This window comes from Hyphomicrobiales bacterium (genome assembly GCA_039973685.1).
Lineage (GTDB): Bacteria > Pseudomonadota > Alphaproteobacteria > Rhizobiales > JACESI01 > JACESI01.
Genome location: JBDWKL010000028.1, coordinates 57672 through 102987, shown reverse-complemented (window position 1 = coordinate 102987; position 45316 = coordinate 57672). Strand labels below are relative to the sequence as shown.

Sequence of the window (45316 nt, the reverse complement as noted above, 5' to 3'; positions counted from 1 at the left end):
TGTCCCCAATCAATTCATCGTCGACATAAACACGCACGGTTTCATCGGGGTCTGCTTTGCCAGCAACAAACAACGTGTCGTTTTCAACTTCAACGGCTTCTATTGTGATTGTTTTAAGAGGTTCAACGACCTTTGCAGGTTCAGGCTTCTTCTCTTCGATAATAGTTGCAACTCGCTCAACAGGAGGTTCCTTGACCACAGGCTCTGCAGCTGGCGCTGCGACTGTTGGTGTTTCTGGGCTTGAAGCTTCTGGAGCCTTGAGCGCTTCTGGTTGAACTGCTTCTGGTTGGGGCGCTTCAACAACCACTTCTTCTACAACAGGTGCAACTTCTTCTTGCTGCTCCAACAACAGGCGCGCGACCCGCTTTTTGCTTTCCTTGCGTGCTTCCTTCAATGGTTCTTGCACAACTTCTGGCGTTAGCTCGGGTTTGATTTCCTCAGCCGTAACGCTCTCAACAACCTCTTCAACCTTAGCAACAACGGTCTCTTCAACTGCAGGCTTGGCTTTTTCAAGTACGGTAACCGCGTCGGCAACTGGTTTAGAAACCGGTTTTGGTACATCTATTATTTCTGGCGCAGCAGCGACAACTTCCTTCGCAGGGGCTGCATCTACAACTTCTGGCGTTGGCTCTGGGTCTGGCGTGTTCACGACCACAACAGGTTCTGGCTCCGCTTTCGGTTTTGGCTTTTGCAAAATTTCAACAGGCTTACCTGACTCAACAAGGGCAACCAGCACGTCCCCTTGCTCTGGAATAGCAACCGCTACTTGTTGCTCAGACGTCACCGTCGTTCCATCTGAGAGCTTTGAGCGGATAGATATCTGGTTGTCTGCCCCTTTGAGCGGGGTATCAGGCAGAACAACGAAGGCTCCGGCATCATCTACCGTCGCCGTGCCGATAGGCTGTTCACCGTTCATGAGCGTAACCTCAGAGGTCGGCTCCGCCTGCCCAGCAACCAACATGCTGCCATCTTTTTCAACACGTACAATATCAAATGTGGGCGTTAGGGGTGCAGCGGGAGTTTCCTCAACTATCTTTGCGGCCGTCTCTTCTGGGGCTTTTTCAAGCGGCGCAGCTTTGGACGCACCTTCTTCAACGGTTTTTGGTTTTTTCAGCTCAGGTTCTGCAAGCTTCGCAATCTCTGTCTTTTGGTTTTCTTGATAGCGATCATAGGCAACATAACCACCAACGGCGGTCGCGCCTGCTCCAGCGATTGCAAAAAAAATCAATAATGGATTCACGAAACTATCCCAATCAACTCAATACTCTATATAATAGAGACACCATCCAACTTTTAGTAAAATACGTCGAGAGCGCGAAAAACACAAATTTGTGTGAAATAATCCCTCTTCCCCAAAAGGAGCTTAAAGAAAATGATTTCAAGTGTCTGTGTCTTTTGCGGATCAAGTCTCGGTAAAAATCCAATCCATGCCGAACAAGCGCTCGCCTTTGGCCATATTCTAGCGGAGAACAAAATTCGTCTGGTTTATGGCGGCGGCGACACGGGATTGATGGGCAAAGTAGCGCGCGGTGCACTGGACAATGGTGGCAAAGTCACTGGCATCATTCCTGAATTTCTAACCAGCAAAGAGCGGATCGGCGACAGCCTTGATGAGCTGGATGAAGTCATCATTACGCAGGATATGCACCAACGTAAAATGCATATGTTTGAAAAGTCAGATGCATTTGTCGCCCTACCCGGTGGCATTGGCACGCTGGAAGAGCTTGTCGAGCAGCTCACATGGTCGCAGCTCGGCCAACACGCAAAGCCTATCGTTGTTGCTGACTTTGGTGGGTTTTGGGCGCCTTTTTTTGAACTGGTCGATCACATGAAGGATCAATCATTCATAGGTGGTGACTTTGATGTGAGTTTTGGGCACGTCAAAACGGCAGAAGAAATTTTACCTGAGTTACAAAAATTGGCGTAGGGCAATCCTGCCTAGTCGCCAATTTCTTTATATAACTTGTAACGCATGGAATCGATCAGCGCATCAAATGACGCATCAATGATGTTTTCTGATACGCCAACGGTAAACCACTGATTGCCCTTACCGTCTCGGCTTTCTATCAAAACGCGGGTGATCGCGGATGTGCCGCCGTTTAATATGCGCACCTTAAAATCGACCAATTCCAAATCTTCAATTTGAGATTGGTATTTGCCAAGGTCTTTGCGTAGCGCTTTATCAAGAGCGTTGACTGGACCGTTGCCCTCCGCGACAGAATGAGACTCCTCACCGTCCATCAAAATTTTCACAACCGCTTCCGAAATAGTGACCTTGTCGCCAATCGCATTAAAGCGGCGCTCAACCATCACGCGGAAACTTTCCACGTTGAAGTAATCTGGCACGGTACCAAGACGACGACGGGCTAGCATCTCTAGGGACGCGTTGGCATCCTCATAGGAATAACCGCGACCTTCGCGTTCTTTGATTTCTTGCAACAACCCATCAAGGCGCCGGTCTTTGTGATCAACCTCAATACCCATGGTGGAAAGTTGAGAAAGCAAGTTTGACTTTCCCGCTTGATCAGACACCATGACATTGCGTTTATTGCCAACTGATTCAGGTGGCACGTGCTCATAAGTCTCCGGCTCTTTCACAATCGCTGAGGCGTGAATGCCTGCTTTTGTTGCGAATGCAGACGAGCCAACATAGGGCGCCTGACGATTCGGAGATTGGTTTAAAATTTTATCAAAAGCCTTTGATATTGAAGATATTTTTCTTATCTCTTGAATCGATACATTAAGTTCAAATTTCCTGGAAAATTCCTCTTTCAACAGCAATGTCGGCAATAGCGTTATTAAGTTCGCATTACCACACCGCTCCCCAATGCCGTTCAATGTTCCTTGCACATGACGCACGCCCGCACGGATGGCAGCAAGCGAATTTGCGACCGCATTGCCCGTGTCATTATGGGTGTGAATGCCAAGGTTAGATCCGGGCACAACCGTCTTCACATCAGCGATAATCGCCTCAATTTCATGGGGCAATGTGCCGCCATTTGTGTCGCATAATACGACCCATTGAGCGCCCGACTTATAAGCTGTTTCAGCAACACTTAAGGCATAATCTCGGTTCGCTTTGTAGCCGTCAAAAAAGTGCTCACAATCAAGCAAAACTTGCTTGCCGCGTTCTTGAGCAATGGTCAGCGTTTCTGAAATTGAGTCTAGATTTTCCTCATTGGTGCAGCCGAGAGCAACCTTCACATGATAGTCCCAAGCCTTCGCCACGAAACAAATCGCATCCGCTTCAGCGTCCAAAATCGCATTCAAACCCGGATCATTAGATACAGAAACACCCGCCCGCTTGGTCATGCCGAAGGCTGTAAATGTCGCCTCCTTCGTCCGCTTCTTTGAAAACAGCTCCGTGTCGGATGGGTTCGCACCGGGGTAACCACCCTCAATATAATCAACACCAAGGTCTTCCAGCATGTCGATGATTTGCAATTTTTCCTCGAGAGAAAAATCAACGCCGGGGGTTTGTTGCCCGTCGCGCAATGTGGTGTCAAAGATGACGATTTTTTCGCGTTCATTGCTCATCGTTTTAACTCCCACGTCGTCACGCGCTCACCAGTGTCAGCGTCTTTGCCGTCTTTAAGCTGAATGCCGTCTGCCAACAATTCATCACGGATACGGTCCGCCTCGCCCCAGTTTTTATCTTTAAAGTGCTGAAGCCGCTCTGCAATCAAGCTGGCAATAGCAGCTTCATCAACGCCGCTTGTATCTGCACTTGCAGGAAGCCCCATAAACTCCAGCGCCTCGCGAAGAGGTGCGCCAGATAAATCATTCAATGCATGAATGGCGGCACTGCTGTTTAGATCATCATGAAGAGTAGCGATGACAGTATCGAGACTGCCTTTGTCCTCTCCCTCATCCACACGGCGCTGCATTTTGACCAAGAGGTTCTCAGCTTCTTCCAACCGCTTCACGCTAAAATCAATCGGTTCACGATAATGGGTCATTAGCATTGCAAGGCGCACAATTTCACCGGCCCATTGGCGACCGCCGACTTTGTCTGTGTGCAGCACTTCATAAACAGTGATGAAATTGCCGAGCGATTTCGACATCTTCTCACCTTCAACCTGCAAGAAACCGTTGTGCATCCAAACATTTGCCATGCTTGGCACATCAAAAGCGCAGCAACTTTGGGCAATCTCGTTTTCATGGTGCGGAAAGACCAGATCAATTCCGCCACCGTGAATATCAAAGGTTTTGCCGAGATAACGCTCACTCATGGCCGAACATTCAATATGCCAACCTGGACGGCCATAAATGGCGATAGTTTCGCCTTTATAGGCAAATGATGCATCCCAACCGGGCGCCTTGTCATCTGATTGCTTCCAAAGCACGAAATCCGCTGGATTTTCTTTGTGACTTTCAACAGCAACGCGGGCACCCGCCTGCTGCTCATCCAATTTGCGGTTAGAAAGCGCACCGTATGCTGTCATGCTATCAACACTGAACAGCACTTCATTACCCTCCCCACCCTTGGCAACATAAGCATGACCTTTGTCGATGAGGGTTTGAGCAATCTGGATCATTTGCTCAATATTCTCAGTGGCGCGGGGCTGAACGTCTGGATCAAGACAACCGAGCGCGCCCATATCGTCCATGAATTGATTGGCTGTCTTTTCCGTCACTTCACGGATTGCCTCATTCAACGACATCTTGCCAGAGGAAATTGCTGCTCCGTGATTTTCCAAAGCACGCGCATTAATTTTGTCGTCCACGTCAGTGATATTGCGGACATAGGTTACAGCTTTATCACCATAAACATGGCGCAAAAGACGAGCGAGAAGATCAAACACGATGACAGGGCGCGCGTTGCCAATATGGGCAAAGTCATAAACTGTTGGTCCACAGACGTAGAGGCGCACATTTTCCGGATCAATCGGAATGAAAGACGCCTTCTCGCGACTCAACGTATTGTAAAGCGTGAGTTCTACCGTCATTTCTTCAATCCTCATTATCTCAAAAACACCACTAAATTAGCACAGCATTATATATCGCTTGCATCCTAGCCGGGCGTTCTTTGTCTGCATTTAAATAGAGAAAGGGAACGGCCAGCTTTTAGGAGCTAGCAGATAATAATGCCGCCAATAATGATGCATGCATAAGCATTTAAACCGTTCATGCAGGCACTTTTGCGCCATTCACCCCATTCCGTCAACCACTTGATTCTCCAAAACATGATTTGCAGCGATTAGCCAACCTGAATTTTATCTGAACAATGCTCTCACAATGAGTTCAGCGAGGGATTGCTACTATCCAGACACTAACACGAAACCGAAACTCAACTGAGGAGTTAAAGATGCTGTATTCTTTCCGTTCATTCTTATTATTGAGCCTTATCGTGGGAACAATTGGCCTCTACCTCGTAACCCTTGTGCAAGTGGTAAGTGAACCGAAGCCTGCATTCACAAAAATCCCAACTCCTACCGCCATCATCACACAAGCAACCACGTAGATTGGTCAGTTATTCTCGTGTTTTAGGAGTATGAGCTCTACACTTATTTTGAGTTGTTGCTGTGGAAGTCTCAGGGAAATGCTGATATTTGTGTTGCTCGATCAAAAAATGTGGCCGCAAATCAAACACCGATAGGACTTCTAATGTCTAAAGATGACGCAACGTTAAACGAGCTGGATCAGAACGCGCTTTTCTATCACGAGTATCCAATACCCGGAAAATTAGAAATCAGTGCAACGAAACCACTTGGAAACCAGCGCGACTTAGCCCTTGCTTATTCACCCGGTGTTGCGGCTCCTTGTCTTGAAATCGAGAAAAATCCCGATGATGCAGCGAAATACACGGCCCGCGCCAACCTTGTCGGTGTCGTCTCAAACGGAACAGCTGTTTTAGGATTGGGCAATATCGGCGCGCTAGCGTCCAAGCCCGTCATGGAAGGTAAGGCCGTTCTCTTTAAAAAGTTCGCAGGCATTGATGTTTTCGATATTGAGGTTGATGAAACTGATATCGATAAGTTCAGTGATGTTGTTGCCGCCATGGAGCCAACATTCGGCGGGATAAATCTTGAAGACATCAAGGCACCAGAGTGCTTTATGATCGAAGATCAGTTGCGCGAACGCATGAATATTCCTGTTTTCCATGATGACCAGCACGGCACCGCCATCATTGCGGCTGCAGCTGTTACCAACGCGCTTAGCCTTTCTGGCAAGAAAATGGGTGACATTAAACTTGTAACCTCAGGCGCAGGTGCAGCGGCCCTCGCCTGTCTCAACTTGCTCGTTAATCTAGGCGTTAAACGTGAGAACATTTGGGTGTCTGACATTGACGGCGTCGTCACGACTGACCGTAAAGAGAACTTAGACCAATGGAAAGCTGTCTATGCACAAGATACTGACGCTAAAACACTTGATGATATTATCGAGGGTGCGGACGTTTTCTTAGGCCTTTCTGCTGCCAATGTTTTGAAGCCTGAAATGGTGAAGAAAATGGGTGACACGCCGCTCATCATGGCGCTCGCCAATCCAAACCCTGAAATTATGCCAAATGACGCGGTAGCCGCTCGTCCCGATGCGTTGATTTGTACGGGCCGCTCTGATTTTCCAAATCAAGTAAATAACGTGCTTTGCTTCCCGTTCATCTTCCGTGGCGCGCTGGATGTTGGTGCGACAACGATCAATGAAGACATGAAAATGGCAGCAACCAACGCAATTGCGGCTCTTGCTCGTGAAGCTGTTGATGATGCCAGTGCTAAAGCAATGGGTGGCGAAATTCCACGCTTTGGTCCGGGCTATTTGATCCCCTCACCATTCGATCAGCGCTTGATGTTGCGCATTGCGCCAGCTGTTGCCAAAGCGGCAATGGATTCAGGCGTTGCTACCCGCCCGATCGCGGATTTTGATGCCTATCAAGCGAAATTAAACCGCTTCGTTTTCCGTTCTGGCATGGTGATGAAACCAATTATCGAACGCGCGAAAGCAGAGCCTGCGCGTATCATCTATTCAGACGGCGAACATGAACGCGTGTTGCGTGCTATCCAAGTGGTCATCGAAGATGGCTTGGCAAAACCGATTTTGATTGGTCGTCCGGAAGTCATTTCGCAGCGGATCGAGCGTTATGGTCTTCGTTTGAAGCCAGACGTGGATTTCGAAATTATCAACCCACAAGAAGACAAACGTTATCGCGAGTATGTGGAATTGATGCACGAATTGACAGGCCGCAAAGGTATCACCCCAATTGCTGCCAAAAACCTTGTGCGTACCAATACCTCTGTCATTGGTGCCTTGGCTGTAAAACGCGGCGATGCAGATGCGCTTATCTGCGGCCTTGAAGGACGTTTTGCCCGCCACCTCAAAGTATTCAACTGGATATTTGAACTAAGCGAACACGCCCATGACATCTCAGCAATGAGCTTGCTGATTAATCAACATGGCACATTCTTCTTTACTGATACCCATGTAACCATTGATCCAACGGCAGAAGAAATTGCAGAAACTGCTGTTATGGCTGCCGCAGATGTTCGACGTTTTGGTATCGAACCAAGGGTTGCTCTTTTGTCGTATTCGAACTTCGGATCGCGCGAAACAGCCGAAAGTCGGAAAATGCATAAAGCTCTGGAACTATTGCATGATATGGCGCCAGATATGATTGTGGATGGCCCAATGCATGCCGACGCGGCCCTCAAACCTGCTCAGCGTGATCGTGTTATTTCAAATTCACCGTTGGGCGATAAACCTGCAAACTTGTTCGTTTTCCCTGATTTGAATGCAGCAAATATCACGATGACAATGGTAAAAGGGATGACAGACGCGCTTCACGTTGGCCCTATTATGATGGGAACGAAGGAAGTTGCTCACGTCATAACACCATCCGTAACATCACGCGGTATCGTCAATATGACAGCGATTGCGGCGTCAAATGTGGCTGATAGAAAAAGCGAAGGATAAGTCTTCGCCTCGACTTGTAATGTAAGCAGCCATAATTTCACAACAATTAGTGTGTTGTATCGCTAATGTTGCCGTACGAAAAAAACGAAAATCGCTTGATCCGTTTAATCAAATATCAAGCGATTTTTGATATTGTGCCGTCAACAATTGATAGATTCGTTGAATGGTACTGAGTTTGATTTCATCAAACAGCAAATTTTGGCTGACTAAAAGACTTCCAAACATAAAGCCTTGGCTTGGTGTGACGGGGCTTGCTGGTGCTATCACGGTATCCATTAGCTTGTTTGGCAACGTTGATGATGCACATGCTGATATAAATGCCTGTCGGGCTTTGAAAACAGAACTAGCCTCCTTGCGCTCTCGTTCAGTAACAGCTGCAAGTGGTGGAAGCTCATCACAATCCAATCGCTTTGCCAATCTAGCCAAACGTCAGCAACGAGCTTTACGTTCTGCAGAGCGGGACGCTGTATCTCTTCGATGTGTAACGCGCTCAGGGAAACGGACAGGCAATGGGGCCGCCTCTTGCCCTGCCTTGATTTCAAAAATCAAAAAGATGCGGCGAAATCTGAATAAATTAGTCAAAAAACGCGATAGCGCTTCTGGCGGCTCATCACGTGGACTAAGTCGCGGCGATATTCGGGCAAAGAAACGCTTCTTAAAAAAGAAAATTTCACGTTTACGCTGCAACCAAATTGAACGCCAAGCAAGACGCGACATCAGCGAACAAAAACGTTCCGAACGCCGCAAAAAAAAGGGCAATAGTTTGCTTGCCCGTCTTTTTGGTCGTCAAAGCCGTTATGCAGAACCTGAAATTCAAGAACAAGAACAAGAACAGTCACAAGCGCGCGTGGTTGGCACTGTTTTCAGAACCCTTTGTGTTCGCATATCTGATGGTTATTACTTCCCACTGAGCTTCGCGACGGTCCGATCAAATTTCGATACTGATGAGGCTAAATGTAAGGCGAGCAATCCGAATGAAGAGTTACGTCTTTTCGTTCATAGAAATCCGAGTCAGGAACCAGAAGAGATGGTTGATTTGGCTGGATTAGCTTACACAAAATTGCCAAACGCGTTTTTGTACCGCACGAAATTCGTTGCCCCTCGCCGCTTTGCCAATGGAAATGGTTTGACGGTAGTGGCAGGTGTCACCCCCGGTCAATTGACCCAAGCTAATGACCCGCGTTTTGGCACGTTTCCAAACCTTTTTGGCAATACAGGTAAAATCATTGAAAAACCTGCGGCAAAGCCAACCTTCTTTTCTGATCCAGATACGGCCTTTTCCATTGCCGGCAATTTCACCCTTAAGCCTGTCAATAAAATTGAGAAGCCTAAGAATGATAAAATTGCTTCAGCGTCGAAAAAACTTCAAACGACAGACGGTGAGACTATTCGGGTAATCGGGCCAAAATTTCTTGACGCCCAACAATCGGTAAAACTGCTGCTAGCTCCGGACCAAATTCAAGTCCAGTAATCGCACGGCGAAGCGGCATGAACAATTGCTTGCCCTTGCGGCCAGTCGCCTCTTTCAGCGCCGATGTCCAAACACCCCAAGTACTGCCGTCAAACGGATCATCAGGCAAAAGCTCTTTGGCTTTTACCAAGAATTCCATGTCTTCGTCGGAAAACTCAACTTTTTGAGGCGTGTTTATGGCATCCCACCATTTAGAGACTTCGTTAAACACATCAAGGTTGCCTGAGATAGCATCCCAAAACGCTTCACCACCGCCGACACTTAGCGCGTCGAGACGTGGCTTAGCTTCTGCATAAGTGATCTTGTGAACCAATTGCGCGTTTAGCTTTTTAACGTCGTCTGGATCAAACTTCGCCGCACTCTTTGTAACGACCTTAGGCTCGAATAGTTCGACAAGCTCATCAAGCGTTGCCTTTGGCTCAACTGGCAATGACGTACCAATAAGAGTTGCCAAAGACGCCACAGAACCAGCCTCATAGCCTTCCTCGCGCAAGCTTTCTAGCGAGAGAGAGCCAAGACGCTTAGACAAGCCACCGCCTGATTTATCTTGCAGCAAATTGTGGTGGCCAAAGGCTGGCAGCTCGTCGGCACCAAGGGCTGCGAACACCATGAGCTGAACCGCTGTATTGGTCACATGGTCATCACCGCGCATAATGGTGGTGACACCCATATCAAGGTCATCCACACAAGATGGCAGCGTATAAAGATAAGTGCCATCGCCACGGATCAACACGGGATCAGACAGGGAAGACAAATCGGCTGTTTGTGGGCCACGAATCACATCATCCCAGCGGCTATCCACGCGCTTCGTATCAAACGGATCGCTGTCATAGTTCTTCAGCAAAAAGCGCCAATGCGGCTGCTTGCCTTCTTCAGCAAAACGCGCGTGATCTTCGTCAGTCAATTTCAAGGCTGAGCGATCATAAACAGGCGGCAATCCTCGTGAGAGGCGACGCTTGCGTTGGCGGTCTAACTCATCCGGTGTCTCATAGCAGCGATAGAGAAGCCCCTGCTCGCGCAATTTGTCTGCGGCTTCATCATAAAGCGCAAAGCGTGCGGACTGCTTCTCAATGCGATCGGGCACAATACCGAGCCAATCAAGATCAGCAGAAATTGCGTCTGCATACTCCTGTTTAGAGCGTTCGGCATCTGTGTCATCAAAGCGCAAGATGAACGAGCCATCGCGTTTTTTGGCATAGAGATAATTCAGAAGCGCCGTGCGGGCGTTTCCGATGTGAATTTTTCCCGTTGGGGATGGTGCAAAGCGTACTGTTGTCATGTTTGTCGAGTTACCGCGATATTGAGCAAATGTCCACGACGAATTAGTGCCTTTGCCACGAAGAACATAATGAGAGAGGCTACAAGGCAGTAAATCGCCATTACCTTAAGCTGAAATTCGAGATGAATGCCATAATCAATCAAGATACCTGTCGCCCCTGGACCGAGTGCTGAGGCGAATACGCCAAGAGCCACTACAATGGAGCGCACACTGCCTAAATACTTTGTGCCATAGATTTCTGGCCATAGGGTTCCAAGCATGGTGGATGACGCGCCATAACTAATGCCAAACATCGCCATAAAAACGAAAATGATGGCTTGGTTGTCGATGGAAGCGAGCAAGAAACTGGCGACAGCCATGGGCAACAAAACAACCGGCAATATGCACACCGCACTAAATCTATCAATGATAACGCCAAACAAAAGGGAACACACAACTGTAGAAATCGACATAACGAAAAATGATGAGGCGAAAATATTCGGCAACCAGCCTTTCACCTCAAGCAAATGGATTTGATGGAAATAAATTGTGGTACCAATAAAAGGAGCCGCAAGCACGACAATCATGACGAGCCAGAAATAAACATCTTGCATCACTTCGCCCCTCGTCCAGCTGTGGGCTGGGAGGTTTGTGTCTTCTTCTGTATTCAGCGCGCCTTGCGGTGCCCGCTCCTGCTTCATCACCCCATAGACGAGCGGTAACAGCAGCAATAAAGCGACAGCAGCAAACAGCCAGCTTTGCCGCCAACCAAAAAGCACCATTAAAGTAACAATCGCAATCGGTAAAACCGCTTCTCCCAGCTGTAGCCCAGAGGTAGCAATTGAAACGGCGCGGCCACGGTTTGAGGCATACCATCTGCCCATTGCCGTCATCGCGATATGGGTCATCATGCCTTGTCCGAAAAGGCGAAGGCCGTAGATCGCGATAAACAGCAAAACCAGTGTTTGCGCGTACCACATTAAAGCTGCGCAAAAAGCGAGACCTAGAAAGACAAGCAATACGGTACTGGAGACTGAGCGGAAATCAACAATACGACCTAGGAATGGCAAGGTCGCAGCACTTAAGAGTGTCGCACCCATATAAAGACCGCCAAACTCGCCATGCGACAACCCATAATCAGCCCGAATTTCTCCGCCAGATAGAGCGATGAAATAGGTTTGCCCTACGCTGGAGCAAAAACAAAGCGCGAAGCCACCAATGAGCCAGCGGGCGTTTTGTTGAAGGAAATGGATCAGTTGCATACCCAATTAATGGAACGCAAAAGCATCCATTGCAAGAATAGCGAATTCTGTGGATTTATGCAGCCGTTCGCCCTGCCCGTTCGATGATGCACCAAGGGCTACCATTAAAGGCAAAAAGTGTTCGGCAGTCGGGTGGTTCTCACGCACAAAGGGCGCTTTCGCTTCATAATCCAAAAGCTCATCAACGGCACCTGCAGCAATTTGCACATTCATCCAATCTGCAAATAACCGCGCCCATTCAACTTCTTCATCTTGCCTTTGATGTTTTAAACCGCCTGGTCCAAATAACTCAGCCAGATTGTGGGTCATAGAGCCTGAACCTATGACCAGAATTTCTTCATCCACAAGGGGGCGAAGGGCTTTACCGATGTTGTAGTGGTGCATTGCTGACATGTGTCTTTGCACTGAGAGTTGAACAATCGGTATGTCTGCGTTTTTGTATAACAGTGATAACGGTACCCAAGTGCCATGATCATATCCTCTCTTCTCAATTAAATCGCATTCAATGCCAGCATCTGCAATCAGGCTTGCTGCCTGCTTAGCCAATGCTGGTGCGCCTGGCGCGGGGTAAACAACATCATTCAAACGGCGATCAATTGGCCCAAAATCATAAATCATTTCGGGCGCAGGATCGCTTACGATGGCTGGGCGCTCTGTCTCAAAGTGAGCAGACGCAATAACGATACCCTTAGGCGGGGCAAAACCTTCCGCAGCTTTTTCAAGAAATTGCTTCGCCGCCGTGTCATGAAAAATCAGATCAGGCGAACCATGCGAGATGAATAGAGAAGAAGGCCGAGCCATGAATATTCCTTTGTTCAGCTAAAGAGAATAAATCATAATGGTAATTTGAGAAGATCAGTGATTGCAGACATATTGTTCACCGATAACAGAACAATCGCTGTTCTCAGTCAGTTCCGGGAATTGCGGCAAGCCATCATCTAACTGGTAATAATCCCCCTTATCCGTGCAATATATATGCGCTTGGAGCTTCAACCCTGTTGGTTCATTGACCGAGCCTGCAAGGATCGACATCGTTTCGCTGTCATCTGCAATCCAGAACAGCACCGAACCGCATATCCCGCAAAAGTGTCGTGAGGCAGAATCAGAAGCTCGAAAGACAGTGATGTTCTCCCCACCTTTGATCGTTACATCTGCCTTCTTGGCATTGGTCGCGGCATAATAATGGCCAGACTGTTTGCGGCATTGCTGGCAATGGCAAGCAACCACATCACGCATCGCCCCTTTGACCTCATATGTAACGGCCTCACAGTAACAGCCGCCAGTTCTTATCATTTCAGCCATATCACGATCCTCTTTTCGCTACCCTCTTTTCTGGGAGCCTAGCGAAATAACGCAATTCCACCAGTTTAAAAAATTGATGGATCGTTTCACAAATTTGAATGCTAAAGCCTGCGATGAACCGATCTTGATTTGACGGTGAAGGGTTTGATTTGGATTGTGTAGCCAACTCATGGAAAGGAAACCTCATGTTTCGCAAACTTCTAACTTTTACCTTTGCACTTGCCCTACCCACATTTCCAGCTTTGGCAGACAAAGTTACATTCCCGTCAGGCGACGGTCTTGAGATCACAGCGGATTATGAGAATGCGGCCAGCGCAACAACAATCGTGCTATTCCATCAGGCAGGTTCAAGCAGAGGCGAATATAAGACAATCGCACCGCGCCTTAACAAGCTTGGTTACAACACGCTGAGTGTTGACCTACGTTCTGGGCGTGCTTTTGATGGCGTTAAAAATGAGACGGCAGCACGCGGGGCGCAAGCGGGTAAAGGTAATAGCTTCTTAGATGCGAAACCAGATATGTTGGCTGCGATCTCCTATGCGAAAAAACTTTCAGGCACGAAGAAAGTCGTGATTTGGGGCTCATCTTATTCTGCCGCCTTAAGCCTTGTTATTGCAGGCGAAGGAAAAGCTAAAATCAGCGGTGCCCTCGCCTTTTCTCCTGGTGAATACTTGAGTGGCGTCTCCGTTGAAAGTGCTGCGCGCGGTATTTCCATTCCCACCTACATGAGCTCGGCCCGTTCAGAGGTTCGTCAATGGCAGCCATTTGTAAAAGCAGCAAGCAACATCAAAGCGGTTGGCTTTGAACCACAAGGCGGCGGGCGTCATGGTTCTTCGGCTCTTATAGAAGGCAGCTCACCAAACGCGGGTGAATATTGGCAGAGCGTCGAAGCCTTTTTGAAATCGAATTTTTAAAGGAGAATTTCCGATGAAACTAACACGTAGAAATTTCCTCACCACATCCCTAGGCTTTGCGCTGACAACGCTAACGACAGGCATTGCACTCGCGAAAGGCCGCACTTTCAATTCTGGCGGCAAAGCCATTCGCGGCTATGACACGGTTGCTTACTTCAAAGTTGGCAAGCCCGTGAAAGGCAAAGGTAAGTATTCAACCAAATGGCAAGGCGCTACATGGCAGTTTGCCAATCAAGAGAACTTGGACGCTTTCAAAAAATCACCAAAGAAATATGCGCCGCTTTATGGTGGTTACTGCTCTTGGGCCATGTCGCAAGGACGTGTTGCCACCACAGTGCCGGAAGCATGGGATATTGTTGGCGGTAAGCTCTATTTGAATTTCAGCCTTGGCATTCGCAAGAAATGGCGCACCGATATACGCGGCCACATCAAACAGGCAAACCGCCATTGGCCCAAAGTATCCAAAACCCTTTAAACAAAACGGGCGCCCTAAATTAAAAGAGCGCCCGTTTTTAATTCATTTTGCAAGCAGACCTATACGGCGATCTTCACTGCACTCTCGTCACGGTCTTCTTTGATCAACTCAGCAACGAGGAACGCAAGTTCCAGTGCTTGGTGAGCATTAAGACGTGGGTCGCAATGCGTGTGATAGCGATCTTGCAGATCCGTATCAGAGATTGCGCGAGCGCCACCTGTACACTCTGTCACGTTCTTACCTGTCATCTCCACATGAATGCCGCCCGCATGGGTGCCTTCTGCTTTGTGGATGGCGAAGAAGTCTTTGACTTCAGACAAGATGTCATCAAACGGACGAGTTTTATAACCCGTGCTCGCTTTGACTGTGTTGCCGTGCATTGGATCACAAGACCAAACAACCGTGCGGCCAGACTTTTTAACAGCTTGCACAAGCGCTGGTAGATGGTTCGCCACCTTGCCCGCACCGAAGCGCGCGATAAGCGTGATGCGCCCTGCTTCGTCTTCTGGGTTCAATGTTTCAATCAATTGCACCAACTCATCTGGATCAATTGACGGACCGCATTTCAGACCGATTGGATTTTTGATACCACGGAAATATTCAACATGGGCATGATCTGGTTGGCGTGTACGATCACCAATCCAAAGCATATGGCCTGATGTTGCGTAATAATCGCCTGACGTTGAATCAACCCGCGTGAAAGCTTCCTCATAGTTCAACAACAACGCTTCGTGGCTGGTGAAGAAGTTTGTTGAACGAAGCTGAGGCGCGGTGTCGGCATCAATACCAACAGCCTTCATGAATTGAAGTGCTTCGCTGATTTTATCAGCAACATCTTTGAAACGATCAGACTGCTCGCCTTCAACAAAGTTCAACATCCAGCCGTGAATGTGCTCAAGGTTGGCATAACCACCCTGCGCGAATGCACGAAGAAGGTTCAACGTTGCCGCAGACTGGCGATAAGCCATAACCAAACGCTCAGGGTCTGGCACGCGTGATGCTTCGTTGAAGTCAATGTTGTTGATTATGTCGCCGCGATAGCTTGGCAATTCAACGCCGTCGATGGTTTCTGTCGGAGCAGAGCGAGGCTTTGCGAACTGGCCAGCAATACGGCCAACTTTCACAACAGGCTTGCCTGCGCCATAAGTTAGCACAACCGCCATTTGCAAGAACACGCGGAAGAAATCGCGCACGTTGTCTGGGTGGTGCTCAGCAAAGGCTTCAGCACAATCACCGCCCTGAAGCAAAAACGCCTCACCGCGAGCAACCTTGCCCAGTCTCTCTTTTAGCTGACGTGCTTCACCTGCAAATACAAGAGGTGGATAGCCTGCAAGACGGCCCTCATAGTCTTTCAACCGGGCTTGGTCTGGGTAATCAGGCACTTGAAGGATTGGTTTATCTCTCCAAGATGAAGGCGTCCACTTGCTACTCATTGGTCTAACTCTTTTATCTTTCTAGCTTTTTACAAACTAAACAATAATCACGCAGGCGTTATATACAACTCCGCCCACTATTTCCAGCATACATCGTATGCTTTTAAGTGCGCGTCAATCAATTCAGTCTCATGAACGCTTAATTTGATCGCTCTGGGGTAAATTGGTTGGCTGCGATCATTCAAAATCGGCACGTGCCAGCCATCCGTCGTTTCAAAAAACGCTTCAAGCGCTTCTTCGCCAAACCGATGAATAACGCCCTGCAAAACACAATCAATATATGAAAGACAGATCGGGGATTCCATGCTGCCCCATTCACTGTGTTCTTTCCGTGCTTGATAGACATAGGAAGAGTGCTTTTGGCCAGTTTGTGCTTCAACTTCAACGCTGAGGCGCTGATACCGCACTTCGCGTTGGTCAAGGCTTGCAAGGTTCTCAGTGGGTTCTTCCACCAAGACACCTGCAATGGAGCAAGTGGGGTCTGGCCTAACGCTTAAGGCGCATATGTTGTGCTTAGCGCCCCACGACAGGCTCAATTCCCCCGTCACCCGCCATTCGCGCCGCCAGCCGTGCAGAACGGCATTTTGTGCGGTCAATGCAGGTGGGCGGGTTTGGTCGTTGATGAGTGAGCCGTAGCCAAAATATTGGAATGTCTCACTCATCTTGTTTTCAACGCTTTGAATTGCCGCTATTTGCGGATTTGCTTCGTTGGTGAGCGCATGGTCACCAATTCTTCTGATGCAGTTGGGTGCACGGCCATGGTGTTATCAAAATCAGCCTTGGTTGCGCCCATCTTCACAGCAACGCCTACAAGCTGTGACATCTCACCAGAATCTGGACCAACAATGTGACAGCCCAGCACCTTGTCGCTGGCAGCATCAACGATGAGTTTCATCAACATTTTCTCATCACGGCCAGGAAGAATGTTCTTCATCGGGCGGAAGGATGAGCTGTAAATGTCGATGTCACCATATTCTGCTTCAGCTTCTTCTTGGCTGAGGCCAATAGTGCCGATTTCTGGTTGAGAGAAAACAGCAGTCGCAATGTCTGAATGGTCCACAGTGATGTCTTTGCCGCCATAGACTGTATCAGCAAAAGCATGGCCTTCACGGATCGCAACAGGTGTAAGATTGACGCGGTCTGTTACATCGCCAACCGCGTAAATGCTTTCAACGTTGGTTTGTGAATATGAATCAACCTCAATGGCGCCGCCTTTGTTGAGCTTCACGCCTGCTTTATCAAGGCCAAGGCCTTCAATTGCAGGGACACGGCCAAGCGCTAGCATAGCTTGATCAACAACCATGTTTTTGCCGTCTGTCGTGGATATGTGAAGGCCATCTGCCTGCTTGTCGACGGCCTCGATGCTGTCATTCAAGATGATGTTGACGCCCTTCTTGGTCATTTCATCAAACAAGAATTGGCGCACTTCATTGTCAAAGCCGCGAAGGATTTGGTCGCCGCGATAAATGAGGTGAGTTTCCGCGCCTAGGCCATTGAAGATACTGGCAAACTCAACAGCGATGTAACCGCCACCGGATACAATCACGCGCTTTGGCATTTCATCAAGATGGAACACTTCGTTGGAAGAGATTGTATGCTCGATCCCTTTGATACCAGAAGGCATACGCGGTGTGCCGCCGGTTGCAACGAGAATGCGTTCTGCTGTGACTGTCTTGCCAAGGCCAACAAGATTGACCGTATGAGCATCCACCAATTCTGCGCGGCTATCGAAGATTTCAACGCCAGAACCAGCGAGGTTTTTGATATAGATGCCATTCAAGCGGTCGATTTCAGCATCTTTATTCGCAATCAATTTGCCCCAATCAAAACTGCTTTCAGGTTTTGACCAGCCATAGCCTTCTGCATCTTCGAAATATTCAGGAAAATGCGAGGCGTAGACCATAAGCTTTTTCGGCACGCAACCGCGGATAACGCAGGTACCGCCAACGCGATATTCTTCTGCAACAGCAACCTTTGCGCCATGAGTAGAAGCGATACGTGCCGCTCTTACGCCACCAGAACCTGCTCCGATCACGAAGAGATCGTAGTCATAATCAGCCATTGCATTATTCCTTGTCTTAAAGCCGCCCGTCTCTTTTGTTGGGAGGCCGTGTTAAAATTTTCGCTAAACCTAAGCTTTGCGAACTATATAAGCAAAGTTTAGAGTTGATGCCCCTGCTTTTTGAGTTTTTCTGTTACTGCGCTCACCATTTCGGCCCCCATCTGCTGACCCCATTGGCGTGCAATGTCGAGACCTGCGGCAATCAATTCTGTGTTAGCCTTCGCAAGTTTTGTCCCTGTTGGCGTTGCGTAAAAGGCTGATATATCTCGCAATTCCTGTTCATTAAAGCGTTCTGCCCAGTTTCTCGCGATCAATAAATCAAGCTCCGCTTGACGTTCCGCCAATTCGAGAGCCACTTCTTCGACGGCGCGTTCAATTGGGTCTTTCAATTTAGGCGAACGTTCAATCAACCGCGCTCTTACCCGTCGCGCTAGATTGGGAAGCACTTCGCCAAAGGCGCGCGTGGTTCTGCTTATATAAACCGCCTCAAAGGCAATGTTCAAATGGCGTTGCGCTATTTCTGTTTTTTTGGGCTGTTCCGCATTTTTGTCGGCATCTTGAGCCACTGCACTATTCGTCGCAGCAATAAAAGTCAGCACCAACAATATAGCGAAATATCGAAACACGAACCGCGTCCTTTAATATGATCTAATCAGCGGCGAAGCACTTTAACCCCATCCGGCGATGAGACAACGGCCGCTTGTGCAATATTGAGGAAGAAACCATGCTCAACAAGGCCCGGCACGCTGGTTAGGCGCTCTACCAGACTGGTTGGATTTTCAATCAATCCCATTTTTGCATCAAAGATGAAATTGCCACTGTCCGTTACAACCCGCTTGCCATCACGTTCGCGCAAAACTAGCTCACCGCTCAAGCCTTCAGCTTGAAAGGCTGCTTCTAGCCCGTCTTTGGTGGCTTGAAGGCCAAATGGCACGACTTCGAGCGGGATTGGAAACGCGCCCAATGTGTCGACCACTTTGCTATCATCTGCAATCACCAACATGCTTGAAGAAGCACAAGCGACGATCTTCTCACGCAGATGAGCCCCGCCCCCACCTTTAACAAGGCTTAGCTCTGGCCCAATTTCATCGGCACCATCAATGGTGAGGTCAAGCTTTGGTGTTTCATCAAGTGTTGTAAGCGGAATGTTGTGCTCTTTGGCAAGTTTTGTTGTTGCCTCAGAGGTTGGCACACAGACGATATCAAGCCCATCCGCCACTGCCGCACCAATCAGATAAACCAGCTCATTGGCGGTTGACCCTGTACCAAGGCCAAGCTTCATGCCGGGCTTAATCCATTCCATTGCAGCTTCCGCTGCCATCTTCTTGAGGTTTACACCCATCACTTAACGCACCCTGTTTGATTACTTGTCGAGGCCAGACATCAGCATGTATTTCATCTCGATGAACTCTTCGACACCATGATGCGACCCTTCACGGCCTATGCCAGATTCCTTCACGCCGCCAAATGGTGTTTCGGCTGACGCCAAGATACCAACATTTATCGCGACCATGCCGTATTCCAATTCTTCCGCAACACGCCACACACGGCCAATATCGCGGGAATAGAAATAAGCAGCCAAACCAGCAGACACGTCATTGGCTAGGCCGATCACCTGCTCTTCTGTGTCGAACTTGTAGACGGGCGCAAGTGGGCCAAAAGTTTCTTCCGTGCTCACACGCATTTCGCGGGTCGCGTTGGCAACGATTGTTGGCTCAAAGAATGTGCCGCCTAGATCATGACGATTTCCGCCCGTTAGCAATTCACCGCCTTTTTCAAGCGCGTCTTGCACGTGGCTTTCGACCTTCTTCACCGCATTTTCGTTGATAAGCGGGCCTTGTGTTACGCCTGCCTCAGTACCATCGCCGACTTTCAAGTTTTCAACGGCGACTTTCAACTTTGCCAAATACTCATCATAAACACCCGCTTGGGCGTAGATGCGGTTTGCACAAACGCAGGTTTGGCCTGCATTTCTAAATTTAGAAGCAATCGTGCCTTCAACCGCTGCATCAATATCTGCGTCATCAAACACGATGAACGGCGCGTTGCCACCAAGTTCCATACCAACGCGTTTCACGGTTCCAGCGGCTTGTTGCATCAAGAGCTTGCCGACTGCGGTTGAGCCCGTAAAGCCAACAAAGCGTACGGTTTGATTTTCGCACATTTCCTTGCCGATTGCTGGCGCGTCACCTGTGATAATATTCAACACACCTGACGGCATACCCGCACGCTCTGCAAGCACTGCAAGCGCCAGTGCTGTCAACGGTGTATCTGGTGCCGGTTTGATGACTGCTGTACAGCCAACTGCCAAAGCCGGAGACACTTTGCGGGTAATCATCGCGGCTGGGAAATTCCAAGGGGTGATCGCCGTAACAACGCCGATTGGCTGCTTGGTTACGAGTACACGGCTATCTGGTTTAAATGTAGGGATTGTCTCACCATAAATACGGCGGGCTTCTTCTGCATAAAATTCAACGAAGGAAGCAGCATAACCAATCTCACCCTTTGATTCGGCCAAAGGTTTGCCCTGCTCTGATGTCATGATCATCGCCAAATCATCGACGTTGTCCATAATCAAATCATACCATTTACGCAAAATAAGGCCGCGCTCTTTGGCCAGCATTTTGCTCCACGGTTTAAAAGCAGCATGAGCACTTTCAATGGCAGTGCGGGTTTCAGCGGTGCCAAAATTTGGCACTTTACCAATCACGTCGCCATTTGCAGGATTGGTAACAACGTCAACACCATCGCCGACCCACGCGCCATTTATGTAACATTGGTTCTTCAATAGGCTTGGATCGTTCAACTGCATTTTCTCGCTCCCGAAAATATTGTTCCTTAACCCCACTATCACGGAGATCGCTACCACGCCAAGAAAAATGCGGACTGTTGAACAAAGAAACTTGCGAGGCTCAACGCCATGCTGTAGCCGAGAAGTCTAAGTTCCCCAACCAAAGGACTTCTCATGCCTTCTCCAGCCCTACTAGATAAGTCAATTGTCGTTTTTGATCTCGATGGAACCCTTGTTGATAGTGGCCGAGATTTAATCGCCACATTAAACCGTGTGATTGCAACTGAAGGTCTTCCCGCCATCGCAGATGAGCATGTTGGGCACCTTGTTGGACAAGGCTCGTTGAAAATGTTGGACAAAGCTTATCAACATTATGAACGACCGCTGGAAGGTGATGTTAGAAGCCGACTCCATAAGATGTTCTTGGAAAGTTATGAAGCCAATATCGCTGTCCACACTATTCCGTTTGAAGGGGTTATCGACACGCTGGAAGCGCTGAAAGCAGATGGTTGGATTTTGGCTGTATGCACGAACAAGTATGAAGGTATGTCCAAGAAGCTGCTGAAAATTCTAGAAATGGACCATTATTTCGCAGGCATTTGTGGTTCAGACACCTACCCCGTTAGAAAGCCAGACCCCAAGCACTTATGGGGAACCATCGAAGATTGCGGCGGCGCTTTTAACCGCGCTATTATGGTGGGTGACAGCGCGACTGACGTGAACACAGCCAAAGCCGCCGATATTCCCGTAATTGGCGTGCCGTTTGGTTATACGGATATTCCTATGAAAGACTTGGAACCAACCCGCTTAGTTGAGCATTACCGCGATATGAGAGCTGCAATCGATTCCATCGCGGCTGATTTCACATAAAAAAACGGCCCCATAAGGGACCGTTTTAAAATTCGTCTTGAACCAGCTTACGCTATTAAGCAGATTTACCGATGCAAAAATGACCGTGGCGAACGTCTTTAATGTTCATTGCCAAACGACGGGTCATTGATGTTGTCCAATAGTAACCGTAATCGCGCTCACATTTGTCTTCAAAACCGCAGCGTTTGAACATGTCTTCCCAACCCTTTTCAGAGTGGAAGCAAACACCAACACCAGCCGTATTTGCACGGCTCTTAATTGCTTTTACGACAAGTGGATTGCGGCAAGCGGTGAGCTCATAAACCAAACGAGACGGCGTGTCGCTGCCGATCATGCTGTTATACATGTTTTCGCCAACAGAGATGACGCCACGGTCTGACAAGATATTGCCGAAACGCGTGATCATTTCTTCTTGGTTACGCACAGTGTCTTTGTAATTGTCTGCAACAAGGTGATGAAGCAGCCAGTTTACAGAAATAATGTCGAACTTTTGACCCGCAAGGATTTCGTCCGCTTTCATCACATTGCCTTTGACAAGTGTTTTGCGGTCGTCTTCCACGTTACGATCAAGAAGATAATCAGAGATATCAAGCAGGGTCACTTCTGCGTTTGGCATGTTGCGCAAAACCCAATCAGAGAATGTGCCGTTACCACCGCCAGCGTCTAGTACGCGGACTGTATCCTGACCTGGAAATAGTTCTTTGTAACGCGCGAGCTTTTCTGTGTACTCAAGCGGCGTGTGATATTCGACGTCAAACGCCGCATTTTGATCCTCGTCGAGGAATTCCAAGTTATCAGTGGTTTCAGCGATTGCCATACTCAATTCCCATATAAAATTTACCGTACCCTGACACGGTTGTATCAAACGCTTCTTGACCCTCTGTTTATAAACTCGGTTAATTATGCACTAACGCGCTTGCCGCCCTTACTCGTTCTCACAGTCTTCAGTGAGACAACTGGCTTATTGCTAGCGATGTCGTTTTTAAAGTGATTAATCAGGCGGGCAAGCGGCATAGGCTTCGCAAACAAATAGCCCTGCCCAACGTTGCACCCTGCTTCATACAACATGCGCGCTTCTTCTTCACTTTCCACCCCTTCAGCGACAGTACTGTAATTCATCGCCTTCGCCATCGCGATAATAGTTTCGACGATAACCTTTGAATCTTGCTCATGGCACATGGTGGATGTGAAGGAGCGGTCAATCTTGAAAACATCAAACGAAGCACATCGCAATTGTGAAAGGTTGGAGTATCCGGTGCCGAAATCATCAATAGCAAAACGAACACCATCTTCTTGCAATGGCGCTATTTGCGCTGCACTCGCATCAGGGTCTGAAAGCGCAACAGTTTCTGTAATCTCAAGTTCCAACATGGATGGCGGCAATTGCGCCCCAACTAATGCTGCTCGAACCTCCTCAACAAAGTTGGCATCTTCTAGCTGAACCGCAGATACATTGACGGCGATTGGTACTTTGTATCCGCGTCCATACCAATGAGCAGCGGCAGCAATTGACCGCTTTAACACCCAAAGGCCCAATTCATTGATCAATCTGCTCTCTTCCGCAATTGGAATGAATTCAGACGGCATGATCATGCCACGATCTGGATGTTGCCAACGCACCAAAGCTTCTGCTCCAACAACGCGGCGGCTATTTAAGCAAACCTTTGGTTGAAAAACGAGAGACAGAGCGTTGGTCTTTAACGCTTTGCGCAAATCAGCCTCGAGAACCATTCGAGTTTGTGCTCTTTTATCCATGCATTCAGCGAAAAACCGATAGGAAACGCCAGGCTGTCGCTTGGCGTGATACATGGCAAGGTCCGCAGCGCGTAATATATCGCACAATGTTTCACCATCCTGTGGGCAAATCGCCACCCCACAACTAAGGCCCACTGTTATAGAATGGTCATTTACCCAAATAGGCTCATGCATCGCGCATATCATCGCCTCAACAATCAATTCAATATCGCTGGTGCGCTTTATATCTTGCAATAACAACGTAAACTCATCCCCACCGAAACGACTTAAAATCGCTCCATTGGTGATTTCATCATGATAACCGCAAGCTGACTTTTTGTTCTCTGACCGATTGAGATCACAAACAACTTTATTTAAGCGGTTTGCGACTTCTGCCAGCAAATAGTCGCCAGCATCATGGCCCAACGTGTCGTTGACCCGACTAAAATCGTCGATATCCAAAAAACAAACCGCAAATTTTGTACCAGCGTTTTGCTGTTGGAAATGCGCTGCTTCCATATGCCTGTTGAACAAGGTGCGATTAGAAAGGCCTGTGAGGCTATCTTTATAGGCAAGCGACTTTATTCGATTAATGCTATCACTAAGCTGCCCTGCCATATTCATAAACGTGTGGCTTAAACTTGAAATCTCACGGAACCGACTGTGTTTGATTTTTATATCAAGATCACCCTCAGCAATCCGTTCGCTTGCCAGTTTCAGTTCATCGAGCGGCTGAATGACCCGTTTTATCATGAAAATAACCAGTAAGATGATAATGAGAAACATCGGCAATGTGGTGAGCAATTCGCGCTTTAAGATACTGGGCAGCAATTGCCAGCGGCCTTCCATGTGCCATCCAATATAAATCGCCCCTGCCCGCTTCTCATCAACCAATACTGGTATGACTACATGATAGGCACCCTCAGTTAGTGTCGCTGACGGAATAAACTGTATTGCGTTATCGGCTAAGAGCTTTTCAACCAAGGCCTCACTTGCCGGCTTAAAATGAGCAAGCTTCAAGTCCTCGATTAAGGTCGACGTGACTGCGATGTAATTTACATTTGGCCGCTTAGACACCTCATCGAGCAATTCAGACAAATCATGGATTGTGTAATTTTCTAAGTGCGTGCTGGTTGAACGCGCGAGTAATTGGCTAAACACATTTGCCTGCGACATTCTAAGTGCATGATTTTTTTGCAGCTCAGCTCTGGTATCTATCCACACAGCGAGGAAAGCACAGCCAATCACGATCACACTGACCAGTAAAACAAATTGAAGTTTGAGACTTCGAAAAACGTCTATTAGGCGGAATACGCTGCCGTCATTGTGTTTATCGGCTAATTTAAAAGGCGCTAAGGCACGCAAAAGAGCTTTTTGAACCATTGAATTCGTCCATCAAAAAGCCACCTTGATCAGAGAAACTACACCATAAAGGATGTTTTCCTAACATAAGTTTTATAACATAGAGAAAATTAGCTTGATTCCATAAATAGAGACAATATAAGAACACGCCTTATAGGTTGTTCCTTCTTTGTTCTTTACATATAACATATTGTGGATATAAATGGGTACGATACGGAACAAAAACCGTACAGATTTTTTTATCTGGGGGTGTAGCGCAACAATGCGCGAGTCAGATACTGGTTGTTAACTTTTTTGATGGCGAAAATTCTTTATGAGTGCAGAAAAATTTCAAGACCTATTTTCTAGTGTCCCAGCGGATATTACGGATTTACCGCCAGCAACGCCGGCGGCACCTGAACCTGCGCCTAAATCTACACCTGAGACGGCCGCTGACGTGACACCTGCGGCTGAACCGCAAAGCGCGCCGCAAGCTAAGGCGCCTACGCCAAAAGCAGCAAAACCAAGTCTACCAAAAGCCACCCCTGCAGCCAGCAAACTTAAAGCAAGCGCTGAGGGCGATTATACGGCGGCTGATATTGAGGTTTTGGAAGGTCTGGAACCAGTTCGCCGTCGCCCAGGCATGTATATTGGCGGTACAGACGAAAAAGCGCTGCATCACCTATTTGCTGAAGTCATCGACAATTCAATGGATGAGGCAGTTGCAGGCCATGCAAGCTGGATTGAAGTTGAGCTTCATGATGATGGTTCTCTCTCCATCACTGATAACGGTCGCGGCATTCCAATCGACCCACATCCAAAATTTAAAGATAAGTCTGCGCTCGAAGTCATCATGACCACGCTTCACGCAGGTGGTAAGTTTGATTCCAACGTTTATGAGACATCCGGTGGTTTGCACGGCGTTGGTATTTCCGTTGTAAACGCGCTTTCAGACCGCTTGGTCGTTGAAGTTGCCCGTAACAAAACGCTCTATCGCCAAACCTTCTCGCGCGGTATTGCTCAAGGCGGCATCGAAAATCTAGGCGCAGTGCATAACCGTCGTGGCACCAAGGTGTTGTTCCACCCAGACGCTGAGATATTTGGACCACGCGCTAAGTTCTCTCCTGCCACCCTCATGCGCATGACGCGCTCTAAAGCTTATTTGTTTGGTGGCGTAGAAATTCGCTGGACATGTGCGCCCGAACGCCTTGGCGACAATGACCCAACGCCTCAAAAAGCGACATTCCACTTCCCCGGCGGCTTGGCAGACTTCTTGTCTGAGAAGCTTGGCAGCGAGAAAAAAGTTATAGACGAACCGTTCGCGGGCAAAACACCAAAAGTAAGCGGTCACGGCGCTGTTGAATGGGCCGTCGCATGGTTTGCTGGTGATGGCTATGTCAATTCATATTGCAACACCATCCCAACACCCGAAGGCGGCACCCATGAGACCGGCCTTCGCACAACATTGCTGCGCGGATTGAAAAACTACGCAGAACTAACCGGCAATAAAAAGGGTTCGCTCATCACCAGTGATGACATCATGACCTCAAGTGCCGCCATGCTTTCCGTTTTCGTACGCGAACCTGAATTCGTTGGCCAAACCAAAGACAAACTCGCCACCACAGAAGCAAGCCGTATCGTTGAAAACGCTGTACGCGACCAATTCGACCATTGGCTCACAGGCTCACCTAATCAAGCAAATCGATTGCTTGAATGGGTGGTCGATCGCGCCGAAGAACGGTTGAAACGCCGTCAAGAACGCGAAATCAACCGTAAGTCAGCCGTTCGCAAACTTCGCCTACCGGGGAAACTGGCCGACTGTAGCCAAAACTCTGCGGCAGGCTCTGAAATATTCATCGTGGAGGGCGATTCTGCGGGTGGTTCTGCCAAGCAAGGCCGCAACCGGAAGAACCAAGCGATCCTGCCACTGCGGGGTAAAATCTTGAACGTTGCCAATGCAGGCCGCGATAAACTGGCAAGTAATCAGCAGCTCACAGACCTTATGCAAGCCCTTGGTTGTGGAACAGGCTCCAGATACCGCGAAGATGACCTGCGCTACGAGCGCGTTATCATCATGACAGATGCAGACGTGGATGGAGCGCACATTGCCGCCCTGCTCATCACCTTCTTCTTCCAAGAAACACCCGACCTTGTGCGCAATGGCCACCTGTTCATGGCCGTGCCACCGCTTTATCGCATCAGCCAAGGCGGCAAAACGCTTTATGCCCGCGATGACATGCACAAAGATGAGTTGCTGGAAAAGGAATTCAACGGTCGCGGTAAAATAGATATTGGTCGCTTTAAGGGTCTTGGCGAAATGCTGCCAGCTCAGCTTAAAGAAACCACTATGGACCCAAGCAAACGCACCTTGCTTCGCGTTGAAATTGTTGACCATGCCGATGGCGAAACAGCCGACGCCGTCAATCGCCTCATGGGCAACAAACCAGAAGCACGCTTCAACTTCATTCAGGAAAATGCTGAATTTGTTGATGACCTCGATATTTAAGCGCATCAAGCTAAATTAATGACATCATTGAGCTTTTAGACGTCACCTTTTGCGTATTTCGGCACGCAAAAGGATAAGTGTGCTTGTCATTACTCTTCCCACGCGCAAGTATACCCTACGACTAAACGCACATAACGATTTAGGGAGATACGATGTCTTTAAGAAAAACACTTTACGCCGGCGCTTTTGTTGGTTCGATGTTCGCTTTTGGCTCTCAGGCACATGCTGCTTGCGGAGATGTTTCAATCACAGAAATGGACTGGGATTCTGCGCGCGTTGTAACCGCTGTATCTAAATTCATTTTGGAACAAGGCTATGGCTGCAAACTAACGATTGTCCCATCAGCAAGCACCCCTGCCCTTGCCTCTGTCTCTGAGACGGGTGAGCCAGATATTCTAACTGAAATTTGGACAAACGCAGCGCCTGCCTACGAACCATTGATTAAAGACAAAAAGATCGAAGAACTGACTGAAGTTCTCTCTGACGGTGGTGTTGAAGGATGGTGGATTCCAAACTATCTACTCGAAAAACACCCAGAGCTTGCAACGATTGAAGGTATTGTGAAAAACCCAGAACTTGTTGGCGGTCGTTTCCACAACTGTCCTGTTGGTTGGACATGCCAAGTCGTCAACACAAACATGGCGCTTGGTGCCAAGTTGAAAGAAAACGGCATCGAAGATTTCATCCACGGTTCGGGTGAAACACTTGCAGCTTCTATTGGTTCAGCATTCGCTGCGAAAGAACCTTGGTTCGGCTACTACTGGGCACCAACATCAATCCTTGGCAAATATCCAATGACATTGGTGAATTTGGGTGAACACAGCGCAGAAGGCCATGCCTGCAACAGTAAAGAAGAATGCGCGACGCCGTTTGTTGGCGCTTATCCAAAAAGCATCGTCACAACCGTTGTGTCCACGTCATTTGGCAAGTCACACCCCGACATCAAGGAACTTATGAGCAAAGTAAGTTTTACCAATGAGCAAATGGGTACGATTCTCGCTTGGAAAGAAGACAACAAAGCATCCGCAGATGAAGCGGCTGCCCATTACCTAACAACTTACTCAGATGTTTGGAAAAACTGGTTGAATGAAGATGCATCAAAAAAATTGGGTGCACTGTTTAATCTATAAACCACTAAACCTGACTGTTTTGACGGCAACGTGTTTCTTTGTCGCGAGGCAGTCAGGTTTGCCTCTTTCTAGGAAGAGCTAATTCGCTGAAAAAAATCAACAATCTCAACTTTTAATTACCCCTTCTCACCATCTGTCCTTGTTCGAAATGAAACCGAATCAGGTCATTTTGATCATCAAATTATTTTTTTTGAGTGCTTTTCAATATTTCGCTTTGCAACCACTAAAACCTTTGTTATATCCGCCACCACGCGCAAGCGTAAAATGGTATTCCCCGATAGCTCAGTTGGTAGAGCAAATGACTGTTAATCATTGGGTCACAGGTTCGAGTCCTGTTCGGGGAGCCAATTTTCTTAAACAATTAGAAGCTTTGTGACATCGGTTGATTTCAACTTTCTCAGCCCGACGGACACTCTCCGTTCCATCACGCCTAAAACGTCCCCCTCTTCAAAATAACATTTATCGCCGAACAGCACGGCTGCTTGCTTCAATTGTGGCAACCTAAATTGTGAGTAGTGTCAATTAACCTGCCAATACCTCAGACCTTGTTGTATGGTCGCTATCCAATAACGACAGTCGGTGCGTGAAGGTGATAGAACACTGCTCTAAAAAATCCACCGAAATGCACCTTAGTTAAACCATAAACTTATCCAAATAAGCAGCTTGCAACATCAGTCGTCTTAAAAACGGACACAAAGCTTGAATTTCAAACAACTAAACAAGCTCTATGTTCCAAACCATTCACTAATGTGCAGACCAAACGATCGCTTTTCCAGAGATTGATGAATTAATTAGCTCGTCAAGCAATCACATGAACATTTAAACGCATTAGCATTGGCAATTCGCGCAAAAAGGAACTTCCTATGGGAAAGATCATCACCACCTTGGCATCGATTGTAATTTTAGGTGCCGCCTATATCCTGACGTTTGGTGCCCCGATGTCGATCCAGAATCTTTTGGGATTAGATGTTTCTGAGGAACAGGATACGGCGAGTAAGGAAACTGGCCAAAGGACACGTGGTGCAGCCAAGACCACGGTTGTGATGGAATCTCTTGAAGCTAAACCCTACACCTTGGTATTGCGCACCATTGGTACGGCCAAATCAGCGCGCAGCGTTGATATTGTATCCAGCAAGACTGGTGAAGTTTCCAAGGTAATGTTGGCGCCCAATAGTAAGGTTCAGGCGGGAGATTTGCTCGTGCAGTTAGATGACCGCACCGAACTTTTGGCCTTAAACCTAGCGAAAGCTGAAAACGATCAGGCACAAGAGGCCTTTGCCCGCTTTCAAAAACTGAAAAACTCTGGGAACTTGGTCACAACCACAGCGGTGGAGGAATCCGAAACGGCTGCCCGTTTGGCAAAAGCTAATTTAGACACGGCAGAAACCGAACTAGAGGGCCGCAAAATATTGGCCACAATCGATGGCACACTGGGTCTCAGTGATATTCAACCGGGTGATTATCTAACCCCAGGCGTAGCGATCGTTACCATTGACGATTCCAGCGAAATCATCGCTGAATTTGAGGTTCCTGAGCGCTCGATCGCCTTGCTGAGTATTGGCAAGACGGTGCTGGTTGGGACACCTACTTATGCTGGACGGGTATTTAAAGGTGAGGTTATTGCCTTTGATACCAAGCTCGACAGCACTTCGCGCAGTGCCACTGTGCGGGCGCAAATCGATAATTCGGACGGTGCCCTGATTGCTGGAATGACTTTCGCCGTACGGATGATTGAACGAACAGACCCACTCCCTGTCGTCCCTGCAACAGCTATCACTTGGGGCCGCGGCGGTGCAAGCATCTGGGTCTCAGATGAAGGGGAAGCATCGAAACATGGCGTCGCCATACGTTACCGTTCAGGCGAACAGGTATGGGTAGAAACCGACGTAGAATTGGGATCAATGGTCATCACCGAAGGCGCCCCAAAACTACGCCCAGGATCGCGCGTTGCTGGTGCGCGGGGTGATAAATCATGAGCATTGAACGAACTTTACACAAGACTGGAATTGCCAGTCTATTCGTGGGACGTCCGATCTTTGGGATCGTGTTAAACCTGCTGGTCATTATCGCGGGTCTTGCTGCGCTAAGCAGTGTTGATGTGCGAGAAATGCCAGATGTTGATAGCCCTGTTCTATCCGTTCGCACGACTTATGATGGCGCTGTACCTGCAACGGTAGACAGCGAAGTTACCCAAGTTCTTGAAGATGCGCTGAGCGGCCTTGAGGGGTTGTCCTTTATGGAGTCGACTTCCACAAGCGGAAGCAGCAGCATCACGATTGATCTGTCCGGTGACACGGATGTCAACGTGGCTGCAAATGAAGCTCGCGAGATTGTGTCGGCCACGACGGGCGCTCTGCCGGATGACATTGACGACCCTGTCGTTTCTAAAAGCGATAGCAATTCGGACGCGATTATCCGGCTTGCCCTGCTTGGTGAAGCAAGCTTGGACACATTGACGCAGATTGCTGAAGGCATAGTCTATGAGCGTCTATCAACGATTGATGGTATCGCAGAAGTCACAGTACGTGGCGACCGGTCCAATGAGTTCCGCGTTACCTTGAATATCCCCTCTTTGCAAAGTCGGGGCCTGACTGTGTTTGACGTGAGTGAAGCACTTGCGGCGCTGCGTGATGATACGACCCTTGGATCGATAGAAAGTGACAGCCGAACACTTGCGTTAAGCGTCGCTAACTTGACGGTTGACGAGGACGTTATTGAAGCCATCCAGATCAACGATACCACGCAGATCGCAGATGTCGGTTTGGTTCAATTTCTACCAGAAGAAGCAACCGTGTTCACTCGCGTTAACGGCCAGTCTGCCGTGGGCATCGATATATCTCGCCAGTCCGTGGGAAATACGTTGGAAATTTCGCGCAACGTGACCCTCGCCGTTGAAGAACTCCAAGACCAACTGCCTGATGATGTGGATTTAATCATCGCCTCTGATGATGGTATATTTGTTGAAGGATCAATCGACGAAGTTGTGAACTCGATCTTGCTGGCCACAATGATTGTAATTGCCGTTATTTTTCTGTTCCTGCGCTCACCCCGCGCTACGATTATCCCAGCCCTCACAATTCCCGTTGCTTTAATTGGGACAATTGCCGCGATCTGGCTGACCGGCTTTTCGATCAACACGATAAGTCTATTAGCGCTGGTTCTCGCAACTGGCATGGTGGTCGACGACGCCATCGTCGTCGTTGAAAACATCGTACGAAAAAGAGCTGAAGGCATGGGCGCTTTTGCGGCGGCGGCGGCAGGCACAAACGAAGTATTTTTTGCCGTCATCTCAACAACTGCGACCCTTGCAGCTGTGTTTATCCCTATCTCGTTTCTCCCCGGCAAAGCGGGCGGCGTTTTCTCAGAGTTTGGTTATGTTCTCGCCTATGCCGTGACGTTGTCATCGATAACCGCCCTAACCCTTGCCCCCGTATTGGCGGCCTTGTTAGACCCTGGAAAATCAAGCGTTAAGGTAGATAAGCCAGAAGCAAAGCCGGGAATACTTTCACGCGGGTTTGACGCTGTCATGGATTGGTCCATCCGCTCACCCCTTTTGATTTTGGCGATTGCTGGGGCATTTGTGATTTATGCAATTGGCGTGGCTTTAACTCTGCCGTCTGCCGTAACGCCCACAGAAGATCGCGGCTCGTTTATCATTCAAGCCAGCGGCACTTCGGACACCGCAATTGATTATCTAGACAGCCAAGTTTTGAAGATTGAGAAAATTCTTGAGCCTTACCGAGACAGCGGTCAAGTTCGCGCAGTTCAAAGCATCGTCGGTGTGAGCGGCGGGTCCGTTTCAGTGATCATTGTTCGGCTCCCTGACTGGTCCGAACGCGACATTGATCAGGCCAGCTTAATGCTAGAAATTAGCCGTAAGGTTGCGGTCGTACCTGGCGTACAAGTGCGAACACGCTCTCCTAACAGTCTTAGCATTCGTGGTGGTGGTAGCGGCCTTAGTCTGGCTGTAACAGGTAACAGTCTTGAAAGCCTGACTGACGCGGCATCGACCCTTGTCGCTGCCATGTCTGAGGATAATACCTTCGTCAATCCGCAGCTATCTTCCGCACCCGTGAATGCAGAATTGCAAGTCACAGTCGATCAAGCTGCCGCTCGTGATATGGGTTTAAGCCCAACAGATGTAAGTGAGATTATTAGCGCATACGTGCAAGGCGATATCGCGGTCAGTGTGTTTGAGAATGATACCGAGATTGATGTCAACGTAGTGCCCGGTGGCCCACCAATTGATGACCCATCAGATATTTCTTCAATTTCTCTGCGGTTGGACAATGGTTCCTTTGTGCCACTGTCTTCCATTGCAACAATGGAAACGATTGTAACAGACACCCGCGTTGCCCGTCTTGGTGGCGCGCTATCTGTAGCATTGCAGGCCAATCTAGGAGACGGCGTGACCATGTCGACCGCGGTGGAAAAAGCACGCGTACTTGGCGACAAGGTCTTGCCAGACGGCATCGGCATCATCTTCACCGGCGATGCGGCTGCATTGGATGACAGCACGCAAGCCATATTGATAGTCTTTGGCACTGCGCTCTTGATCGTATTGCTCGTACTTGCGGCTCAGTTCGAGAGCTTTTCCAGTGCCATCGTTATTATGATGACAGTCCCTTTTGGATTGGCAGCCGCCTTGCTCGCTATATCGCTCAGTGGCGGATCGCTAAATTATTACAGCCAGATTGGTTTGGTCATGCTGATCGGTGTTATGGCCAAGAATGGTATTTTGATCGTGGAATTTGCCAACCAAATGCGCGAAGCAGGCGATGATATAGATACAGCTATACGCAAAGCCATGCGCTTGCGCATCCGGCCAGTTATGATGACAATGGTTTCAACTGTTTTGGGGGGCTTACCCCTAGTCTTAACTTCTGGAGCTGGAGCCGAAGCGCGGCAGGAAGTTGGCTGGGTCATTGTTGGAGGCTTGGGCTTTGCGACAATTTTCACTCTGTTTTTGACGCCAATCTTTTATCGCTGGGTGACAGCGTGGGGCGCGACACCAGGGGCTTCATCAAAACGCCTTGATGAAGAACTCGCAGCTATATCATAACAGTTCCACCGACGACTTAAGTGCAATCTGTTGAGCGATGCATAGCACCGCTGAGCGGGTTGCATTCTAGGTGGGACTGTTCGTGCAAAGAGGTTTTGCTCAAGAAGGTTGCCATGTTGCGCTGGCTTGAATGAAAAACCAGCCGCTGGCTTTTGTTGGCGTTACAGAAGACGCCAGCGTTAAAGCCACGCCATTGCCCACGCCACGCCATTGCCAATGCAAAACATACCATTCAGGAAAAGACCGGCATTCTCCGCTGGCTAATTACATACTTGATGTTATGCTAAATTGACCTTCGGGGGTTGTCGCGTCTTTGCCATCCTAACCGCACTGCCCGAGTGATAGCGGTTATTTTATAGAATTATTAGAAACCAATCTTATGCTCATTTTAAGCCGATTGTTCCGAGTTGGAATTACAGGGTTTGCGCTCCTCGTTCTCTCCCGCATTGTACCAATATCCATCGAAGAATTCATGACAGGAAATGCTTGTCCTAAGATATTGGGCTTTCCCGCCTGTTATCTGGTCTCTGTGTGCTACGCTTTGATGGCCATAGCGGCCATTTTTTGGAATAAACGGTTCACCCACCTTTTCTTTATTGGCGTCACTCCCGTGATACTCCTTGCCTTGACGGGCACCTCTTTAGAGCTTTTGGGACACCCAACATGCCCACGTTCAGAAACAGGTTGGCCGCTTTGTTATTCATCGTTGATGGCTGGCTTGATGATGTTGGCAGCTTTTCTCATCGTTTTGTGGTTTGAGAAGAAAAACCAACAAAAAATGAGTTAATCACTAGGGTTTTGTAAAAACCTCGTGACTTGAGTACCCATTTATTTTGCCCTATAGCTTCGTGCCGACGCAGAAAAAAATGCGCGTGAAGCAGTAAAAACAAAGGTTATTATCAATGAAAAAGAATATTTTGAGAGTCCTCCTATTACTGGGGGTCGCCCTTCCTTTGATGGTTGTTGGTATGTCTTATATGAAGGCCTATACCAACCCTTATGGGAAAGAGGATCTAACAGGCAAGGTAGATGTCCCTGTTTTTCAAGAAGTTGATTTTCCTGTTTCACACAAGTTCACCAAAGAGTTTTCACTTCCCTTCATTGGGTCGTCTATCATCGATGTCGATGGTGACAATATTCCAGAAGTGTTCATTGCTGGTGGCCACAATCAGGCTGATAGCCTCCTAAAATTTGAGGGATCTGGGTTTGTTGATACGACAAGTGAACTCGGCAAAGGCCTCACAAAACCAGATAATGACACGACCTATGGCGCATCTGTAATTGATGTAGACAATGATGGTCGCTCAGACATCTTTATCGCACGAGCGAGCGGTGTATGGCTCTATTTGAACAAGCCAGGTGGCTTCGAAGGCAAGAACCTAAACATCAAGTTCAACGAGCGCTCAGTACCACTTTCTGTTGCACTGACCGATCTAAACCATGATGGCTTCGTCGACATGTATGTTGCGACCTATCTAAAGCCTGAATTGGTTGAAGGTTTGAATATCTTCAACAAAGAAGGCTACGGCTCAAACAGCATCATGCTTATGAACAATGGCGACAACACGTTTAAAGATATTACCGTTGAAGCGGGTCTTGAATATTTGCACAACACTTTCCTTGGCGTGTTTTCTGATGTTGACAAGGATGGCGACCAAGATCTCATCGTTGCACACGATACCGGAAAAGTTTTGACATGGCGCAATGAAGGCAATTTGAAGTTCACGTCTGCAAAAAACCCAACTAGCGACCAGTTTGGTTACCCAATGGGTATTGCTGTTGGCGATTATAACAACGATTCAAATATCGACTTTTTCTTCTCGAATGTTTCTTCAACACCTCCAGGCTTCATCGTTAAAGGTGATCTGCGGGATGATCAAAAATTCCATAAACCGCTTTTGCTTTTCAAGAATAACGGTGGATTCAATTTTACCGACGCTGCTGAGGAAACAAACACAGCCAATTATGAATTTTCATGGGGAACAGTTTTTGACGACCTAAACAATGATGGCCGCGAAGATCTGTTGATTTCTCAAAACTTCATTTCGCTTCCACTGCAAAAGCTTTTCCGTTTGCCTGGCCGTGTATTGCTGCAAAAAGATGACGGTACATTTGCCACGGCAGAAGCTGATATGGGTCTTGTAAACCGTACGTGGGAGATTACTTCGCTTATCGCTGACTTCAACAATGACGGCTATCGCGATATCGTTAAAATCAACCTCAACGACAAACAACGCGCATTCATCAGCGGTGGCGGAAACGCAAACTTTGTGAAAGTGCGATTGCCAGATACGGTGAAATCACTCAGCGCAGTTGTGCAACTTGAACGCGGTGACGGTGTTGTCCTCACTCAACAATTCACAACAGGGGAAGGCCTGCTTGGCGATCAATCTCATGACTTTATTTTTGGCATGGGCGACGTAAAACAAGTGAAAAGCCTAACTGTTAGCTATGCCAATGGTGAGAAGGTTTCTCTTCCTGCACCAGAGGTGAACACCACTGTGATAGTTGAGTAAAACCTATGCAAAGTGACGCATCAAAACATAGTAACGCTCTCTTTTGGACAGGGATTATCGCGACCATTGGCGCGCTGATTGTTGGCATTGGCGAGTTCACCTTTCAATATTCTCCACGTGGGGGATATGAAGACAGCGGTTATCTCTTCTTCTTGGGAGTTAGCGAATGGAGACTGACCTTTGGTCATTTTCTTGGTGTGCTGGTAGCACCTGTTTACTTCATCGGGTACTGGCACATTAGCCAGATGTTGAAGCCAGCAGGCAGCAAGCTGTCATTGGCCGTTCTTGGGCTTGGTATCTACGCTTTTGCTATCGGCAATGTTTGGCTAGGTGGACGAGTTAATTTGGCCCTTGTCGTGCAAGCAAAGGAGAAGCTGAGCGGCGATCAAGCTCAAATTCTATCTACATTGCTCGAGGGCATCAGCGCGCACAACGAACCATTGATCAATGTGGTTCGGGTGCTTGTTCTGGTGATATCCTTGCTTATGGCATGGGGCATTTTTTCTGGAAAATCCCATTATCCAAAGTGGATACTTGCGGTTCTTCCAATCGTCTTGCTGGTCCTCATATTTGCAAGCTATTCTTTGCTTCCAAGCATCGGCATGTATCTTCTGCCTGCCGCAATGAATATCGCGCATTTCATCTTCTTTGCAGCGTCAACTGTTGTCGCATCCAAAATGCGGGCTGCAAGGTAATAAATGTCTAAAAACCGATGGCTATTATGCACGTTCATATGATCGCTAGATGGTTTTTGTAGATACGACATTACTCCTGAGACATCTCCATCAAGCTCCCAAATTTGGGACGTTGGAGATGTCGATGGAAAGCGCGTAACGAGCGTTGGCGAGGTTTAGCAAAACCCGCATTAATTACAGAGAATTTCCTAGAACTAGGTCACTCCAAAATTTGCTATCCACTTCCCCGCTTTTGCATCATTAAACCGCCATCACCTGCCGATCAATCATGAGTTGGGACGTCACACCCCTACCCTAATGATTGTGCCTTGGTTTGTGTTTAGCAGCTATATCCCGATATTGAGGCGCATCTTTTAAGACCATGCCTTCTGACAATGCCCCCACAAGCTCACCTGAATATTGTTGCCATGGTGTTTGGCTTTCAGGAATTGGATAGCCTCCCTTGGCTGCAAGCTGCTCGGCGCGGGTTTGAAGTTCTTCATCGCTAATCAGTACATTCACAGCGCTTGTGTTTAAATCAATCCGCACCCGATCACCTGTTTGTAAAAGTGCCAGTCCTCCTCCTGCCGCAGCTTCTGGAGAAGCGTTCAAAATTGAGGGTGAAGCAGATGTACCAGATTGGCGACCATCGCCGATACAAGGCAAGGCCGTAATGCCTTGTTTTAATAGATAGCTAGGGGGTCGCATGTTCACCACTTCAGCAGCACCTGGATACCCTTTGGGACCTACGCCCCGCATAATCAATATGCAGTTTTCATCAATATTAAGGTCAGGGTTATCTATGGTCTCATGGAAACTTTCAGGACCATCAAAAACAATTGCCTTACCTTCAAAGGCATTTCGGTCCTGCGGGTTCTCAAGGTATCGCCTGCGGAATTCATCAGATATGACGCTCGTTTTCATGATCGCGCTATCAAACAGATTGCCTTTGAGGCTGAGAAAACCAGCAGCTTTAAGAATAGGGTCATCGACGCTCGAGATAACATCATAATTGAGCGAGCGTTCATTGGCGTTATTATCCCCGATACTCGCCCCATTGACCGTTTTCGCGTCAGGATGCGGCAAGAGGTCTGCTTTGATTAATTCACCAACGACAGCCGGAACGCCCCCTGCCCGATAGAAATCTTCACCTAGGTATTTGCCCGCTGGTTGCATGTTCGTAATCAGTGGGACGTCATAACCGACCTGCTGCCAATTTTCGGTACTGAGTTCTAAGCCAAGGTGGCGCGCTATTGCATTCAGATGGATCGGTGCATTGGTTGAGCCGCCTAAAGCGGAGTTCACGACGATTGCATTTTCAAAGGATTGTGATGTCATAATGTCAGACGGTTTGAGGTCTTCCCAAATCATGTCCACGATACGCTGACCCGTTGCATAGGCCATTTGACCACGCTCACGATACGGCGCCGGAATGGCGGCAGAACCAGGTAATTGCATACCAAGAACCTCAGCCAATGAGTTCATCGTGGAAGCTGTACCCATGGTATTACAATAACCAACCGAGGGCGCGGAACGACAAACGATGTCCATGAAACCTTCGTCGTCAATCTCTCCTTTGGCCTTCATATTGCGAGCATGCCAAATCGCACTTCCAGAACCAGCACGTTCGCCATTAAACCAGCCGTTGAGCATAGGGCCGACAGAAAAAGCGATAGCAGGAATATTGACTGTTGCAGCAGCCATCAACAAAGCGGGTGTCGTTTTATCGCACCCAATGTTCAGGACTACGCCGTCAATTGGATATCCAAACAGCGCTTCCACCAAGCCGAGATAAGCAAGATTGCGATCTAACATAGCCGTTGGTCGCTTGCCTGTTTCTTGAATCGGATGCACGGGGATTTCCATAACTGTACCACCGGCACTTATGATTCCGTCGCGTATGCGCTTGGTCAATTCGATGTGGTGGCGATTACAGGGGCTAAGATCACTCCCCGTTTGTGCAATGCCTATGATTGGTTTTCCAGATTGCAGCTCTTCTCGTGTCAGGCCGTAATTTAGATAGCGTTCCAAATAGAGCGCCGTCATTTCTGCGTCACTAGGGTCGTTGAACCATGCGCGTGAGCGTAAGTCTTTTGGGCTTTTACGAAATGACATCATTTTTCTCGTTGGCAATAGAAGAAGTGTTGGCCTGCAACCCTTAAATTCCTCGTCTTTTTGCCAAGGAAAGTCAATTTAGCGAAGCCAAATCTATAGGGGGAACCGTGGAGGTTCCCCCTATCTAACAACTTCAAAAAAGCATCAACCCAAAGTCCAACGAGTGTGGGTTACTCCGCTGCTTCCATATAGTCTTCCATTGGTGGGCAGGCGCAAACCAAATTGCGGTCACCATAGACATTATCAATCCGCGCAACTGGCGGCCAATATTTGTCTGCCTGAACATAGGACAACGGGAAGAACGCTTGCTGCTTGGAATAAGGTCTGTCCCAATCTCCCATCAGCAATTCCTGCGTATGTGGTGCGTTGGTAAGCACGCTATTGTCGGCACTCACTTTCCCTTCTCTGATTTCATTAATTTCTTGAGAAATTGAAATCATCGCTTCACAGAATTGATCAATTTCCTGCTTGCTCTCAGATTCTGTTGGTTCAACCATCATGGTTTCAACAACTGGAAAAGACATTGTCGGTGCATGGTAGCCATAATCGACAAGCCGCTTTGCAACATCTTCAACCGTGATGCCGAGGGTTTCTTTCAAGGAGCGCATATCAAGAATGCATTCATGCGCCACATAACCACCCGGCCCTGAATAAAGCACCGGAAAATAATCACGCAGTCGGGCTGCAATATAATTGGCATTGAGAATTGCAATCTGCGTTGCCTTCTTCAAACCATCGCTTCCCATCATTGCAATGTAAGACCATGAGATCGGTAGAATGGACGCTGACCCCCAAGGCGCTGCCGATACTTGCCCGATCGTCTGATGGCCTGCTGCAGCGGGATTAACACCTGACACGACCCGATGATCCGGCAAGAACTTGGCAAGGTGAGCGCCAACACCAATTGGGCCGACACCCGGCCCGCCGCCGCCATGGGGAATGCAGAACGTTTTGTGCAAGTTCATGTGGCAAACATCAGCGCCAATTTTCCCTGGTTGAACAATACCAACCAGTGCGTTGAGGTTCGCGCCATCAAGATAGACCTGCCCGCCGTTCGCATGGATGATGTCGCAAATCTCACGAACAGCAGCTTCAAATACACCGTGTGTCGATGGGTATGTGATCATCAGTGCTGCAAGGTTATCTTTGTGCTCGACCGCTTTTGCTTTGAGGTCTTCAACATCGACGTTGCCGTCGTCATCACATCGTACAGCCACGACTTTCATTCCGGCCATAACAGCAGACGCAGGGTTTGTGCCGTGCGCTGACGTTGGTATCAGGCAGATGTCGCGGTTTTGATCGCCATTTGCCAAGTGCCAAGCCCGAATAGCAAGCAGGCCTGAATACTCTCCCTGACTACCGGCATTGGGCTGCAGAGAAATCGCATCAAAGCCTGTGATCTCACACAGCATTTCTTCCGTTTCTTCAAACAGTAGCTGATAGCCTTGCGCTTGTTCTAACGGTGCAAAAGGATGGATGTGAGAAAACTCAGGCCATGTGATCGGGATCATCTCGGTGGTGCTGTTCAATTTCATGGTGCACGAACCAAGCGGGATCATCGAACGGTCTAGGGCAATATCTTTTTCTTGCAACTTACGCAGATAGCGAAGCAGCTCGGTCTCGCTGTGATAAAGCTGAAACACGGGATGAGCCATAAATTCAGAGGTGCGCAGCAAGCTATCAGGAATGCACTCGACCACTTCGTCATCCACTTGATCAAGGGTGCGCCCGTTCATCGCCTTGCTGTTGAAGCAAGATAACAAGCTCTCAACTTCAGAGCGTCTGGTTGTCTCATCAGTCGAGATGCCCAAGTGGTCGCCATCAATGAGGCGCAGATTGATTTTCTTCTCCCGTGCCTTTGCAATAATTGCGTGAGCGCGACCCGGCACATGCACGGTAATCGTATCAAAGAAACAATCATTGATCACATCATAGCCAAGACGTTTAATCTCATGCGCGCAGATTTCTGCATAGCGATGCGCTCTGCCAGCAATTTGGCGAAGACCATCTGGACCATGATAAACGGCAAACATGCCTGCTATGACGGCAAGTAAGACTTGTGCGGTACAAATGTTACTTGTCGCTTTATCGCGCCGTATGTGCTGCTCACGGGTTTGTAGTGCCATTCTATAGGCAGAGTTACCATTGGCATCGACTGAAACGCCGATGATGCGTCCTGGGATTGATCGCTTGTATTGGTCCCGTGTCGCAAAAAATGCGGCATGTGGTCCGCCATATCCCATCGGGACACCGAAACGCTGGGATGAACCAACGGCTATATCAGCCCCAAGCTCGCCTGGAGACTTGAGGAGTGCGAGGGCTAATAGATCCGTTGCAAAGATCGAGATTGCCCCTGCGCCCTTCAAAGCGTCTGTAAGGGCTGAATAATCACTCACCTGACCGCTAGAGGCTGGATAAGAGAAAACAGCACAGAATACGTCGTCTGCGTTCAAGTCCTTCTCAGGCGCGCCAATAATCACGTTAAGGCCTAGCGCTTCCGCACGGGTTTGAACAACCGCGATTGTTTGCGGGTGCGTATCCGCGTCTAAAAAGACACTCTCTTTCGAACTCTTAGAAATACGCCTTGCCATGGAGATTGCTTCTGCAACCGCTGTGCCCTCATCAAGCAAAGAGGCGTTGGCAAGATCAAGGCCTGTTAGGTCGCTTACCATTTGCTGAAAATTCATCAGTGCTTCAAGGCGCCCCTGACTGACTTCTGCTTGATAAGGCGTATAGGCCGTGTACCAACCCGGACTTTCAAGCAATCGGCGCAACACTACCTTGGGCGTGATGCAACCATAATAGCCCATGCCAATCATCGACGTGAACAGTTGGTTCTTACTGGCAGTACGGCGCAAATCTGAAAGTGTGTTCCGTTCGCTTCTTGCTTCAGGAAGTTCAAGCGAGCCTTCCATCCTAATGTCTGCGGGGATGACTTTTTCAATCAAATCATCCAGTGAGCTTGCGCCCACTACCTTCAACATGGATGCTACATCATCATCTCGCGGGCCAATGTGACGAGGAATAAAATTGGCACCTGATTGCAGGTCCATTAAGCGTTCGCGCCGTGAAGTCATGTGGATCTCCAAATTTTAGCCAATAAGTTTTGAATAAGCGTCTTTATCAAGCATGCCGTCTAATTCACTTGCGTCTGACAACTTGATTTTGACCATCCAGCCAGAACCCTCAGGATCCTCATTGACCTTTATTGGTTCGCCATCAAGCGCTGTGTTCGTTTCAACAACTTCACCAGAAACGGGTGCGTAAACATCGCTTGCAGCTTTTACAGATTCAACCACAGCAGCATCGCCGCCTTTTGCCAGTTGAGCGCCCACTTGCGGCAATTCAACGAACACCAGTTCGCCCAATTGTTCTTGTGCGTGATCTGTAATGCCGAATGTAGCGACATCACCCTCAACAGTTATCCATTCATGGTCTTCGGTATATTTAGTCGTCATGAGGTACCTCCCTAGGCATGTTTCTAGCGTTTGAAATTATTAGGAACGAAAGGAAGAGCCACCACTGTTGCAGGCAGTGCTTTTCCTCGAACGATGAGATTGAGTTTTGTGCCGATTGCGGCATGGTCTGTTGGAACATAACCCATGGCAATTGGGGCTGTGATGCTCGGGCCAAAGCCGCCGGATGTTATGGTGCCGATTGCATTGCCTGATGTGTCTTGTATCTCGACACCGTCGCGCGCAGGCGCTCTGCCGTCCGGCTTGATGCCAACACGTTTGCGGCTGGCACCCTTTACAATTTCTAACTGAATTCTATCGGCACCTGGAAATCCACCTTCCGCGCGGCGTCGTTTTGAGATCGACCAGATCAAGCCTGCCTCGATTGGGCTGGTCGTGTCATCAATGTCATTTCCATAAAGGCAAAGGCCACCTTCTAGGCGGAGGGAATCTCTAGCGCCCAGACCGCAAGCCAAGACATCATCATTGGCGAGTAATTTTTGAGCAAGTGAAACCGCCTCATCATCGCGAACGGAAATTTCAAAGCCATCCTCGCCCGTATACCCTGATCTTGAAACCCAGCACTCAATGCCATCAATGCTGATAATTTCAGAAGACATGAACGCCATATCCTCTATGCCGTCGGCAAGATCGCTCAAAACACGTTCAGCCGCTGGGCCTTGAAGAGCGATCAATGAGCGGTCTTCTATACGTTCAATTTCGACGGCATCACCAAGGCCAGCAACCATCAGCTCGTGATCGTCATCTTTACGCGAAGCATTCACCACCAAATAGAGAGTTCCATCATCCTTTGTGCGGGTGACCATCAGGTCATCCAGAATACCGCCTTCTTGATTGGTGAATTGAGTGTATCGTGTGCGGCCAATATCAAGGGCTGCAATGTCGCCGGGAACAAGCTTTTCAAGCTCAGCACTCACATGAGCATGGCTTTCACCCTTTAGCAAAACTTGCCCCATGTGGGACACATCAAACAACCCTGCTTTTGAGCGGGTGTGATTGTGCTCCGTTACGATACCAGCCGGATATTGAACAGGCATCGAATAGCCAGCAAAGCCGACCATTTTGCCGCCCAATTCAACATGCAAATCATGCAAAGAGGTTTGTTGAAGGTTTTCAGAGGTCTCAGACATTTTATTCTCCGGTTTGACACAATTGAGCACATGCTGAAATTCAGCATGTCCCCTCTGTCAAAAACCTGAGAGAATTCACATATCAGCTCAATCAAATAAGCGAGCGATATGCTTGCCCCCGTCGGTGAACGATTTATCGTTGCTCTCCAGAGTCGTCTTTCTAACGACTGTCAGCCGTAGAAAATTTACAAGCGGTCCGTGATACCTGAGAGATTCCGGGATAGTTGCTCCTTCGGTGCCAGACGAACAAACGCCTGAACTCTCCCGCATGTAAACTGAAGTAAAATGTGTCGGAGATTGAAATTCTTGTCAACTTCTGTCTCATCGACCCCACAGTTTACATGTGGAAGCCGATTCATCTCGTCAAATTTTACAGTCTTTTCTTAGTTACTTTGCTCAAACCGATTTTTACGTGCTTCGGCGGCTTTGCGTTGTAATTTTTGCTCAAGGGTATCAGGTTGAGCAGCAAGGAACTTAGATGGATCAGCCGATGGCCCATCATAAGCAGCCGTGAAACCTGTGAGCGTAACAGGGAAACCAGCAGGCTTACGGTCTTTACCAATCCCAATAATTTGCAATTGCTTACCGCGCTTCATGGCAGTAATTAGTTTTCCATCAAAACGAGCTTCAGCAATACATGCACGCGGCGTACAGATTTCGTATTTGGCTGTTCCCAAATTTTGTTTATCAATTTGAATGCGCAAACCAGATTGAATCAACAACCCCGGCGGAACAATAACTGTAAACAACTTCGCTGGGGCACCCTTTTGCTCCACAATACGAGCCTGCGCGATTGGCGCATTTTTCTCATTGAGAATTTGAATGTTCACAGCGCAGGTCTCTTTATTCGTCTGCTTGTTTATCTCACAAACTTTAAACCAACCCTTTGGTTGCGCCGCTGCGCCGTTTTGCGCATTTGCACCCGCATCCTGCGCATTAACAGCACCAGCACTTACTCCAAGCCCAACTAACGAGCCAGTTAGCAGTTTGGACACACGTAGCAAATTAAACATCAAAACCTCTATTTCTTCTCAATTTGTTTCGACAGCTAATTTCTAGTCGAATTGATGATGATAAATTATGTCAAACGCGGGCATCCGCCCACGCGAGCATTACGTATTTCCAATACAATACTCCCGATGACAAGCCAAGCAGAAGTCATTCACTTGCGTTTGATGTCGAATTTTAATGCATCAAACTTCATCACATGCGGCAACACATCACCAATAATAAGAAACATCAGCTCATTCCCACGCGTGATTAAACCATAACGAAAATTCGCGTTTAGTTCATTTGAAGGTGAAAGCCGCAATACACACTTCTGGTTTGTAGACGAAGAAAACGAAAACATTTGAAAAGGAAATTAAAATGAAAACTGTTCTTATCGCAACCGCTGCAGCCGCTGTCGTTCTTTCTGCTGGTGCTGCCCTTGCTGAATCACCTTTAGGCAACACACAATTTCACCCTACTGGCTTTGACAACAATGTAAGCTCAACTTTTGACGGAAATCGCGGCGTTAATGCAACAAGCCACAATCAGTTCAGCCTGAACAGCTTCAAAAGCAATATCACTTCGAATTTTGATGGTGGAAACCGCACAAGCAATTCTGCTGCAAAAGAATTCGCTCCTTGGGTTGGCTCAAAGTAAGAACCAAACACAAGACTAATAATATAATAAAACGGGAGTGCTGTTTCATCACTCCCGTTTATTTTTTTACAAGCTTATAAATTAGCGGTTCTTACAGCTGCTAGAAACCAAATACGCTCGCGCCGCTATCTGCTGACGTCACGACTTTTCTGAAGTTCTGGAAAAGCTCACGTCCCGAACCGACGTTGTTCGCATCGAGGTTGATTTTCTCAGACGGTCGATCCAAAACGCCATCCGTC

Annotated in this window: 36 protein-coding genes, 1 tRNA gene and 2 riboswitches (1 of these 39 running past the window's edge); of the genes, 16 read left to right on the top strand and 21 right to left on the bottom strand. The window is 48.2% G+C overall.

Going from position 1 to position 45316, the window contains the following annotated elements; translation table 11 throughout:
- On the bottom strand, nt 1-1228 hold a 1228-nt coding region (locus tag ABJO30_08465; protein MEP3232844.1), incomplete at its 3' end, for an Ig-like domain-containing protein.
- A 144-nt stretch (nt 1229-1372) separates the two neighbouring features.
- Here ABJO30_08465 and ABJO30_08460 point away from each other — a divergent pair.
- Entirely contained in the window at nt 1373-1927 is a 555-nt protein-coding gene (locus ABJO30_08460; protein ID MEP3232843.1) for a TIGR00730 family Rossman fold protein, read from the top strand.
- Between the two features lie 11 nt (nt 1928-1938).
- On the opposite strand, the gene cimA is transcribed toward ABJO30_08460, so the two are convergent.
- Nucleotides 1939-3537 (bottom strand): citramalate synthase, encoded by a 1599-nt coding sequence (cimA, locus tag ABJO30_08455; protein MEP3232842.1) that lies wholly within the window; start codon nt 3535-3537, stop codon nt 1939-1941.
- Complete coding sequence (gene cysS / locus ABJO30_08450; protein ID MEP3232841.1) at nt 3534-4949, bottom strand: cysteine--tRNA ligase; 1416 nt, start codon at nt 4947-4949, stop codon at nt 3534-3536. The genes cimA and cysS overlap by 4 nt, the downstream gene beginning before the upstream one ends.
- A gap of 359 nt (nt 4950-5308) precedes the next feature.
- Between cysS and ABJO30_08445 the strand changes: the two genes are divergently transcribed.
- The 3 genes from ABJO30_08445 (at nt 5309) to ABJO30_08435 (ending at nt 9379) form a co-directional block, all read left to right on the top strand.
- Nucleotides 5309-5464: a hypothetical protein gene (locus ABJO30_08445; GenBank protein ID MEP3232840.1), complete on the top strand. Its 156-nt coding sequence runs from the start codon at nt 5309-5311 to the stop codon at nt 5462-5464.
- 143 nt (nt 5465-5607) lie between these two features.
- Nucleotides 5608-7908, top strand: a complete 2301-nt coding sequence (locus tag ABJO30_08440; GenBank protein MEP3232839.1) for an NADP-dependent malic enzyme — start codon at nt 5608-5610, stop codon at nt 7906-7908.
- A 163-nt stretch (nt 7909-8071) separates the two neighbouring features.
- Entirely contained in the window at nt 8072-9379 is a 1308-nt protein-coding gene (locus tag ABJO30_08435) for a DUF2865 domain-containing protein (GenBank protein MEP3232838.1), read from the top strand.
- Here ABJO30_08435 and ABJO30_08430 read toward each other — a convergent pair.
- From ABJO30_08430 to ABJO30_08415, 4 genes are read right to left on the bottom strand one after another with little or no spacing between them, the layout of a single operon-like run.
- Nucleotides 9294-10658 (bottom strand): glutamate--tRNA ligase, encoded by a 1365-nt coding sequence (locus ABJO30_08430; GenBank protein ID MEP3232837.1) that lies wholly within the window; start codon nt 10656-10658, stop codon nt 9294-9296. The two genes, ABJO30_08435 and ABJO30_08430, sit on opposite strands and share 86 nt — an antisense overlap.
- Nucleotides 10655-11899, bottom strand: a complete 1245-nt coding sequence (locus ABJO30_08425) for an MFS transporter (protein ID MEP3232836.1) — start codon at nt 11897-11899, stop codon at nt 10655-10657. Before ABJO30_08425 ends, ABJO30_08430 begins: the two co-directional genes overlap by 4 nt.
- Nucleotides 11900-11905: 6 nt before the next feature.
- The gene (locus ABJO30_08420; protein MEP3232835.1) at nt 11906-12700 is read right to left on the bottom strand and encodes a class III extradiol ring-cleavage dioxygenase; all 795 of its coding nucleotides are present in this window, start codon (nt 12698-12700) and stop codon (nt 11906-11908) included.
- 54 nt (nt 12701-12754) lie between these two features.
- Complete coding sequence (locus tag ABJO30_08415) at nt 12755-13201, bottom strand: GFA family protein (protein ID MEP3232834.1); 447 nt, start codon at nt 13199-13201, stop codon at nt 12755-12757.
- 185 nt (nt 13202-13386) lie between these two features.
- Between ABJO30_08415 and ABJO30_08410 the strand changes: the two genes are divergently transcribed.
- Nucleotides 13387-14115, top strand: coding sequence for a dienelactone hydrolase family protein (locus ABJO30_08410; GenBank protein MEP3232833.1), 729 nt, complete (start codon nt 13387-13389; stop codon nt 14113-14115).
- Between the two features lie 13 nt (nt 14116-14128).
- Nucleotides 14129-14590, top strand: a complete 462-nt coding sequence (locus tag ABJO30_08405) for a YHS domain-containing (seleno)protein (protein MEP3232832.1) — start codon at nt 14129-14131, stop codon at nt 14588-14590.
- A gap of 59 nt (nt 14591-14649) precedes the next feature.
- On the opposite strand, the gene ABJO30_08400 is transcribed toward ABJO30_08405, so the two are convergent.
- From ABJO30_08400 to ABJO30_08375, 6 genes are all read right to left on the bottom strand, one after another.
- The gene (locus tag ABJO30_08400; protein MEP3232831.1) at nt 14650-16023 is read right to left on the bottom strand and encodes a 3-deoxy-7-phosphoheptulonate synthase class II; all 1374 of its coding nucleotides are present in this window, start codon (nt 16021-16023) and stop codon (nt 14650-14652) included.
- Between the two features lie 77 nt (nt 16024-16100).
- A complete protein-coding gene (locus tag ABJO30_08395) occupies nt 16101-16685 on the bottom strand; it encodes a gamma-glutamylcyclotransferase family protein (protein MEP3232830.1) in 585 nt (194 codons plus the stop codon).
- 26 nt (nt 16686-16711) lie between these two features.
- The gene (gene gor / locus ABJO30_08390; GenBank protein MEP3232829.1) at nt 16712-18085 is read right to left on the bottom strand and encodes a glutathione-disulfide reductase; all 1374 of its coding nucleotides are present in this window, start codon (nt 18083-18085) and stop codon (nt 16712-16714) included.
- 98 nt (nt 18086-18183) lie between these two features.
- Entirely contained in the window at nt 18184-18711 is a 528-nt protein-coding gene (locus tag ABJO30_08385; GenBank protein ID MEP3232828.1) for a DUF2059 domain-containing protein, read from the bottom strand.
- A gap of 26 nt (nt 18712-18737) precedes the next feature.
- On the bottom strand, nt 18738-19427 hold the full coding sequence (rpiA, locus tag ABJO30_08380) for a ribose-5-phosphate isomerase RpiA (GenBank protein MEP3232827.1): 690 nt from the start codon (nt 19425-19427) through the stop codon (nt 18738-18740).
- A gap of 21 nt (nt 19428-19448) precedes the next feature.
- Nucleotides 19449-20897, bottom strand: a complete 1449-nt coding sequence (locus tag ABJO30_08375; GenBank protein MEP3232826.1) for an NAD-dependent succinate-semialdehyde dehydrogenase — start codon at nt 20895-20897, stop codon at nt 19449-19451.
- Nucleotides 20898-21050: 153 nt separating this feature from the next.
- Between ABJO30_08375 and ABJO30_08370 the strand changes: the two genes are divergently transcribed.
- On the top strand, nt 21051-21746 hold the full coding sequence (locus ABJO30_08370; protein ID MEP3232825.1) for an HAD-IA family hydrolase: 696 nt from the start codon (nt 21051-21053) through the stop codon (nt 21744-21746).
- A gap of 55 nt (nt 21747-21801) precedes the next feature.
- Here ABJO30_08370 and ABJO30_08365 read toward each other — a convergent pair whose 3' ends face one another.
- Entirely contained in the window at nt 21802-22563 is a 762-nt protein-coding gene (locus tag ABJO30_08365; protein ID MEP3232824.1) for a class I SAM-dependent methyltransferase, read from the bottom strand.
- Nucleotides 22564-22646: 83 nt separating this feature from the next.
- Nucleotides 22647-24863, bottom strand: coding sequence for an EAL domain-containing protein (locus tag ABJO30_08360; protein MEP3232823.1), 2217 nt, complete (start codon nt 24861-24863; stop codon nt 22647-22649).
- 292 nt (nt 24864-25155) lie between these two features.
- Between ABJO30_08360 and parE the strand changes: the two genes are divergently transcribed.
- The 8 genes from parE (at nt 25156) to ABJO30_08320 (ending at nt 36730) form a co-directional block, all read left to right on the top strand.
- Nucleotides 25156-27327, top strand: coding sequence for a DNA topoisomerase IV subunit B (gene parE / locus ABJO30_08355; GenBank protein ID MEP3232822.1), 2172 nt, complete (start codon nt 25156-25158; stop codon nt 27325-27327).
- Nucleotides 27328-27479: 152 nt separating this feature from the next.
- Nucleotides 27480-28457, top strand: a complete 978-nt coding sequence (locus tag ABJO30_08350; protein ID MEP3232821.1) for an ABC transporter substrate-binding protein — start codon at nt 27480-27482, stop codon at nt 28455-28457.
- A gap of 271 nt (nt 28458-28728) precedes the next feature.
- Nucleotides 28729-28804, top strand: a tRNA-Asn gene (locus ABJO30_08345).
- A gap of 516 nt (nt 28805-29320) precedes the next feature.
- Nucleotides 29321-30433 carry an efflux RND transporter periplasmic adaptor subunit gene (locus tag ABJO30_08340; protein ID MEP3232820.1) on the top strand — a complete coding sequence of 371 codons (1113 nt, stop codon included), beginning with the start codon at nt 29321-29323 and terminating at the stop codon, nt 30431-30433.
- A complete protein-coding gene (locus tag ABJO30_08335) occupies nt 30430-33519 on the top strand; it encodes an efflux RND transporter permease subunit (GenBank protein MEP3232819.1) in 3090 nt (1029 codons plus the stop codon). Before ABJO30_08340 ends, ABJO30_08335 begins: the two co-directional genes overlap by 4 nt.
- 379 nt (nt 33520-33898) lie before the next feature.
- Entirely contained in the window at nt 33899-34306 is a 408-nt protein-coding gene (locus ABJO30_08330; GenBank protein MEP3232818.1) for a hypothetical protein, read from the top strand.
- A gap of 115 nt (nt 34307-34421) precedes the next feature.
- Complete coding sequence (locus ABJO30_08325; protein MEP3232817.1) at nt 34422-36035, top strand: VCBS repeat-containing protein; 1614 nt, start codon at nt 34422-34424, stop codon at nt 36033-36035.
- Nucleotides 36036-36040: 5 nt separating this feature from the next.
- Complete coding sequence (locus ABJO30_08320; protein ID MEP3232816.1) at nt 36041-36730, top strand: DUF6796 family protein; 690 nt, start codon at nt 36041-36043, stop codon at nt 36728-36730.
- Nucleotides 36731-37024: 294 nt separating this feature from the next.
- Here the strand turns inward: ABJO30_08320 and ABJO30_08315 are convergent, their stop codons facing one another.
- The 5 genes from ABJO30_08315 to ABJO30_08295 all read right to left on the bottom strand — a co-directional run bounded on the left by ABJO30_08315 (nt 37025) and on the right by ABJO30_08295 (nt 44443).
- Nucleotides 37025-38824 carry an IlvD/Edd family dehydratase gene (locus ABJO30_08315; protein MEP3232815.1) on the bottom strand — a complete coding sequence of 600 codons (1800 nt, stop codon included), beginning with the start codon at nt 38822-38824 and terminating at the stop codon, nt 37025-37027.
- Nucleotides 38825-38994: 170 nt separating this feature from the next.
- Nucleotides 38995-41901, bottom strand: a complete 2907-nt coding sequence (gene gcvP / locus ABJO30_08310) for an aminomethyl-transferring glycine dehydrogenase (GenBank protein ID MEP3232814.1) — start codon at nt 41899-41901, stop codon at nt 38995-38997.
- Between the two features lie 15 nt (nt 41902-41916).
- Nucleotides 41917-42282 (bottom strand): glycine cleavage system protein GcvH, encoded by a 366-nt coding sequence (gcvH, locus tag ABJO30_08305; GenBank protein ID MEP3232813.1) that lies wholly within the window; start codon nt 42280-42282, stop codon nt 41917-41919.
- Between the two features lie 23 nt (nt 42283-42305).
- Complete coding sequence (gene gcvT, locus ABJO30_08300; protein ID MEP3232812.1) at nt 42306-43430, bottom strand: glycine cleavage system aminomethyltransferase GcvT; 1125 nt, start codon at nt 43428-43430, stop codon at nt 42306-42308.
- A gap of 44 nt (nt 43431-43474) precedes the next feature.
- Nucleotides 43475-43590: riboswitch (glycine riboswitch) on the bottom strand.
- A 22-nt stretch (nt 43591-43612) separates the two neighbouring features.
- Nucleotides 43613-43707: riboswitch (glycine riboswitch) on the bottom strand.
- Between the two features lie 106 nt (nt 43708-43813).
- Nucleotides 43814-44443: an invasion associated locus B family protein gene (locus tag ABJO30_08295; protein MEP3232811.1), complete on the bottom strand. Its 630-nt coding sequence runs from the start codon at nt 44441-44443 to the stop codon at nt 43814-43816.
- 355 nt (nt 44444-44798) lie between these two features.
- Between ABJO30_08295 and ABJO30_08290 the strand changes: the two genes are divergently transcribed.
- The gene (locus ABJO30_08290; GenBank protein ID MEP3232810.1) at nt 44799-45077 is read left to right on the top strand and encodes a hypothetical protein; all 279 of its coding nucleotides are present in this window, start codon (nt 44799-44801) and stop codon (nt 45075-45077) included.
- A gap of 100 nt (nt 45078-45177) precedes the next feature.
- Here ABJO30_08290 and edd read toward each other — a convergent pair whose 3' ends face one another.
- Nucleotides 45178-45316 carry the final stretch of a phosphogluconate dehydratase gene (gene edd / locus ABJO30_08285; protein ID MEP3232809.1) on the bottom strand. 1673 nt of this gene lie beyond the right edge of the window, so 139 of the gene's 1812 nt are visible here — the last part of the coding sequence; the start codon falls outside the window, past its right edge — the gene reads right to left on this strand; the stop codon is at nt 45178-45180.

What these genes read in the sequence shown, in the direction of transcription:
- ABJO30_08460 (MEP3232843.1), top strand. Translation starts at nt 1,373, where the DNA reads ATGATTTCAAGTGTCTGTGTCTTTTGCGGATCAAGTCTCGGTAAAAAT.
- cimA (MEP3232842.1), bottom strand. Translation starts at nt 3,537, where the DNA reads ATGAGCAATGAACGCGAAAAAATCGTCATCTTTGACACCACATTGCGC.
- cysS (MEP3232841.1), bottom strand. Translation starts at nt 4,949, where the DNA reads ATGACGGTAGAACTCACGCTTTACAATACGTTGAGTCGCGAGAAGGCG.
- ABJO30_08445 (MEP3232840.1), top strand. Translation starts at nt 5,309, where the DNA reads ATGCTGTATTCTTTCCGTTCATTCTTATTATTGAGCCTTATCGTGGGA.
- ABJO30_08440 (MEP3232839.1), top strand. Translation starts at nt 5,608, where the DNA reads ATGTCTAAAGATGACGCAACGTTAAACGAGCTGGATCAGAACGCGCTT.
- ABJO30_08435 (MEP3232838.1), top strand. Translation starts at nt 8,072, where the DNA reads ATGGTACTGAGTTTGATTTCATCAAACAGCAAATTTTGGCTGACTAAA.
- ABJO30_08430 (MEP3232837.1), bottom strand. Translation starts at nt 10,658, where the DNA reads ATGACAACAGTACGCTTTGCACCATCCCCAACGGGAAAAATTCACATC.
- ABJO30_08425 (MEP3232836.1), bottom strand. Translation starts at nt 11,899, where the DNA reads ATGCAACTGATCCATTTCCTTCAACAAAACGCCCGCTGGCTCATTGGT.
- ABJO30_08420 (MEP3232835.1), bottom strand. Translation starts at nt 12,700, where the DNA reads ATGGCTCGGCCTTCTTCTCTATTCATCTCGCATGGTTCGCCTGATCTG.
- ABJO30_08415 (MEP3232834.1), bottom strand. Translation starts at nt 13,201, where the DNA reads ATGGCTGAAATGATAAGAACTGGCGGCTGTTACTGTGAGGCCGTTACA.
- ABJO30_08410 (MEP3232833.1), top strand. Translation starts at nt 13,387, where the DNA reads ATGTTTCGCAAACTTCTAACTTTTACCTTTGCACTTGCCCTACCCACA.
- ABJO30_08405 (MEP3232832.1), top strand. Translation starts at nt 14,129, where the DNA reads ATGAAACTAACACGTAGAAATTTCCTCACCACATCCCTAGGCTTTGCG.
- ABJO30_08400 (MEP3232831.1), bottom strand. Translation starts at nt 16,023, where the DNA reads ATGAGTAGCAAGTGGACGCCTTCATCTTGGAGAGATAAACCAATCCTT.
- ABJO30_08395 (MEP3232830.1), bottom strand. Translation starts at nt 16,685, where the DNA reads ATGAGTGAGACATTCCAATATTTTGGCTACGGCTCACTCATCAACGAC.
- gor (MEP3232829.1), bottom strand. Translation starts at nt 18,085, where the DNA reads ATGGCTGATTATGACTACGATCTCTTCGTGATCGGAGCAGGTTCTGGT.
- rpiA (MEP3232827.1), bottom strand. Translation starts at nt 19,427, where the DNA reads ATGGGTGTAAACCTCAAGAAGATGGCAGCGGAAGCTGCAATGGAATGG.
- ABJO30_08375 (MEP3232826.1), bottom strand. Translation starts at nt 20,897, where the DNA reads ATGCAGTTGAACGATCCAAGCCTATTGAAGAACCAATGTTACATAAAT.
- ABJO30_08370 (MEP3232825.1), top strand. Translation starts at nt 21,051, where the DNA reads ATGCCTTCTCCAGCCCTACTAGATAAGTCAATTGTCGTTTTTGATCTC.
- ABJO30_08365 (MEP3232824.1), bottom strand. Translation starts at nt 22,563, where the DNA reads ATGGCAATCGCTGAAACCACTGATAACTTGGAATTCCTCGACGAGGAT.
- ABJO30_08360 (MEP3232823.1), bottom strand. Translation starts at nt 24,863, where the DNA reads ATGGTTCAAAAAGCTCTTTTGCGTGCCTTAGCGCCTTTTAAATTAGCC.
- parE (MEP3232822.1), top strand. Translation starts at nt 25,156, where the DNA reads ATGAGTGCAGAAAAATTTCAAGACCTATTTTCTAGTGTCCCAGCGGAT.
- ABJO30_08350 (MEP3232821.1), top strand. Translation starts at nt 27,480, where the DNA reads ATGTCTTTAAGAAAAACACTTTACGCCGGCGCTTTTGTTGGTTCGATG.
- ABJO30_08340 (MEP3232820.1), top strand. Translation starts at nt 29,321, where the DNA reads ATGGGAAAGATCATCACCACCTTGGCATCGATTGTAATTTTAGGTGCC.
- ABJO30_08335 (MEP3232819.1), top strand. Translation starts at nt 30,430, where the DNA reads ATGAGCATTGAACGAACTTTACACAAGACTGGAATTGCCAGTCTATTC.
- ABJO30_08330 (MEP3232818.1), top strand. Translation starts at nt 33,899, where the DNA reads ATGCTCATTTTAAGCCGATTGTTCCGAGTTGGAATTACAGGGTTTGCG.
- ABJO30_08325 (MEP3232817.1), top strand. Translation starts at nt 34,422, where the DNA reads ATGAAAAAGAATATTTTGAGAGTCCTCCTATTACTGGGGGTCGCCCTT.
- ABJO30_08320 (MEP3232816.1), top strand. Translation starts at nt 36,041, where the DNA reads ATGCAAAGTGACGCATCAAAACATAGTAACGCTCTCTTTTGGACAGGG.
- ABJO30_08315 (MEP3232815.1), bottom strand. Translation starts at nt 38,824, where the DNA reads ATGTCATTTCGTAAAAGCCCAAAAGACTTACGCTCACGCGCATGGTTC.
- gcvP (MEP3232814.1), bottom strand. Translation starts at nt 41,901, where the DNA reads ATGACTTCACGGCGCGAACGCTTAATGGACCTGCAATCAGGTGCCAAT.
- gcvH (MEP3232813.1), bottom strand. Translation starts at nt 42,282, where the DNA reads ATGACGACTAAATATACCGAAGACCATGAATGGATAACTGTTGAGGGT.
- gcvT (MEP3232812.1), bottom strand. Translation starts at nt 43,430, where the DNA reads ATGTCTGAGACCTCTGAAAACCTTCAACAAACCTCTTTGCATGATTTG.
- ABJO30_08295 (MEP3232811.1), bottom strand. Translation starts at nt 44,443, where the DNA reads ATGTTTAATTTGCTACGTGTGTCCAAACTGCTAACTGGCTCGTTAGTT.
- ABJO30_08290 (MEP3232810.1), top strand. Translation starts at nt 44,799, where the DNA reads ATGAAAACTGTTCTTATCGCAACCGCTGCAGCCGCTGTCGTTCTTTCT.